Origin of the sequence: Pseudomonas sp. HN11 (genome assembly GCF_021390155.1) — a bacterium.
Classification (GTDB): Bacteria; Pseudomonadota; Gammaproteobacteria; order Pseudomonadales; family Pseudomonadaceae; genus Aquipseudomonas.
Genome location: NZ_CP089985.1, coordinates 4,719,166 through 4,775,508, shown reverse-complemented (window position 1 = coordinate 4,775,508; position 56,343 = coordinate 4,719,166). Strand labels below are relative to the sequence as shown.

The window sequence follows — 56,343 nt, the reverse complement described above, 5'->3', positions numbered from 1 at the left end:
GATGGCGATCATCACGCGCCTGCGCGACGAGGGCAAAGTGGTGCTCTATGTGTCGCACCGCATGGAAGAAGTATTCCGCATCTGCAACGCGGTGACGGTGTTCAAGGACGGCCGTTATGTGCGCACTTTCGACGATATGAACGCGCTGACCCACGACCAGTTGGTGACGTGCATGGTCGGTCGCGATATCCAGGACATCTACGATTACCGGCCACGGGAACAGGGCGACGTGGCGCTGAAGGTCGAGGGATTGCTCGGGCCGGGACTGCGTGAGCCGGTCAGCCTGCAGGTGCACAAGGGCGAGATTCTTGGCCTGTTCGGATTGGTCGGGGCAGGGCGTACGGAGCTGTTTCGGCTGCTGAGCGGTTTGACCCGCAGCACCGCCGGCAGCCTGGAACTCTGCGGGCAAACACTGCAGTTGCGTTCAACGCGCGATGCGATTGCTGCCGGCGTGCTGCTGTGCCCGGAAGACCGCAAGAAGGAGGGCATCATCCCGCTGTCCAGCGTGGCCGAGAACATCAATATCAGCGCACGTGGTGCCCATTCCACGTTTGGCTGGCTGCTGCGCGATGGCTGGGAAAAGCACAACGCCGACCATCAAATCAAAGCCATGAAGGTCAAGACGCCGAACGCCGATCAGAAAATCATGTACCTCTCCGGCGGTAATCAGCAGAAGGCCATTCTCGGCCGTTGGCTGTCGATGCCGATGAAGGTGCTGCTGTTGGATGAGCCGACCCGTGGCATCGATATCGGCGCCAAGTCGGAGATCTACCAGATCATCCACAACCTGGCCGCCCGCGGTATTGCGGTGATCGTGGTGTCCAGCGACCTGATGGAAGTGATGGGCATCAGCGACCGCATCCTGGTGATGAGCGAAGGCGCCCTGACCGGCGAACTCACCCGCGACCAGGCGGACGAAGCCCGACTGTTGCAACTGGCTCTCCCGCGTTCGCGGGCTTGAAGAATTCGAGGTGAATGATGTCTGAGGTAAAAACTGCAAAGGGCTTTTGGCCGGGTTTCAACCAGCGCAAGTTCCTCGATGACTGGGCGATGCTGCTCGCCGCATTGAGCATTTTCGTGCTCAGTGCGTTGTTTATCGATAATTTCCTTTCGCCGCTGAACATGCGCGGGCTGGGTCTGGCGATTTCCACCGTGGGCATTGCGGCGTGCACCATGCTGTTCTGTCTGGCGTCGGGGCATTTCGACTTGTCGGTGGGCTCGGTGATTGCCTGTGCCGGCGTGGTCGCGGGCATCGTGATCCGCGACACCGACAGCGTGATCCTCGGTGTGTCCGCCGCGTTGGCCATGGGCCTGGTGGTGGGGCTGATCAACGGCATTGTCATCGCCAAGCTGCGCATCAATGCATTGATCGCGACCTTGGCGACCATGCAGATCGTGCGCGGCCTGGCCTACATCTTCTCCAACGGCAAGGCCGTCGGGGTGATGGACGAAGGTTTCTTCGTGTTCGGCAACGGCCAACTGATGGGCGTGCCGGTGCCGATCATCATCACCGTGCTGTGCTTTGTGTTTTTTGGCTGGTTGCTCAACTACACCACCTATGGGCGCAACACCATGGCCATCGGCGGTAACCAGGAAGCGGCGTTGCTGGCCGGGGTGAATGTTGATCGCACCAAGATCATCATCTTTGCCGTGCACGGCTTGATCGGTGCGCTGGCCGGGGTGATCCTCGCCTCGCGCATGACCTCGGGCCAGCCGATGATTGGTCAGGGCTTTGAGCTGACCGTGATCTCGGCGTGCGTATTGGGTGGGGTGTCGTTGAGTGGCGGCATCGGCATGATCCGCCATGTGATTGCCGGGGTGCTGATTTTGGCGATCATCGAGAATGCGATGAACCTGAAGAACATCGACACCTTTTACCAGTATGTGATCAGGGGTTCGATCCTGTTGCTGGCCGTCATCATCGACCGCATGAAGCAGCGCTAGGAAGAACCCGCTCCCACATTTGGATCTCCACTGTACTGAGGTCCGTGATTTGCCATAATGGCGCCGCTTTCGTACTTCCCAATAGGCCCGATATGCAGGAAAACGCCCACACCCCCGTCAAAGACGCCGCCCCCACTGGCACCCAGACCCTGCTGCGTGGCCTGGGCGTGGTGCAAGCGGTGGCGGCCGGTGCGAGGGATCTGAAAGAGATTGCCAAGCGCATCGGCACCACCCGCAGCACCACCCACCGCCTGGCCAGTTGCCTGGTGGAAGAGCGTTACCTGCGCGTGGTGCCGCAAGTGGGTTATCTGTTGGGGCCGAAGTTGATTGAGCTTGGTTTTCAGGCGCGGGAAGAATTGCCGCTGGTGACCTTGGCTGTTCCGTATCTGGATGAGTTGTCGGCGCTGACCGGTGACACCATTCACCTGGCTATCCGTGAATACGACGACGTGCTTTACCTGCACAAGAACCCCGGCCGCAATGGCCCGGAAATGCGCTCGCGGGTCGGCCATCGCATGCCGCTGGCGCGTACCGGTATCGGCAAGGCATTGCTGTTGGATGACTCGGCAGAGGAGTGGCAGCGCTTATACGAAGTCAGCCTGCCGGCGGGTGGGAAAAACCTGCAATGGCCGCAGCATCCGGAGCAATCCTGGGCACAGTTCGAGCAGCGCATGCGTGAATACGTCGTAGGCGGTTATGCGTTCGACCTGGAAGACAACGAACCGTCGATCCGCTGCGTGGCGGCACCGGTGCGTGATGCCAGCCGGCGCATTGTCGCCGGCATCAGCATCGCCAGTACGGTGCCCTACATGCCGCTGGAGAAAATGGCCGAGCTGATTCCCGTGGTCAAACAGGTCGCAGCTCGGCTGTCGGCGGAGTTGGGCGCTAAAGCCTGATCAGACTTTCAAGGTCGCCATATCGATGACAAAGCGGTACTTCACATCGCCGGCGATCATGCGGCTGTAGGCTTCGTTGATGTGGCGAATATCGAGCATTTCGATGTCGCAGCTGATGCCGTGTTCGGCGCAGAAATCCAGGACTTCCTGAGTTTCGGCAATGCCACCGATTAATGAACCGGCCAGGACCTTACGGCCCATGATCAGCTTGGTTGCGTTCACGGGTGGGTCCACCGGCTCGATCAGGCCGACCAGGATATGCACGCCGTCAAAACGCAATACGTCGAGGTAGGGGTTCAGGTCGTGCTGCACCGGGATGGTGTCCAGCAGGAAATCGAAACTGCCGGCGGCGGCTTGCATCTGCTCTGCATCGGTGGACACGATCACATGGTCGGCGCCCTGGCGACGGCCTTCTTCGGCCTTGCTCGCCGAGCGGGTGAACAGCGTGACTTCTGCGTCCATGGCCTTGGCGAACTTGATGCCCATATGGCCCAGGCCGCCCATGCCCAGCACGCCGACTTTATCGCCGGCCTTCACGCCGTAGTGCTTGAGCGGCGAGTAGGTGGTGATGCCGGCACACAGGATCGGTGCGGCGCTGGCCAGGTCGAGCTTGGCCGGGATTTTCACCACAAAGTGTTCGCTGACCACGATGCTGTCCGAGTAGCCGCCCATGGTGTTGCTGCCGTCGACGCGGTCCGGGGTGGCGTAGGTCATGGTCGGGCCTTCGAGGCAGTATTGCTCTAGGTCTGCCTTGCACGCATCGCAGTGACGGCACGAGTCGACCATGCAGCCCACGCCGACCAGATCACCGATTTTGTGCGCGGTGACGTTGGCGCCAACGGCGGTGATCTTGCCGACGATCTCGTGGCCCGGCATCAGCGGGTACACGGCGATGCCCCATTCGTTGCGCGCCTGGTGGATGTCGGAGTGGCAGACGCCGCAGTACAGGATCTCGATCGCCACGTCATCGGCGCGCGGGCTGCGGCGCTGGAACGACATGGGGGCGAGGGGAGTGGTGGCCGACTGGGCGGCATAACCGATGGCGGTGTACATGGGGAAACCTCGCAAAAGCAATGACAGGTGAGGCGGCGCATTCTCCGCGCCACCCCTGACTGCGGCCATGGCGATTGCTCCGAGTCTCATGCCTAAAGCTCCGGAGGAGCAGCTAAAAGCGGCAAGCTTCCAGCGGCAAGCGATAAACTGCGCTCTTTCTTGCAGCTTGTGGCTTGAAATTAGCCGGCCTGCACCAAGACGTGATTTTTGCGAGAGCTGCTTTTATGTTGTTGACCCGCCATCTCGATGCCAACGCCACACTGGTGGCCTTGATTGAGGGGCTCGCGCCCCGCGACGGTTTTTCCCCTACGAACCTGCCCGGCGTGCAGGTGTTGCGCGCCAGTTGTGATGTGGCGCGTGGGCCGCAGATCTATGAGCCGAGCCTGATGTTCGTCGCCCAGGGCAGCAAAGTCGCCTACCTGGGCCCGCGCACGCTGGAGTATGGCGCCGGGCACTACTTGATCCAGGCGATGCCGGTACCGTTCGAGTGCGAGACGTTTGCCATGGCGTCCGATGCGCCGTTGTATGGCGTGACAGTAGGCATTGATCGCGTGGTGTTGGGTGAACTGGTCATGGGCATGGGCATGCAGGCCGGGCCGCCGCCGACGGCGCAGACGCTGGAGTCGATGAGTTCGGTGATGCTCGATGACGCGATGCGCGGTGCCGTCGAGCGGCTATTGCAGTGCCTGCACGATCCGCTGGAAAGCCGGATCATGGGCCCGGCGCGGGTCAGGGAAGTGTTGTTCACCGCTTTGCGCGGTCCGCAGGCGGATGTATTGCGAGCGCTGGTGGAACAGCAGGGGCAGTTTTCGCGGATCGCCACCTCGTTGAATCACCTGCATGCCCATTACGCCGAGCCGCTGAATATCGAGACGCTGGCGGGATATGCGCACATGAGTGCGTCGACGTTTCATGAGCACTTCAAACGCTGTACGTTGTTGTCGCCGGTGCAGTATCTGAAGCGTCTGCGCCTCCTCAAGGCTCAGCAACTGTTGCTGGTGGACGGCATGGGCGTGGCACAGGCGGCGCATAGCGTGGGGTATCAGAGCACGTCGCAGTTCAGTCGGGAATACAAGCGCTACTTCCTGCGCAATCCCGGCGAAGAGCGCGCTGCTTAAATTTTCCCTGATACGGTGGGATCAAAACTGTGGGAGCGGGCGTGCTCGCACACATTTGACCGAGTCGAGCACAAAAAAGGCCCTCGCAATGAGGGCCTCGTTTTTCAAACAGCGGACTTACATGTTCGGGTAAGTCGGCCCACCCGCGCCTTCCGGCGTAACCCATGTGATGTTCTGCGAAGGGTCCTTGATGTCACAGGTCTTGCAGTGCACGCAGTTCTGGGCGTTGATCTGGAAGCGCTTCTCGCCGTCTTCTTTGGTGATCACTTCATACACGCCGGCCGGGCAGTAGCGCTGCGCCGGTTCATCGTAGAGCGGCAGGTTGGTGCCGATCGGGATGCTCGGGTCCTTGAGCTTCAAGTGGCACGGTTGCTCTTCTTCGTGGTTGGTACCGGAGATGAACACCGAGCTCAACTTGTCGAAGCTCAGCTTGCCGTCGGGTTTCGGGTAGTCGATTTTCTTGCTGTCCTTGGCCAGCTTGAGGCAGGCGTAGTCCGGCTTGGTGTCGTGCAGGGTGAACGGCATCTTGCCGCCCAGGATGTTCTGGTCGAACCAGTTGAAGCCGGCGCCGATGATCGGACCGAACTTGTGCATCGCCGGGCCAAAGTTGCGACTGGCGAACAGTTCTTCGTAGAGCCAGCTCGACTTGAAGCTATCGACGTAAGCGGTCAGTTCATCACCGCCTTCGGATTCGGCGAACAGGCGATCGGCCACGGCGTCGGCGGCGAGCATGCCGGACTTCATCGCGGTGTGGCTGCCTTTGATCTTGGCGAAGTTGAGGGTGCCGAGGTCGCAACCGATCAGCGCGCCGCCCTTGAAGACCATCTTCGGCAGCGAGTTCAGGCCGCCTTTGCAGATAGCGCGGGCGCCGTAGCTGATGCGCTTGCCGCCTTCCAGGTACTGGGCCAGCACCGGGTGGTGCTTGAGGCGCTGGAACTCATCGAACGGCGACAGGAAGGTGTTGCTGTAGGACAGGTCGACGATCAGGCCCACCACCACCTGGTTGTTTTCCAGGTGATAGAGGAACGAGCCGCCGGTGTTTTCAGCGCTCATGATGTCCAGCGGCCAACCGGCGGTGTGCACCACCAGGCCTGGTTGATGCTTGGCCGGGTCGATTTCCCAGATTTCCTTCAGGCCGATGCCGTAGTGCTGGGCGTCGGCGTCGCTGTCCAGATTGAAGCGCTGGATCAGTTGCTTGCCGATATGGCCACGGCACCCTTCGGCGAACAGAGTGTACTTGCCACGCAGTTCCATGCCAGGGGTGTAGACGCCTTCTTTCGGATTGCCCTCGCGGTCGACGCCGAGGTCGCCGGTGATGATCCCGCGCACCACGCCGTTTTCGTCGAACAGCGCCTCCTGGGCGGCGAAGCCTGGGTAGACTTCCACGCCCAGGTTCTCGGCCTGCTGGGCCAGCCAGCGGCACAGGTTGCCCAGGGAAATGATGTAGTTGCCTTCGTTGTGCATGGTCTTGGGCACGAAGAAGTCAGGCACCTTGGTGGAGGCTTCAGGGCTGCGCAATACATAAATGTCATCGCGCACCACCGGAGTGTTGAGCGGGGCGCCGAGTTCTTTCCAGTCCGGGAACAGTTCGTTCAGGGCACGTGGTTCGAACACGGCACCGGAGAGGATATGCGCACCGACTTCGGAGCCTTTCTCGACCACGCAGACGCTGATTTCCTTACCGGCTTCGGCGGCCTTCTGCTTCAGGCGGCAGGCGGCAGACAGTCCCGCCGGGCCAGCGCCGACGATGACCACGTCGAATTCCATGTATTCGCGTTCCACAGGCTATCTCCTACTCAAGGCTCAACAGGCTTTTTTTTCTAATGGGTGGAGGTTCGGTATCGTCGTGCGGCAACGGCAGGACCCACCTTTCTCTCTAGGTGGCGCATTATATCTACACCACTGTCAGCGTCCAATACAAACGTTTGTTTGAATTGCCTGCAGGCTAGGTAAATCAAAGTGGCGCGGCTTATGACTGGCTATTTTGCTGTATTGACCAGAATAGGTGTTCCGGTCAATATACGGTCGGTTTTGCGCTAACCGTAGGCAGACTGCAGGTTTCAAGAGCACGTCCAAAAGCAAGACAGGTGACGCGCGTCCAGACAATGGCGCGCAGTTTACACGCTGCGATAAAGAATGACCTCTCAGTCACCACTGACGAACGGTCATCATTTCCCGTGAGCAAGGTCGCCGCCTGCGTTTTTGGAGGTGCCCTTGTGTGCCGATGAGCATCAACCGCCAGGTTCGCCTAGGCGACTTTCTTTTCACCGGAGAGTAACGAGGAATCCATGAAGGTTCTTGTAGCTGTCAAACGCGTTGTCGATTACAACGTGAAAGTTCGCGTCAAGGCGGACAATTCCGGCGTCGACCTTGCTAACGTCAAAATGTCGATGAACCCTTTCTGCGAAATCGCTGTGGAAGAAGCCGTCCGCCTGAAAGAGAAAGGCGTGGCGACTGAAATCGTCGTGGTTTCCATCGGTCCCGCCACTGCTCAAGAGCAGCTGCGTACCGCCCTGGCACTGGGTGCCGACCGCGCCATCCTGGTCGAGTCCGCTGAAGAGCTGACCTCCCTGGCCGTGGCCAAGCTGCTCAAAGCCGTTGTCGACAAGGAACAGCCTCAGTTGGTGATCCTCGGCAAACAGGCCATCGACAGCGACAACAACCAGACTGGCCAGATGCTGGCTGCGCTGACCGGTTACGGCCAGGGCACCTTCGCTTCCAAAGTCGAAGTGAGCGGCGACAGCGTGGCCGTGACCCGTGAAATCGACGGCGGCGCGCAGACCGTTTCCCTGAAACTGCCGGCCATCGTCACCACCGACCTGCGTTTGAACGAGCCGCGCTACGCGTCCCTGCCAAACATCATGAAAGCCAAGAAGAAGCCGCTTGAGTCGGTTACTCCTGACGCTTTGGGCGTTTCCACCGCCTCCACCAACAAGACCGTCAAGGTTGAAGCACCGGCTGCACGCAGCGCGGGCATCAAGGTCAAGTCTGTTGCTGAGTTGGTCGAGAAACTGAAAAACGAAGCGAAGGTGATCTGATCATGACTATCCTCGTAATCGCCGAACACGATAACAAGGTGCTGGCCCCAGCCACCCTGAACACCGTGGCCGCTGCCGCTAAAATCGGTGGCGACATTCACGTACTGGTTGCAGGCCAAGGCGCTGGCGCCGTGGCTGAAGCCGCTGCAAAAATCGCAGGCGTGAGCAAAGTCCTGAACGCTGACAATGCCGCCTACGCGCATCAGTTGCCGGAAAACGTCGCTCCACTGGTTGCCGAGTTGGGCAAGGGCTACAGCCACATCCTGGCTGCCGCCACCTCCAACGGCAAAAACATCCTGCCACGCGTTGCCGCGCAGCTGGATGTTGACCAGATCTCCGAGATCATCTCGGTCGAAAGCGCCGACACCTTCAAGCGCCCGATCTACGCGGGTAACGCCATCGCGACCGTACAGTCCAACGCTTCGGTCAAAGTCATCACCGTACGTGCCACCGGTTTCGACCCGGTTGCCGCCGAAGGGGGTTCGGCTGCCGTTGAAGCCGTTGCGGCTGCCCATGACGCTGGCACCTCCAGCTTTGTCGGCGAAGAACTGGCCAAGTCGGATCGCCCTGAGCTGACCGCTGCCAAGATCGTCGTTTCCGGCGGCCGTGGCATGCAGAACGGTGACAACTTCAAGCACCTGTATGCCCTGGCCGACAAGCTGGGCGCTGCGGTCGGCGCTTCCCGCGCGGCCGTCGACGCAGGTTTCGTACCCAACGACATGCAGGTTGGCCAGACCGGCAAGATCGTTGCGCCACAGCTGTACATCGCCGTCGGTATCTCCGGCGCGATCCAGCACTTGGCCGGTATGAAAGACTCCAAAGTGATCGTTGCGATCAACAAGGACGAAGAAGCGCCGATCTTCCAGGTGGCGGATTACGGCCTGGTGGCGGACTTGTTCGAAGCCGTCCCTGAGTTGGAGAAGCTGGTCTAATCCAGTCGCTTCACTTATAAAGAGCCCGGTCCTTGTGACCGGGCTTTTTTTTGACTTGGAGACACACGCCATGGAATTGCGCTCTTGGGCTCTACTGCTGGGCCTCACATTGCTGCCTACGTTGTCGTTGGCCGCCAGCAAATGCGACCGCCTGGTGATCACTGGTAGCCCGGACGCACCGCCGTTGCTGTGGCGCGACCCACAAGACCCCACGCACCTGATCGGCGCCACCGCCGATGTGTTGCAACAAGTGGGCAAGGATCTCGGGTTGAAAATCGACCTGCTCTACGGCGGCAAGCGTTCCCTGGCCCTGGATGAAGTGCGCAGCGGGCGCATGGACATTCTCGCCGACGCACCGCTGAACCTGGGCGAACTGGAAACCCTCGACTACATCCATCCTGCCCTGGTTCAGCTCGACTACCTGGTGTGGACGCGCAGGGATTCGGCGCTGGCCTATGCCACGGCCGACGACTTGCATGGCCACAAAGGGGCGGTGTCGGAACGGGCGCGTTTGAGCGCTGCCTTTGAAACTTTCGCCGGTGAGCAACTGAACCTGCAACACCTGCCGTCGTTGACGCCGGCGTTTCAGAAGCTACTGCTGGGTGAAGTCGACTACGTGCTCGCCGGGCGTTATTCCGGCATGGCCATGGCGCAGACCTTGGGCATGAGCAATGACTTGATCGCCCGCGATGTGCCCATCGACCAGCCGGGCCTGTACCTGGCGATTTCCCACAACTCGGCCTGCAATGATCCGTGGCTGCGCGGACAGCTGGCGAAAAAGATGACAGAATTGCCCGCGTCCGGTGTGGCGCAAGCTGCGTTGCAGAGCAATCTGGCGCGCTGGAAAGCGCAATTGCAGCAACCCGTCGGCACCCCAACAAAGTAGGGATTTTCAGTGACTCTTCGACCTCTTTTCGCGGCCCTCGCCGTTGTCGCTCTGGCGGGATGTGCAGCCGATCCTGCGCCGAATGAACAAATGCGCCTTACCCAGCAAGCCTTGGAGCAAGCCAGCGCCGTGGGTGCCAACGCGGATGAATCGCCTGAGTTGAAACTGGCCGAAGCCAAGTTCGCCCGGGCCAAGTCGAGCATGGCCGACCAATCCTACAAAAACGCACGTATGCGTTTCGAGCAAGCCGAACTGGATGCACGCCTGGCCGAAGCCAAGGTGCTGACCCGCAAGAGCCAGGAGCAGTTGAACGTGCTCAATACCCGCATCACCCGTCTGCGCAAGCAACTGCAGTTGGGAGAAGCCCAATGAGCCCGATGATCCGCGGTGTTAGCTGTGCGGTGCTGTTGGGCACTGCCGTGTTGGGCGGCTGTGCCAGCCATCCGGACAGCGAGCAGGCCTTGCAACAGGCGGGTAACGATTTCCAGCAAGTCAAGGAAGATGCCAACGTGTTGCGCTTTGCGCCCAAAGACGTGATCCGCGCCGGTGAATCCCTGGCTCGCGCCGACCGTTTGTCCAGCTACTGGGGCAGTGGCGCCGACGTGGTGCATTACGCCTACCTGAGCCAGCGCTACAGCGCCATCGCCCGCGAACACACCGAGCAGGGGCTCAACGAAGAGCGCCGCGTCAAGCTCGAACTGGAGCGCCAGCGCCTGCAATTGGCCCTGCGTGAAAACAAGCTCATCAGTGTGCAGCAACAGGGCAAATGGCTTGAAGAACAGATCGCCAGCCTGGCCACCACCCAGACTGATCGCGGCCTGGTGATGACCCTGGGCGATGTACTGTTCGACACCGGTGAAGCAGAGCTGAAAAACTCGGCCAATCGCACCGTGCTGAAAATCGTACAGTTCCTGCAACTCAACCCCAAGCGCGTGGTGCGCATCGAGGGTTATGCCGACAACACCGGCGGTGAACGGGAGAACCTCAAACTGTCCCGTGACCGTGCGCAGTCGGTGGCGGATGTATTGGTAGACCTGGGGATCGACGAAAAACGCATCCAGGTTGAGGGTTATGGCGACCAATATCCGGTAGAGGCCAATGCCTCCGAGCGGGGCAGGGCGCAGAACCGTCGTGTGGAAATTGTGTTCTCGGACGAGAAAGGCCAGCTCGGCGCCGCTCGATAGGCGCCTGACACAAATCAAACTGTGGGAGCGGGCTTGCTCGCGAAGGCGGTGTACCAGTCAGTATTTCATTAGCTGACACACTGCCTTCGCGAGCGAGCCCGCTCCCACTTTTTTGGCGTAGACCCACAGAGTTTTTGCTGTCACTGCGGCCCGTGCTCGACTATTGTGTCAACTGTCCCCGTACACTTCTAAACTGTGCCGGTATGTTTCACACAAAAATAAAATACCCGTGAAATCGAGTGCTGCGTCATGACCAATCTGTTGCTTTACCAACGTATCGCCCAGCAACTGGCTGAGGATATCCGGCGCGGTGTCTATCAACCGGGCGAGCGCGTGCCTTCGGTGCGCAAGATGAGCTCACAGTTGAACGTCAGCCACGCCACGGTGTTGCAGGCCTACGCCAACCTGGAAGACCAGGGGCTGATCCGGGCGCGACCGCAGTCCGGCTACTACGTGCACCAGACGCCAGCACTCACCGCGCCGACGCCAGACATCGCGCGCGTCGAACGCCCAGGGCTGGTCACCCGCAGCAGCATTATCCAGCAGGTGTTGGGCGAGTCGCGCCGCGAAGGGGTGTTTCCATTGGGCGCTGCAGTGCCGAGCGTGGATTACCTGCCGGTACGCGCGCTGCACCAGCAGTTGGCCAAGGTCACGCGCTTCCAGAGCCCTCGGGCATTCAGTTACATGTTCAGCCCCGGTTTCGAGCCGCTGCGCCGCCAGGTGGCGATACGCATGCGCGATGCGGGCGTGGTGGTGGACCCTTCCGAAGTGGTGATCACCCACGGTTGCGTCGATGCCCTGCAGATGTCGCTGCGGGTGCTGACGCGGCCTGGCGACCTGATTGCCGCTGAATCGCCGACCTATTACGGCTTGCTGCAATTGGCTGATCTGCTGGGCCTCAAGGTCATCGAGATCCCCAGCGATCCGTCCACCGGCATGAGCCTGGAAGCCCTGCAACTGGCGGCCAACCAATGGTCGATCAAGGCGTTGGTGCTGACCACGCGGCTGAGCAACCCGCTGGGCGGCACCATGCCCGAAGAACGGCAAAAACAGTTGCTACGCTTGGCGTCGGACTTCGATATCCAGATCGTCGAGGACGATATCTACGGCGAGCTGATGTTCGAATTGGGCCGCACCAAGGCCCTGAAAGCCTATGACCGCCTGGATCGAGTGATCTATTGCTCAAGCTTTTCCAAGACGCTGTCTCCCGGCGTGCGCATCGGCTGGATGATCGCCGGCAAGTACCAGCAGGAAATCCAGCGTTTGCAGATGTTCAGCACCCATTCCGCGTGCAGCGTCACCCAGATGGGCGTCGCCGCGTACCTGGAAAACGGCGGCTATGATCGACACCTGCGTTATATCCGCCAGGAGTACCGTAAGAATCTCAGCGCCTTCCAACTGGCCGTGCAGCAATATTTCCCGGAAGGCACACAGATGACGCGTCCGACCGGCGGTTTCATCCTGTGGGTCAGTTTGCCCGGACGGGTCAACACCCAGGAACTGCACGTGCGCGCACTGCAACAGGGCATCAGCATCGCGCCGGGGCTTATCTTCAGTAACACCGAACAGTTCAACCACTGTATTCGTCTCAACTGCGGCACGCCGTGGAACCGCGAAGCAGAGCGGGCGCTGATGACATTGGGGATGCTGGCGAGCCAGCTCTGCCAGGAAACCGCCGCCGGACTGTGACGCTCAGAAAGGGGACAAATCCTATAGCAAGCTAATCACCGCGCTTGTCATGCCGCGCACAACAAGCGAGCATATGGCCCTCTGCCGTTAATGCTGTAGGCAATATGACTTCGATTTTTCGCGCGGTTTTAGTGATTGGCCTGATAAGCCTGTGCAACGTCGGCACAGCGCTGGCGGCGGCACCTGTGAGCGAATCCAAGCCCGCCGCCAGTACCGAGCAGAAGTCTCCCGCGAAGAAGCCGCCCGCCGTGAAGAAGCAAGCGGCCAAGGTCAAGAAACGTGCGACCAGTAAGTCCAAGGCGTCTCGCGAAGTGACGCAGACGCAATTGCCACCGGCACAGTTGGACCTGTCGCTGCCGTCGGACATGGTCAGGCACTTGCAGCCCATCGGCACCATGCCCAAACCCAAGAGTGTGCCCCTGCTGCCACCGATGTTTGGCGAAAAACCCACTGACAACAGTGCCTTCCAGATCAACGGCAGACTACTCAGTAATGAGATGAAGCTGCAATTGCGCAACGAAGAACGGCGTGAAGTGGAAGGCGCAGCATTGGAATTCGAATTCAAGCAGTAATCTTTTCCCACAAAGGTGACGTCGGCCGCCGACCATGTGTCGGAGACTGGTCAGTCACGTTGGTTTTCTGCGAAAAACCCTGTTAGACCATTTTAAAACGGCTGTTTTAGGGCGTACTCTAGCCCCGCCATCCCTATTGAGTCGTCGAGGACCTGCTGGTCATGAATTGCCGTGAAGGCTGTGGCGCATGCTGCATCGCCCCCTCCATCAGTTCGCCATTACCCGGAATGCCACACGGCAAACCCGCAGGCGAACGCTGTGTGCACCTGTCGGTCGAACTGTTATGTCAGATTTTCGGTCAGCCGGAGCGACCGGCGGTGTGCAGTGATTTCAAGGCGGATCTCGAGGTCTGCGGCACCGACCAGGCCGATGCAATCCGTTTGATTGGCTGGTGGGAGGAGATGACGGCGGCTTGATGGGCTTTACTATCGCAACTTCAACAATAAGGAATACAACAATGGGTTCGTTGAAACGAATGGCTGTGTTGTGCGGTTTTACGGTGCTGTTTGCTGCCACTGCCCAGGCTGAGGATTGGCAAGTCGCCAAGGATGAAGACGGTATCAAGGTGTCCCTGAGCGAAATTGCCGGCTCCAAGTACAAGGCCTATCGCGGTGTGACCGTGATCAAGGCGCCTGTGGCAAAAATCGTTGCCCTCCAGGAAGACGTCGCCGGTGCCTGTGCCTGGATCCACGAGTGCAAATCCCAGAAGCTGGTCGACAAGAAAGGCGACGAGAGCTGGACCTACACCCAATTCAAAGCCCCGTTCCCTGTGACGGATCGTGATTCCTACCTGCATATCACTACGACCAAAGCGGCCGACGGCACGCTGACCCGTAAGCTGGAGGGCGTGCCGACCTACAAGCCTGAAGAAAAAGGCTACGTACGCGTCGCCCAGGTCGACGGCTTCTGGAAACTGGTGCCCAAAGGCGACAACCAGACCGAAGTCACCTACCAGGTGCACACCGAGCCAGGCGGCAGCGTGCCATCGTGGCTGGCCAACAAGTTCGTGGTGGACGCGCCGTTCAACACCTTGAAAGCCTTGAAAGAACACGCTGAAAAATAAGCGCAGTTGATCCGGTGCCTCCTGACTTGAGTGGAACGTTTGGCGAACCCTCAAGGTCCAGATAGAGGTAAGCCCACACATGGGTTTTATCGAGGAGGCACCGATGCAAAAGTGGCAGATTACCTTCGTTGATGATCACGGCGTTAAGTCCGTCGAGCAGTTCACCTGCGAGCAGAAGCCCAGCCTCGAAGATGCGGCACACATGATTCGCAACAAGCTGGTACCCGTCGCCGCCGAACTGGACCTCAATGACCTTGAGGGGCGCAAGCCCGAACCTACGGTCAAGATCCTCAAAGACCAGAACAGTATTCAGATCCTCGACATTTCTCCCGCCGCCTGAACAATCCCTGTACACCCCTCAAGCACCTCTGGTGGCGGCGAAAGCTTCGCGCTACTCTGCAAGTGAGATCAGCGAATGAATCGCTAGGTTCTGGTCTTGTCAGCTACATGCTTGTTTTCCAGCGGTGATGTTGTTGCCGTAGCTCCCACGCCAGTAAGGCGTGGGCTTCGGGAAGCACGGAAAGTCTATCCATCAATTCGAGGAGCACTTTTCATGAGCACAGCCTATCAAGAAGACATCAGCACCAATGTTCTGCGCCGCATGAAAGAGGGCGGCTTCGACTTCTCGCGTTTTCACCCCATCGAGTTCTACGCCATTTTCCCGGATGAGGAACGTGCGCGCAGGGCGGCGGGTGAGTTTCGTGGGGAATCCCTGAATGCCCAGGTCAGTGCGCGCGACGATGGCGCCTGGTACTTGGAGTTGAGCAAAATCATGTCTGCAACCTACGACGGCATAGGAGACTTCGAGCAAGACTTCGGGGCGGTGGTCGAGCCCTTGGGAGGAATCATCGAGGGATGGGGCGTGAAGCAGGAGGTGCGTGGGTTACCCATGTAGCGGCGAGCAGTATGAGAAATACAGCGTATCGGCTGACCTTAGGGTCGGCCGATTTTGTTTGTGCAGTTTTGTCGTCGAGATACCGCATCCCTGCAACTTTGCGGCGCAAAAAAAACCACCCGCGTAGGGTGGCTTAAAGGGAAGAGAGGTTCGCTGAAACTGTAGGGCATGCCCTGTTCAGCAGATGGTGCCGATTATCCGCAACCTTGGCCGGGCAGTGAAATCAACTCTGACTATGCTGTTGATAGTAAAAGCCCGCATTGCGATGAAGCGCAGGGCAGTGCAACGGGTATTTTGCGCACCAGGACGGTGCGGCTGGATTCTGGTTTTAATTCAAGGCACTGATTTTTAAGTGTTTATGCCGCTGGCACGGGCCTTGCGATGGTTCTTGCGCCCGGGTGACAAGGAGTTCGGCATGATCCGCACTTATTATGATGAAATGTACGATGGGGCGGGCCAGGTCCGGCCGCATTACCGCGAGTTCGCCCGCTGGTTGGCCGACACCCCGGAAGATCTGTTGGCCCAGCGCCGGCGCGAAGCCGATTTGCTGTTTCACCGCGCCGGGATCACTTTCACGCTCTATGGGGATGAGCAGGGAACCGAGCGCCTGATTCCCTTTGACACCATCCCGCGCAGCATCCCGGCCAGCGAATGGCGAATTGTCGAGCGTGGGTGTATCCAGCGGGTCAAGGCGCTGAACATGTTCCTCGCCGACCTGTATCACGAACAACGCATCATCACGGCCGGGATCATTCCCGCCGAGCAGGTGCTGGCGAACGAGCAATACCAGTTGGCGATGCAGGGCTTGGACCTGCACCGCGACCTGTATTCGCACATTTCCGGCGTTGACCTCGTACGCGATGGTGACGGCACGTACTACGTGCTGGAGGACAATCTGCGTACGCCCAGCGGCGTGAGCTACATGCTCGAAGACCGCAAGATGATGATGCGCCTGTTCCCGGAACTGTTCGCCGCCCAGCGCATCGCGCCTATCGATCACTATCCCAATCTGCTGCTCGATACCCTCAAAAGCTCCAGCCCCCTGGATAACCCCAGCGTGGTCGTATTGACCCCGGGTCGCTTCAATAGCGCGTTCTTCGAACATGCCTTTCTCGCCCGAGAAATGGGCGTGGAACTGGTGGAAGGCGCCGACCTGTTTGTGCGTGATGACCGCGTTTTCATGCGCACCACCGACGGGCCCAAGGCCGTGGACGTAATTTACCGACGCCTCGACGACGCGTTCCTTGACCCATTGGCCTTCAATCCTGATTCCATGCTCGGCGTACCCGGCCTGCTGGCGGCTTATCGCTCCGGTAACGTGGTGCTGGCCAACGCCATCGGCACGGGCGTGGCGGATGACAAATCGGTGTACCCCTTCGTCACCGATATGATCCGTTTTTACCTGGATGAAGAACCGATTCTAAAGAACGTTCCGACATTCCAATGCCGTAAGCCCGACGAACTGTCCCACGTGCTGGCCAATCTGCCGGACCTGGTGGTGAAGGAAACCCAGGGCTCCGGCGGCTACGGCATGCTGGTGGGCCCGGCGTCCACCGCCGCTGAAATCGAGGCGTTCCGTGCACGTATCAAGGCCAAGCCCCACGCCTATATCGCCCAGCCGACGTTGTGTTTATCCACCTGTCCGACCTTTGTCGAAAACGGCATAGCGCCGCGCCATATCGACCTGCGTCCGTTCGTGTTGTCTGGCAAGGAAACCCGTGTTGTCCCCGGCGGCTTGACCCGGGTGGCGTTGCGCGAAGGCTCGCTGGTGGTCAACTCGTCCCAGGGCGGCGGCACCAAAGACACCTGGGTGGTCGAGGACTGATGCCATGTTGAGTAGAACTGCCTCGGATCTTTACTGGATGTCGCGCTACCTGGAGCGTGCGGAAAACCTCGCGCGCATGCTCGATGTCAGCTATTCACTGTCGCTGATGCCCCAGGACGGGCGCGGCGATGGCCTTCACGAACTGGCGATGCCGCTGTTGATCACCGGCACCCTGGAGGATTACCACGAGCGCCACGGCGAGTTGCATGCTGAACGCCTGCTGCACTTCTTTGCCCTGGATGCTGCCAACCCGGCCAGCATCTACAGTTGTCTCGGCGCCGCGCGGGCCAGCGCCCATGCGGTGCGTGGGCGAATTACCGCTGACATGTGGGAAAACATCAACTCCACCTGGCTGGATATTCGCGACATCGCCCAGCAGGGCCTGAGCCGCTATGGCATGAGTCGGTTTTGTGAGTGGGTAAAAGAGCGCTCCCATCTGTTCAGGGGCGCCACCTACGGTACGATCATGCGTAACGATGCGTTTCGGTTTATCCGCCTGGGCACTTTTATCGAACGGGCCGACAATACCCTGCGTCTGCTGGATGCGCGTTATGAAATGGCCGGTGATCAGGCCGAAGCTGTCACCGATGGCACCGCGCACGCCTACTATCAATGGAGTGCCTTGCTGCGCGCGCTTTCGTCGTTCGAGGCCTACACCGAGATCTATCGCGATGCCCCTGGCGCGCGGCAAGTCGCCGAGCTGTTACTGCTGCGCGCCGATGTGCCGCGCTCATTGCGTGCCTGCAGTGAAGAAATCGACCAGATCCTCGCCAGCCTGCCCGGCCTCAACGGCCGACCGGCCCAGCGCCTGGCCGCCGAGATGGATGCGCGCCTGCGCTTTACCGCCATCGATGAAATCCTCAAGGAAGGCCTGCACGCCTGGCTGACCGACTTTATCCCCTTGGTCCGCCAGTTGGGCGACGCCATCTACAGTTCCTACCTGGAGGCGGCATGAGACTCTCCATCAGCCACGAAACCACCTACCACTATGAAGACCAGGTGCGCGCCAGTATCCAGTATCTGCGCCTTACGCCCCACGACACCGAGCGCCAGCACGTACTCAGCTGGCAGCTCGATCTGCCTCGTCCGGTGCGCGCCCAGGTGGACCCATTCGGCAATATCCTGCATGTATTGACCCTGGATGACCCCCACGACGCCATCATCATCGCTGCTCGTGGCCAAGTGGACATCGACGAATTACGCGAGGCAGAACACGAGAGCCAATCGGCGTTTCCGTTCCTGCGCTGCACCCGCCTGACCGAACCTGACGAAGCCTTGCGCGACTTTGCCGAGCAGCAGTGCCATCAGCGTCGTGATCGCGCCGCGTTGATCGACCTGATGCACGGGCTCAACCAAACGATGGTCTACACACCCGGCGCCACCGAAGTCGATACCTGTGCCGCCCAGGCCTTTGCCGGCCACGCGGGTGTCTGCCAGGACCACACCCACGCGTTCCTGGCTTGTGCGCGCAGCTTGGGGATTCCTGCGCGGTATGTGTCGGGGTATTTGTACTCGGAAGACACCACGCACCTGGCCAGCCACGCCTGGGCTGAAGCCTGGCTGGATGGCGCGTGGTACAGCTTTGATGTGACCAACCAGCTCGCACGACCGGAACGGCATTTGAAGCTGGCGGTAGGTTTGGATTACCTCGACGCCTGCCCGGTGCGTGGCATGCGCCGGGGCGGGGGGCATGAGCAGATGCATGCCAAGGTGTTTGTGGCGCCGACGCCAGTAATTTCCGTCCAGCAGCAATGATTGGGCTCGTTGTGGTGAGCGGGGCAAGCCGGCTCGCTATAGCGGCTGTTTACGCCCCGCCATATGCTTCAAATACCCCACCAGCAAATCCAGCTCGCCATCCGGCAACACACTGGCAGCAAACGCCGGCATTTTCGCTTGCGGCCAATGCCGCAAGCTCTGCGGGTCACGGATGTAGCGCTTGAGGAAATCACCACTGAAATACTCGGTGGGGTTATACGGAGTGTTCAAATCCGGCCCCACTTGCGCATCACCGGCGCCATTAAGCCGATGACAGGCCAGGCAGTTCTTCTGGAAGATTGCAAATCCCTGGTTGATCGGGTCATCAGCCGCCAGTTTCGAGTCGGGCAACAACGCTGGAAAGCGCTCCGCCACGGTCTTCAACTGCTTGATCCCGGAGATCTGGAACGGCCACTGCTCAGGGCTGATATGCCCGGCTTGCGGGTCGGTCCATACCAGATAGAACGGCCCTGCACTCGATTTGCCTTCTACCAATGCAGGCCACGGCTGGGCAGGGTCTTCCACCGCCAACCAAGCGCGAGCGCCATGTTTTTCCAGCAGTGGCGCGGCGGCGAGTTCGGCGGCGAATCCATCGAGGGCAACGGCTTGCAGATGGCTCTCAGGTTTCAAACCCGGTAGGAGCAAAGCCAGCGGTACTGCGCGATAGGTCATGGTGCGTTTGTAGGAAACGTCATCAACGATCTGCACCGTTTGTGCCTGCGGATGCTTGAGCAGATCAGCGGTCTGCCAAGTCTTGCTGGTGTGGTCGAGTTCGATGGTCAATTGTGCCGCCGAAGCGGGAAGCCCGATCAGCAACGCGAGAAGGGCGAGGATGGATTTCAAGAGAGAGGACCCGTGTCGAGTGACGATGGCGCTCACGATACCGGAAATCGGCGCGCAAAAAGACAGCCCCTGCAGGACCGCTTGCGCAATGTCCCGGCAGGTGCTGTCAAAAAGCTGCAAACGCGGTGCCGCGAAGGCACGGAATGTAGGCGACGAGGGATCACCCAATGACCTTGGTCAAGTTGGGCAAGATCAGAATCAGTGTGGTGGCGAACAGAATGAGTCCCGCCTGACGTACTTTCGAATGTTTGAACATGGCTGACTGCCTTTTGTTGTTATTCCTGAGCGTCAAATGCGTGCCGGTTTATTTCAGTATGGCGAGATGACGTGTCGCTTTTCTTACAGCCGTTCCAGCAAAACCCGGCAGCGGCTTCCTAATGATTCAACCTTAGAGCCCTCGTTCTTATTGGCTTAGACTCATTTCATATCAGCTAATAAGCATTTCAGCTTAAAAAGGCATGAGGCATATCGCCATCTTGGCGCCAATGCCTTGGCTAGACAGCAAAAACGATTAACCTGGCAATTAGCTTAGGAGACTACCGTTCGTCCGAGCGAGGGGGTCAAAAGCAATGAGCGCATCCGTCATTGAAACCGTGTCAATCGGGCCTAAGGTAGAGGCACACATGCACAGCGGTTCGAGGACGTCATGACCCAAGCTTTGATCTTTGATGCGATACGCACGCCCCGTGGCAAAGGCAAGGCCGATGGTGCCTTGCACAGCGTAAAACCGGTAAACCTGGTGGCCGGCCTGCTGACGGCATTGGCCCGGCGCAACGACCTCGACACCCATCAAGTCGACGATATCGTGCTCGGCTGCGTGACTCCCGTGGGCGACCAGGGTGCCGACATCGCCAAGACCGCCGCCCTGGTGGCGGACTGGGACATCAGCGTCGCAGGAGTGCAGATCAACCGTTTCTGCGCCTCAGGCCTGGAAGCCGTCAATTTGGGCGCGATGAAAGTGCGCTCCGGTTTCGAAGATCTGGTGGTGGTTGGCGGCGTCGAGTCTATGTCCCGCGTGCCCATGGGCAGTGATGGCGGCGCCTGGGTACTCGACCCACAGACCAATATGCACAGCCACTTCACCCCACAGGGCATTGGCGCGGACCTGATCGCCACCCTGGAAGGGTTCACCCGAGAAGACGTCGACACTTTCGCCCTGCATTCCCAACAGAAAGCGGCCAGGGCGCGTGCGGACGGTTCCTTCAACAAGTCGTTGATCGCGGTGCAGGACCAGAACGGCATTGTGCTGCTCGACCATGACGAATTTATTCGCGGCGACTCCACCCTCGAAGGCCTTGGCAAGCTCAAGCCTAGTTTCGAAATGATGGGACAGATGGGCTTCGACGCCACTGCGTTGCGGGTCTACAGCCATGTGGAGCGCATCCACCATGTGCATACACCGGGCAATAGCTCCGGCATCGTCGATGGTGCCGCGTTGATGTTGATCGGTTCCGAGGCCAAGGGGCGCGAGCTGGGCCTGCAACCCCGTGCGCGTATCGTCGCCACGGCGGTTACCAGCACTGACCCGACCATCATGCTCACCGGCCCCGCGCCCGCTACGCGCAAGGCCCTGGCCAAAGCCGGGTTGCGCGTCGAAGATATCGATCTGTTCGAGGTCAACGAAGCCTTTGCCTCGGTGGTGCTCAAGTTCATCAAGGACATGGGCATCGACGCTGCGCGGGTCAACGTGAATGGAGGCTCCATCGCCATGGGTCACCCGCTGGGCGCCACCGGTTGCGCCATCCTCGGGACCTTGCTCGACGAACTGGACGCGCGCCAGCAACGCTACGGCCTGGCCACCCTGTGTGTCGGCGGTGGCATGGGCATCGCCACCATTATCGAACGCCTCTGAGCCCAAGGAATTGGTCATGACCCAAGCTATTCGTTACGAAAAAGGCCAGGACGGCATCCTGGTGCTGACTCTCGACATGCCCGGCCAGAGCGCAAACACCATGAACGGCGCGTACCGTGAGGCCATGGCGGCGACGGTGGAGCGCCTGGAGGCGGAAAAGGATGACCTTGCCGGTGTGGTGATCACCTCGGCCAAGAAGACATTTTTTGCTGGCGGCGACCTCAATGAATTGATCCAGGTCGACGAGGCCCACGCCAAGGACTTCTACGACAGCGTGTTGGTACTCAAAGCGCAACTGCGCCGTCTGGAAACCCTCGGCAAACCCGTGGTGGCCGCGATCAATGGCGCGGCCCTGGGGGGCGGCTGGGAGATTTGCCTGGCGTGTCATTACCGCGTAGCGCTGGACGATAAATCGGTGCAGCTTGGCTTGCCGGAAGTCACCCTGGGCCTGCTGCCGGGCGGCGGTGGAGTGGTGCGCATGGTGCGCATGCTCGGGTTGGAAAAGGCCTTGCCGTATCTGCTCGAAGGCAAGAAGGTGCGACCGCAACAGGCGCTGCAAGCCGGGCTGGTGAATGAGCTGGCGGCGGATCGCGATGAGCTGCTGGCCAAGTCCCGCGCGTGGATTCTGGCCAATCCGGACGCCAAACAGCCGTGGGACAACAAGGCTTACCAGATCCCTGGCGGTACACCCTCCAGTCCAAAAGTTGCGCAGATGCTGGCGATTGCGCCTTCGATTTTGCGCAGTAAGACTCAGGGCTGTTTCCCCGCTCCGGAGAAAATCCTCTGCGCCGCCGTCGAAGGCGCCCAAGTGGATTTCGATACCGCGCACCTGATCGAAACCCGCTATTTCACCGAACTGGTGACGGGGCAGGTGGCGAAGAACATGATCGGCACGTTCTGGTTCCAGCTCAATGAGATCAATGCGGGTAGCTCCCGGCCGCAAGGCTATGCGCCTTATGTCACGCGCAAGGTCGGCGTGCTTGGCGCCGGAATGATGGGCGCGGGCATCGCTTACGTCAGCGCCAGCGCCGGTATCGAGGTAGTGCTCAAGGACATCAACCTGGCGGCCGCCGAGAAGGGCAAGGCGCATTCGGCGGCGCTGCTGGACAAGAAGGTCAGCCGTGGGCAATTGACCGCCGAACAGCGGGAAACCACCTTGGCGCGTATCCATCCTACGGCCTCCGATGCCGACCTGGCGGGCTGTGATTTGATCATCGAAGCGGTGTTCGAAGACCGCGACCTCAAGGCCAAGGTCTCAGCCGCCGCGCAAAGCGTGGTCGGCGCCGAGGCCGTGATCGCCTCCAACACCTCCACCTTGCCCATCAGCGGCCTGGCCACGGCGGTGCCGGATCAAAGCAGATTCATCGGCCTGCACTTCTTCAGCCCGGTGGACAAGATGCCCTTGGTGGAAATCATCAAGGGCGCGCGCACCAGCGACGAAACCCTGGCTCGTGGTTTCGATTTCGTACTGCAAATCAAGAAAACCCCGATCGTGGTCAACGACAGTCGTGGTTTCTTTACCTCGCGCGTGTTCGGCACCTTCACCAACGAAGGTATCGCCATGCTCGGCGAAGGCGTGGCCGCGCCGATGATAGAGACCGAAGCGCGCAAGGCCGGTATGCCGGTGGGGCCGTTGGCGGTGTCGGATGAAGTGTCTCTCAGTCTGATGAGCCATATCCGACAGCAAACGGCGAAGGATCTGCAGGCGGAAGGCAAGGCTGTGCCGACACATCCGGCGACAGCGGTGATCGATCTGTTGGTCAACGAATACAAGCGTGTGGGCAAGGCGGCGGGGGGCGGTTTCTATGAGTACCCCACTGGTGGGCAGAAACACCTGTGGCCGGAGCTGAAAAGCCGCTTTGAACGGCCCGACCAACGCATCTCGCCTCAGGATGTGCGCGACCGTCTGCTGTTTATCCAGGCCATCGAGACCGTGCGTTGTGTGGAGGAGGGGGTGTTGATGTCCACGGCGGACGCCAACGTGGGGTCGATCTTCGGTATTGGCTTTGCGGCCTGGAGCGGCGGCGCGTTGCAGTTCATCAACCAATATGGGCTGAACGACTTCATTGCCCGCGCCCGTTATCTTGCCGAGCAATATGGTGAGCGCTTCACACCACCGGCGTTACTGCTCGAAAAAGCGGCGCAAGGTGACACATTCAGGTGATTAAAGGGGGCTTGCCTTGAAGGGGTATTTCAAGGCAGGCTCTAGGGTGTGCAATATTCCCATCACCGTGTCAGGTATTTTTTATGTCGCTACGCGTCTGTATCCTGGAAACCGATATCCTGCGTCCAGGCCTGATCGATCAATACCAAGGGTACGGGCAGATGTTCAAGCGCCTGTTCGCCAAGCAGCCCATTCCCGCCGAGTTTGTCGTGTACAACGTGGTGAACGGCGAATACCCGCCGGACGATGAAGTGTTCGATGCCTACCTGGTGACCGGCAGCAAGGCCGACTCCTTTGGCACCGACCCTTGGATCCAGACCCTCAAGACCTACCTGCTCGATCGTTACGAGCGCGGCGACAAGCTGCTCGGGATCTGCTTCGGTCACCAACTGCTGGCACTGTTGCTCGGAGGCAAGACCGAACGCGCCGGCCAGGGCTGGGGCATGGGCATTCACGACTACAAGCTGGATGCCAAGACACCGTGGATGAGCCCTGAGGTGGAAGAGCTGACGCTACTGATCAGTCACCAAGACCAGGTCACCACGCTGCCGGAGAATGCGACGGTCATCGCCTCCAGCGCGTTTTGCCCGTTTGCCGCGTACCACATCGGCGATCAGGTCTTGTGCTTCCAGGGGCACCCGGAATTTATCCACGACTATTCCCGCGAGTTGCTGGAGATTCTTCAGACGACGTTGGGCGAAAAGGTCTACACAAACGGCGTGGCCAGCCTTGAGCGCGACCACCACGGCGCAACCGTGGCGGAATGGATGATGCGCTTCGTCGCGCACAAGCCAGAGGCCCAGGTTTAAAGCCAGCCCGAACGCTTGAAACTGGCCCACAGGCTGGTGCAACCCACCGCGATAAACCCGAGCACCGCAAAATAGCCGTAGTGCCATTGCAGCTCGGGCATGTTCTGGAAGTTCATCCCGTAAATCCCCGCCACCGCGGTGGGGAACGCCAGGATCGCCGCCCACGCGGCAAACTTGCGCTGCACCACACTCTGGCGCGATGCCTCCAGCAGCACACCGATCTCGATGGTCTGGCTGGCGATATCGCGCAGGGTGGTCAGGTCTTCCATCTGCCGTGTCACGTGGATCTGCACATCACGAAAATACGGGCGCATATTTTTGTCGATGAACGGGAAGCTGAGTTTCTGCAACTCCTGGCTGATCTCTACCATTGGCGCCACGTAACGCTTGAGCCGTAATACGTCGCGACGCAGTCCGTGAATCTTCTGAATGTCCCGCTCGCTCAGCGAGCTGCACAGCACATTGCGCTCCAGCTCATCGATCTCGGCATGGATCGCTTCGCTCACCGGCTGGTAGTTTTCGGTGACGAAATCCAGCAGCGCATAGAGTACGAAATCTTCCCCATGCTCCAGCAACAGTGGCCGCGCCTCACAGCGCTGGCGCACAAAGCCGTAGGACGCCGAGTGACCGTTGCGTGCGGTGATAATGTAGCCGTTGCCGGCAAAGATATGCGTCTCGATAAACTCCAGCTTGCCGTTCTCGCGCACCGGTGAGTAGGTGACGATAAACAGTGCATCACCGAAGGTTTCAAGCTTCGGGCGGCTGTGTTTTTCCAGGGCGTCTTCGATGGCCAATTCATGCAGGTTGAACTGGCGTTGCAGGTTGGCCAGTTCCTGGGCGTCGGGTTCTTCCAGGCCGATCCACACAAAGTGATTGGGTTTGGCGGCCCAGGCTGCGCCTTCATCGAGGGTGATATCCGTAACTTTCTTACCGGCGCTGTAGACGGCGGCCGCAACAACTCTACCCATGGTGCTGATCGCTTCTTATTGGGAGGACAGGTGTTGGGCAGCTTAGCTGGAAGGGAGTTCTATTGTTGCGGGACTTTGCAATTCGCGGCCCATCTCAACAATGCAGGCTTCCATCTGCGCATGACACGCCTGCATCAACGCCGGGATGTCATCCGCAGTCATCCCAACGGTAGGAATCGGCGGCAATGACCGTATGAGCACATCCCCACTGTTCCAGCGATTGAGCTGTATATGCGTCACGTAATTGCTGACACACACCTGCACAATCGGCACCCCGGCCGCAATCGCCATATGGAACGCGCCTTTCTTGAACGGCAGCAAACCCTTGCCCAGATTGCGCGTGCCCTCCGGGAACACCCAGATCGACGTGTTTTCATGCTGCAAGGTATGAGTCGTGGTAAGCATCGCGCGGCGAGCCTTGTGCGCGTTGCCCCGGTCGATCAACACATTGCCCGCCAGCCAGAACAACTGACCGAACAGCGGCACCCATTTCAGGCTTTTCTTGGCGATGCACACCGTGCGGTAGGGCACCACGTTGCCGAACACAAACAGGTCATAATTGGACTGATGGTTGGCAATGATTACGCACGTGCCGGGCTTATTGCGCAGTGAGTCCACATCGGCCTTTACGTTCAGCCGCAGGATCCACATGGCCGGCAACGCGTAGAGGCGTGCGCACAGACGGCTGTTATCCGGGTTGAACGGCCGGCAGAGACCGACCAGCACGCCCAGCACTCCGGCGAGCATAAAGTGCAGGCCCATCAACAACATACGCAACAGAAAAAGCATCGACACGGCCTATCCGGGCAAAAGGTGGCGCAGTGTACGGATGTGCACTGTATTCGGCAATTACCCCGGTAGAGATAGGAGATAGGCGATGTTTAAGAGCATGTTTCAACATCCACCGGCATGGGCACGCTAGAGCGGCTGTGGAGGAATCAGAATTCTTTGTAAGAAAAAGCCCGACTCACGATCGGGCTCTGGTGTATCAGGTGTAGGGCTTAACTCAGGATATGCCCTTGGTCTTGGATGATGGCGTCGTCCAAGGCTTCCAGCAGCTCTTTACGCACCTTCAATTTAGTGTGCTTGTGAGCGTTCATATTGAGCTTCTTTAACTGACGCGCGGCTTCCAGCGCGACGGCATGCAACTCTTCCGGCGCCACCACCTTGTCGAGGAAACCGGCTTGCAGTGCGCCCTGCGGGTCAAACATCTCGGCATTGATCACCGAACGGTGGAACGCCGACTTACGCAGACGATCCCGCGCCAGCTCGATTCCCGCGTGGTGCATGGTCATGCCAATCGCCACCTCGTTCAGGCCAATGCTGAACGGGCCTTCCACGCCAATCCGATAATCCGCTGACAACAGCAGGAACGCACCCTTGGCCACCGCATGCCCAGGGCACGCCACAATCACCGGGAATGGGTGCGACAACAGGCGGCGCGCCAAGGTCGAACCGGACGTCACCAGGCCGATCGCCTCTTTAGGTCCGGCGGTCATCACCTTCAAATCATAACCACCCGACAGAATCCCCGGCGTGCCGGTAATGACCACCACCGCCCGGTCCTTCTCCGCCTGGTCCAGCGCTTCGTTAAACGCACTGACCACCGCCGGAGAAATGGCATTGACCTTGCCGTTGCTCAAGGTCAGGGTCGCGATACCGTCTTCGAGGTGGTAGGCAATCAACTCACTCATGACGCGGTTCCTTGTAGGACTTGTTATAGAAGTATGCAGCAGACGTTACCCACCACGCCCGCCCCGGTAAAGCGCTGTGACTGACTGGCCAGTCAGGGTTTTCCCCTGCACCGGGCGTGGGAATGCCAGACGCAGGGCACAATCACCGTCCCAGACGCGCACCTCCGATGCCTGAGAATGGCACAATCACCACCCCTTGCCGGGCGTTGAACGGCATAACGGGCTAACCGCATGAATATTCTGAAAAAAACCTTTGCCATCAGAAAGGCTTTCGACTACATTAGCGCGCCTCGACAGACTGAACTGGTTTGACGAGATACGGTGAAGTGTCCGAGTGGCTTAAGGAGCACGCCTGGAAAGTGTGTATACAAGAAATTGTATCGAGAGTTCGAATCTCTCCTTCACCGCCACATTCTGAAAACACAAACCCCTGATTTTCCTAGAGAAAATCGGGGGTTTGTGGTTTTTTGCGTCCGAAAAATGCCCTCATGGGACCGCCATGGGACTGGCGCTCTATTCTGGCGCGAAAAATAGAGCGTGGCGGATGAGAGCCGGAAATGTGATCCAACTGCTTACGGCTTGGTAAATGGGTAGCTGCCTTCGAAGAGGAACGGGCGTCTCGAAAATCTTCTAATGGTATCTACAGCTAAAGCATATCGTCAGTTGCAATCTCTGGCCGCACCTACGAAAACTTTAACTTTCTTCATCTGACTCTTCTTCCCCTCTGAATTTTATACGAGGGGTATTATCTTTTCCAGCAGAGGTAGGTCGCCTAGCTTTGGCCATTGCAGTTGGAGCTTTAGGAGCATCCGGTATATTCCCTTGCAGTTCCACACCTCCTTCAAGAGCCTTCATAGCTATAAAGCCTCGAAGTATATTTTCCCGATAGGTGTAGATCCCCTTTCTGTCTAGTGCATTCTCAATGATCTCGCCATACTGCTTCTTCTTCAAGTCGCGCAACTTTGTGAGAAAGCTTGACTGAGATAATGGGAGGTTTTCTGCCGATGGATTTTTTCCGTGCAGCTTTTCATGTATCCGGATATATGACAAAAAGACACTCTCACCATATCGGATAATATCCTCGGAATCACTTGTCGCCCAAAGTATTTCCGTGTAATCAGGAGATCTGTGAGATGTTGCTTGTTCATAAGGCCGCTTGAGATGGGCGCCGATACTTAAAATCGCATCTTCCAGCGCTTTTTCAAAAATAGCGACGTCCAGATGGCTGATAGAGGATTCTTCGTTAAATGCTAGCCAGAGAAGTTTTTCCGTAATTAGATGCGCATAGTATGGGAAGCCGTTAGAAATCTTCGCAATTTTGAAACACACATCGTCATCTACCGAAAGAGAAAAGGCAGCAGCAGCATCTCGCACAATATCCTCTCGCGCTGACCATCCTAGACGCTCAAGTCCAATGGTATGGAGCTGGCGGAAGCTCGATTCGTGTGAGCCTAAGAGTTTTTCAAGTGACGTAGACACCCCAGTGAAGATAAATTTTACATTCACCCCTCTATCCCCAAGATCTTTGAGGAACGTAGCAAATAGTTTCCTTTCAACCTCTGAGTCTATCTGATCAAACTCGTCAATAATTACCACAGGGTTGTCAGAGTGATATTTTGCTATCTCTTCAGTGGCGTTGACCGCTGAATACATTGAGTCCACCTTAGGTACCTCGACCTTTTTGGCAGTGCTCTTCCAGCTAATAGAGTAAACTTTGATATTTACAGACTGGCTAATTACATGTTCGTACTTGCCCGCAAGCGATTTCATTACCCTATCGACTAGGTTCTCAATTGTTTCATAAAATTTGGTATCAGGCCCGCAACCTATCTGTATAGGTGAATTGTCGGGGGACTGGTACTGGGCGGCAGCGGCGGCTGCCAATGATGATTTTCCTACACCCCGGTCTCCATAGATAAAGACATGACGCCCATTGGCATATAGAGCCTCCTCTATCAAAGATAGCTCTTTTTCGCGTCCAAATAGCTGTTGTATGCTTTTAACAGGGCCTGACGCTGAAATATGCTCGTTCAGTTTTGTCGTAAAGTCAGTTTTACTCTCAAAGCCTGCAATCGACATAAGATCCCTTTTCAACACATGGTTAGCGTTCCTGTACGGACAGGTTAGCAGCTTGGAACTGAGGCGCACAGCCACTCCAAGCAGTTAGAATATGTCTCGAGTTTTTGCCAATCTCTGACTGACTGTCCGAGGCATCCGCCTTGGGTCGGTTAAGGTCGCTGACGACAGATAGTTTGACCGCCGCGTTATCAATAACGCCGCTTATGTTCAATGGCCCCCACATCTGTGCCAGGTGTGGGGGCCTTTTCACGTGCCCTCGGAAACCAGCACCCCTTGGATTGGTATACCGAACCAAGGGAAACTGGCAGCTATAGTCCTAAAGCGGCATGCAATATCTTCTAGGGCTGCGATACATCCATTCGCCGCTCTATGACATCCAGCAAGTCACACCCATCCCGCAACGGGATAGAGCACAGTAAGGCAAAGTCGCTGAGTACCACCGCATCGCTGCTTATCTCACTACGCAGCGCGAGGTTCTCAAGCACCTGCGTCACAGCACGAAGTCGATAGTTCGCGGCGTCGAGGAGGATTTCAAGCGGGACGGTTGTGTCGACGAAAAGGGCAGGCGTGGTGCTGTCGTTGCTGGTGAGGGCCATGTATGGGTTCATGCGTTAAGTCCGTTCACGTAGGGGGGGGGGAGCCACGCATTTGTCGCCAAACAAAAGGTGGCAGCTGTACGCAGGTTGGCGAACCGGGACAAGAACGGACAAAGACCGGCAGACCCGAAGGTCTCCCACGCACAGCTACCATGGAGCAGCTTATTGCGTGCAGGGGCATCCCGCAAATCCGCCGGGAGGCTTCTGCCATCTTGTAGTCGAGTCGCCAAACCCGGTCGCCATGTGAGCGACCGCTGGACTATAGGCGGGTCGAATTTGAAGTGGGAGAGTGGCGCTTCTGAATAGGCCGTAGGAAACGGCCCAAATCAATTAGCAGGCCCACATCCTCAAGGCGCCTCTTCCGTATTCAACAGGAGCCCCACCGACCCAAAGGGATAGCTGCCCATTCCAATCCGCAATGGCGTTATCGGGCTCGCTGCTGCACCCATCAGCAGTACATTGTCTATGACAATGGTTTCCCCTGGCGCGCGGTTATCGGCTGCGACTATAAGGTAGTAAGTCCCGCTGCGCTTTACCGTGCCCTTCAAGACTTGGCTGATAACCCCCACGATGCCCGTCGCCTTGCCAAAGCCTTCAGCCTGCACATTGCCTTGGGCGTCCATCAAGATCAAATAAGGGTTCAGGGCGTATTTGCTGAACCCCAGGCACGAGTTGACGCACCAAGAGTTAACGTCGATATGGAAAGGTTTGTCCTTTATCAAGGCGACGCTGAACAATCGGTAGTTCGACGGCACTCCGTTGATTAGGATACGCGGTTCCGCGGCAGTGATTTTCCACTGGGGCGGCCGCCATCCCGGGTCGATCGGCATGGGCACCGCCTGCGTCTTGTGCATGGCCTCGGAAGGAGTTTGTGCTAACGGCGTGGTGCTGTTTTTGACTTGTTCTTCAAACAGTGTTGTCGGGTTGCTTGCGCAGGCGGTGATCAATAAACATCCCAGCGCTAAAAACAGAATCCGCATCAGTACTTCCCTGTAGGCGACTTTTCGAGGAGGCAAGACTACCAGCCCGCGCTTCAGGCCCGCACGTACACCCAAGCCGTCAACCCCGAAGCCACGGCTTCTTTAGGTTGTGCGGACACCAGCTTTTCCTCGGCTTGAAGTGGGTTTGTCGCTATCTCTTTTACTCTGCAGCGCTGTAATGGCAAGGGGCTTGCATCAACGCTGGAGAAGATTTCCAAGCTTTGTTAAGGTCGCCGCCTTTCCAATAAAGCCATTCAGAGGGATCTAAATGCACCCAGTACTTCGCAAGACATTCGCGGGCTTTCTGCTCAGTACTACATCCGCAACTTCCTGTTCGGGCTGATTTTCCCCGTGCTGATCCATACCGCGCTGACCCATTCGAAAACCGGTGTGTTCACACTGGGCGCGCTGTTCTATTGCGTGGTCAACAGCCTGCTTTATCCCTACGCGCGTTTCGTTTACGAAAACATCATGGATTACATTTTTAGCAACAACGTGTTCTTTGTGAATGCCATTCTGATGCTGACCGTCAAGGTGTTCACCATGGCGATCTGCTGGAACATCGCGGTTTTCATTGCGCCTATCGGGCTGGCGTATCTGTATTTCCACCATAGCCGTGCGGCGAATCGAGCCTGATTCGATGCTGCGCAGTCCAGCGGGAGCAAGCTCCCTCGCCACAGGTACTGTGTGCTTGGAAGTGGTCAGATATGCAGCCAGGCGAGGCTCCCTAGTATCACTGCTGCGCCGCCTGCGGTGTATGACATCCGCTTCAACCACTCCCGTCGCGTCAACAAGGTAATCGCCGCCAACGAAATTGCAATCTGGATCGCGGTCATCGCCTGGGCCCAGCGATGATGCTGGTGGAGCGCCTGCTCCGATTTTTCATCCCATCCCTTTGACGTGGCTTCAAGCTTCTCGGCTTGTTTGCGTACGTCTTCCTTCTGGCTTTTGTAGCGCTCGATTTCCTCCTTGTAATGCGCCGCATCCACACCGGGAATGTGGGTGGCCAGTTCCGCGAGGTTCTGCCGGCTGGACTTAGCCTGGTAGTAATTCCACTGGTTGGCGGCTTCGGTCTTGAAGATGGCGGCGTTGTTCTTGTCCATCGCCGCTTCGCTTTCGGTGGAGCCGGCCTGGTAGCTGAGCATGGCGCCAAGGGTGGCCATGAGGGCGGTCATCACGGCGATGCGACTGGCGAAATTGTCGCCGCGGCCATGGGCATGTTCGGTGGTGTGTTCAATGTGTTTTTCGTGGGGGCTTGGGACTTCGAAGGCTTCGGACATGGAGGCGACTGTGAAGGGAGTGAGGGAATCTGATTCTTCACCAGCGAAGCTGTCTCAAGCCTGTACATAACGTCGGATCAACCACGCATATACCGCGATATTGATCACCAGTACCAGGGCGCCAAAGCCCAATTGAATCTGTGGAGTCAGCCCCGCGGGGTAAATCAGGGGCAGGATGTAGTGCTCAATAAATCCGCCGCTGTAGCCGTCCTGCCCGGCAAGGTGACGAAACAGGTTCTCCCAGCGGGTCAGTGGGCAGGGCAGGTGAAACACTTCCACCGCCACGCCCCATGCCGCGGCGGGTAGGTGCAGCCAGATCGCCGGGCGCCATTTCAGCGCAAGCAACCCGCCGAACAGGACAAAGAGGATGAAGCTCAAGTGAAATAGCACAAGGCTGTCGGCAGCTAGACGGTAAAGCATTGTGGGTACTTTGAAAGGGGAGGTTCACAGTCTAAAGGGTTGCTTGCTGACAAGTGTGACCGCTATTGTGCTGAATCCTTTTAGTCCTTCCCCCCAAGGATCTGTTGTGATGAATGCACCACGTACTGCTGTCCCGATCAAGGCTGTGATTTTCGATATGGACGGGTTGTTGCTGGATACTGAAGGCATCTACACCGAAGTCACGCAGATCATCGCTGAACGCTATGGCCGCACCTACGATTGGGGCATCAAGCAGCACATCATCGGGCGCGGTGCCCAGGACCTGGCTGACTATGTGGTGAAGGCGCTGGATCTGCCGATTACGCCCGCCGAATTCCTGGCGATCCGCGAACCGCTGATGAGCGAGCGCTTCCCCAAGGCCTTGGGCATGCCCGGCGCCGAAGCCTTGGTGCGGCACTTGAAGGCGCACAATATCCCGATTGCCGTGGGCACCAGTTCGTCGCGCAATTCGTTTGGTCACAAGACCACCTTGCACCGCGAATGGTTTGGCCTGTTCGACACCATCGTCACCGCTGACGACCCGGAAGTCGGTGCCGCGAAACCTGCGCCGGACATCTTCCTCACCGCCGCCCGCCGCCTGGGCGTTGCGCCCGAGGATTGCCTGGTGTTCGAAGACTCGCCGTTTGGCGTCACTGCCGCCAAGGCGGCGCACATGACCGCCATCGCCGTGCCGGATGAAGCCATGGCCGACAGCAAGTACCACCATGCCGACCAGATCATCCGCAAGCTCGCGGACTTTGATTTGGCGGCCTATGGCCTGCCACCTCTTTCCTGACTAATCGTGGTTAAAAATGTGGGACGGGGCTTGCCCCTCCCACATTTAGTTTTGCAGTGTTGCAAAAAACTTAGGCGCTGAAGCCACCATCGATAGTCAGGCTTGCACCGGTGATATACCCGGCCTCAGGCCCTGCGAGGTAAGCCACAAAGCTGGCGATCTCTTCCACGTGCCCATACCGACCCACCGCCATCAAGCCGATCAAGCTCTCGGCAAAATCGCTGTTCGCCGGGTTCATATCGGTATCCACCGGCCCAGGCTGCACGTTGTTGATCGTGATACCACGAGGTCCCAGATCCCGCGCCAGGCCTTTGGTCAACCCCACCAGCGCCGCCTTGCTCATCGCATACGGGCCACCACCGCCAAACGGCATGCGCTCGGCATTGGTGCTGCCAATGTTGATCACTCGACCCCCTTCACCCATATGCTTGGCCGCTTCCTGGGTCGCGATAAACACACTGCGTACGTTGATCGCCAGAGTCTGGTCAAAATCTTCCAGCTTGAAGTCTTCCAGCGGCGCGATGGCCAGCACACCGGCATTGTTCACCAGAATATCCAGGCGGCCGAAGGCTTTGACCGTGGCGTTGACTGCGTTGCGGATCGCACCGGCATCGGCGCTGTCGGCGTGGATCGCCAAGGCTTTGCCGCCTTCGCTGATTACGCTGTTCTGCAATTCTTCAGCCTTGGCGGCCGAGCTGACGTAGGTAAAGGCAACCGCTGCACCCTGCGCCGCGAGGCGCTTGACGATGGCGGCGCCGATGCCGCGAGAACCGCCTTGAATCAAGGCGACTTTGCCGCTGAGGTCTTGTGTGGTCATGTCGATCTCCTAGCTGTTCAAGGCGGGATGCCTTGTTGTTGGAACCGAGTATCGACCTCGCCGGCCCCTCCCGGTAGACCGTGATTGCTATAGTCTGTGTAAACCAAAAGTTTAGAGTGGGTCGATATGGAAAGCTTTGGCAGTATCGAATGCTTCGTACGCAGCGCCGAAGGTGGCAGTTTCGCTGAAGCGGCGCGGCACTTGAGCCTGACCCCGGCAGCCGTGGGAAAAAGTGTCGCCAAGCTGGAGGCGCGCCTGGGCGTACGCTTATTCCAGCGCAGTACGCGACGCCTGACCCTGACCGAAGCCGGCAAACTGTTTCTTGAAGAGGTCAGCGGCAGCCTCACCACCATCCAGAACGCCGTGGCCAACCTGGCGAGTGCTGAAGGGCGGCCGGTAGGGACGCTGAAGGTCAGTATGGGCACCGTGTTTGGCAATCGCTATGTGGTACCGCTGCTGGGGGCTTTCATGCAGCGCTTTCCAGGCATCAGCCCGGATTGGCATTTTGATAACCGCCAGGTGGACCTGATCGGCCAAGGTTTCGATGCGGCCGTCGGCGGTGGTTTCGAGCTGCCCCAGGGGGTAGTGGCGCGTAAACTCACACCGGCGCATCGGATATTGGTGGCTGCGCCGGATTACCTGGCGCAACGCGCGCCGGTATTAACCCCAGAAGACTTGGCGCACTGCACAGGCATTCTCATCCGCTCACCGCAAACCGGGCGCGTACGCTCCTGGCAATTGACCAGCACCGAGCGTGAACACCGCCCTCTGGTGCTCAAGGCGGGCATGACCATGAGCGACTCCGAAGCCGCCTGCTGTGCCAGCGCCCAAGGCCTGGGCATCGCCTTGGTGAGCATGCCCATGGCTGTACCGTTTCTGGATAGCGGCGCGGTGGTACGTGTGCTGCCCGACTGGTACGTCGACGACGGCAACATCTCCATCTATTACGCCGAACACAAACTGCAGCCCGGCAAGACCCGTGCGTTTGTGGAGTTCATCATTGAGCAGTTTGCCGAACGGCAGCTGAGCCAGCGTTTTAACGCGGCCAACCGATGATTTTTTTCGGCCTAGGCGTCGCATAAGTCCTGATCTTCGACGTCGACAACCCCAGCCGCACCAGTGATTCGGCGATAGTCACTGCGGCGGTCACGCCGTCCACCACTGGCACCCCCGTGCGCTGGCGGATCTGTTCGTCCAGTCCGGCCATGCCGCCGCAGCCCAGGCAGATCACTTCAGCCTTGTCTTCGCTGATGGCCAGTTCCGCCTGGCGCACGATGGCCTCCATCGCTGCCAGTGGGGCCTCTTCCAACTCCAGCACCGCCATGCCACTGGCCCGCACCGAGGCGCAACGCTGGTACAAACCGGCCAGTTTCAAGCGGTCTTCAATCAGCGGCACGGTACGGTCCAGCGTGGTCACCACCGAGTAGGCATGTCCCAGAAACATCGCGGTGCTGGCGGCCGCCTCGGTGATGTCCACCACTGGCACGTTGAGCAGTTCCTGCAAGCCTTCGCGGCCATGCTCGCCATAACCGGCCTGGATCACTGCGTCGAACGGCTGGTCGTACGCCATCACCCGGTCCATCACCGCGATGGCCGCCAAGTAGCTTTCAAAGTTGCCCTCCACCGATTCCGCGCCGAAGTAGGGCGTGAGTCCCACAATCTCAGTGCCCGGCGTGGCCACAGCCCGTGCCTGTTGGGCGATGGTCTCAGTGATGGATTCGGTGGTGTTGACGTTGACTACGAGGATACGCATGGAGTGTCCTTGATTAATGACTGACGTTATCGACTGCAATGCTTTCGCCGCTGACATCGGCATAGAACGGCTGACGCTTGGCGATCAGCAGGTACAGCAACCCTGCAATACCGGCGCCAAACATCCAGGAAAACGGCGAGACGCTGGCGAAACCGGGCAGCAGCGCCAGGAGAATGGCAATCACGGCTGCGGGAATGAAGGCCGCTACCGCGCGTAAATTGATTCCACGGCTGTAGTAATAAATGCCGTTCGGGTCTTCGCTATACAGCTGCAATACGTCCACCCGGCTTTTACGGATCAGCCAGTAATCGACCATGATCACCCCGTACAGCGGCCCCAGCAGAGCGCCCAGGCCGGAAAGGAAATACACGATCACCAACGGGCTGTTGTAAAGATTCCACGGCAGGATCAGCACCGCGACGGTGGCGCTGATCAACCCGGCGCGGCGGAAGTTCAGGTACTTGGGCGCCAGGTTGCTCAACACAAAGGCCGGTGCGACGAAGTTGGCCATGATGTTCACCGCGACGGTGACGATCAGGAAGGCCAGGCAGCCAAGCACCAGGAAAAAGGTGCTCGGAATCGCCGCGATGATTTCGGTGGGGCTTTCGATCACGCGGCCATTGAGCTGGAACTGACCACCGCACAGCAGCACAGTGATCGCGGCAAACACCAGGATATTCACCGGCAGGCCCCAGAAATTGCCGACCAGGATGGTCTTGCGGCACGGCGAAGAGCGGGCGAAGTCGCAGAAATTGAGGATCAGCGTGCCGTAGATCGCCAGCCACAGCGCGCCGCCGGCAAAGATATTGCGCCACATCTCGCCGCCGCGCAGCGGTTCGCGGATCGACCAGGCGATGTTACCGCCGGTCTGGAAATACATCCAACCGGCCAACGACGCTACCGTCAGCAGAATCACCGGCCCGGCGAAGCCTTCGTAGCGGCGCACCATCTCCATGCCATAAGCCAGGATCACCAGCTGCACCAGCCAGATCGCCACAAAACACGCCCAGCCGAGGGACGACAGGCCGAGGATCGAGTCGTGATCGTAGTCGGCAAACCCCGGATGAATTGCCGTCAGCAGCACGCGGAAAACCACCGACGCCAGGTAGGTCTGGATACCAAACCAGGCAATCGCAATCACCGCGCGGATCAACGCCGGAATCTGCGCGCCATGAATGCCGAAGCTGATGCGGCTGATCACCGGAAAGGGCACGCCGGTCTTCTGCCCCATGTATCCCGACAGGTTCATGAAGAAGTACACCAGCGCCGCGCCGATACCGAGTGACAACAGAATCTGCCAGCCACCCAAGCCCAAGGCATACAAGCCAATGGCGAAGGAATAGTTGGCGATGTTGTGCACGTCATTGGTCCACAGCGCAAAGATGCTGTAGCGCCCCCAGCGCCGGCCTTCGACTTTGGTGGGTGCCAAGTCTTTGTTGTGCAGGCGTGGGCTGAGCACCAGCGGGCCTGGCTCGATGGCTTCGGGCTTCAGGGAGGAGGGCAGATCCAGTGCGATGTTGTTCGAGAGGCTTGTACGCATTCCGGCAGGCTCCAGCGCATCGGCAGCCAAGCCGCAGATGGCAAAGTGTATGTAGGTTTTGTATTTATTGTATACAAAGCGCATTTCACCTTAAGCCACTTGCGTGCCAGCTTGTGATCTATGAAAACTGTGGGTAATTTCGTTTTTATAGGCGAAGGAAATAACTAGCTGAATTCAAAGCGATATAAATTGACCGTTTGAACAGCTATTTATTTTGTTGGGTGAAGTGTGTGCAAAACAGCGAGGGTGTTGAGGCGGGGAAGAATGTAACTTTTCGGTGCGTAATTTTATAAGTGCACACAAGAATGGCACTAATGGTGACATTCTTGTGTACAGATCGAGGGTCATGCCTTACTGATGATATTCCCCGCATGCAGCCCGCATTCCTTCTGCGTGGCTTCCTCCCACCACCAGCGGCCTTCGCGCTCATGCTGGTTCGGCAACACCGGTCGGGTGCAGGGCTCGCAGCCAATGCTGATGAAGCCGCGCTCATGCAAGCTGTTATACGGCAGCTCCAGCATGCGGATGTAACCCCAGACTTCCTCACTGGTCATCTGCGCCAGCGGGTTGAACTTGTACAGGGTGCGTTCCGGGGTGGAGAAGGCTGTGTCGATTTCCAACGCCGCCACCTGGCTGCGGGTACCGGGGCTCTGGTCGCGACGCTGGCCGGTGGCCCAGGCATTAACGCCCGCGAGTTTACGGCGCAGCGGCTCGATCTTGCGCACGCCGCAGCATTCGCCATGGCCGTCCTTATAGAAGCTGAACAGGCCCTTCTCTTTGACGAAAGGTTCCAGCTTGCTCTGGTCCGGCGAGATCAGCTCGATGTCGATTTTGTAGAACTCGCGCACCTGCTCGATAAACCGATAGGTCTCCGGGTGCAGGCGGCCGGTGTCGAGGCTGAATACCCTGACGTTCTTGTTCAGCTTCCAGGCCATGTCCACCAGTACCACGTCCTCGGCACCGCTGAAGGAAATCCACAGGTCATCACCGAACTGGCTGAACGCCAGCTTGAGAATATCCTGGGCGGATTTGTTGGCGTAAGTCGCGGCGAGTTCAGCGACGTCGAAGGCTTGGTTCATCAGGACGGTTCCTACAGGTCAGTGGCGCTGAGCGCTCTATAGGGGAGCGATGGTATCAAAATCCGCTCTGCGTTGCGGCGGTCAGCTTGAATCGCTAGAGTTCGGCAGTCCTTTTGCTCGCTCAACCAACAACATACAAATGGGAGTGTCTTGTGGAAATTGCCTGTCTCGACCTGGAAGGGGTGCTGGTTCCGGAAATCTGGATCGCCTTCGCCGAAAAAACCGGTATTGAATCCCTGCGGGCCACCACCCGGGACATTCCCGACTACGACGTACTGATGAAGCAACGCCTGCGTATCCTCGATGAGCACGGGCTCAAGCTCGCCGACATCCAGGCAGTGATCGCCACCCTCAAGCCGCTGGACGGCGCTGTCGAGTTCGTCAACTGGCTGCGCGAGCGCTTCCAGGTTGTGATCCTGTCCGACACTTTCTATGAATTCTCCCAGCCGCTGATGCGCCAACTGGGTTTCCCGACCCTGCTGTGCCACCGCCTGATCACCGATGAAACCGATCGTGTGGTGAGTTACCAGCTGCGCCAGAAAGATCCGAAGCGCCAGTCGGTATTGGCATTCAAGACCCTCTACTACCGCGTGATCGCCGCCGGCGATTCCTACAACGACACCACCATGCTGGGCGAAGCCGACCGTGGGATTCTGTTCCATGCGCCGGAAAATGTGATCCGTGAATTCCCGCAGTTTCCGGCGGTGCATACCTTTGAGGATTTGAAGAAAGAGTTCATCAAGGCCTCGAATCGGCAGCTGAGCCTATAGCCCCATCGCAGGCAGGCCAGCTCCTACATTTGAATGGGTTCACACGTCAAAATACTGTGGGAGCCGGCTTGCCCGCGATGAGTCCCTTACTGACGCCGAAGATCTCAGATGCCAGCCAGCAACCGCTCATAAGGAATACTCAAGCCTTCGTGCAAGCGCTTGATCATCGACAAGCTCAACTTGCGCTTGTGATTGAGCACTTCGGACACTCGCCCGCTCGTCCCGATGAAGGGCTCAAGATCACGGGCGGTCATGCCCAGTTGCTCCATGCGAAATTTAATCGCTTCCACAGGGTCCGAGGGCGGCATCGGAAAATGCTCTGCCTCGTACTTTTCAATAAGGACAGCAAGAATTTCCAGCTCGTCCCCCTCAGGTGAGCCAATTTCCGCTCCCCATAGCTGCTCTACACGCGCAAGTGCCGCGGTAAGGTCTTCTTGGGAATGTATAGGTTTGATGTTCATCACACGGTCTCCGCGTTGATCTGGTCGTACTGCGCGTGAGTTCCTACGAAACGTATGAACCCAAGCTGGCGCTGATAATCGATCGCCATGATGATCCGGTACTTGTTACCGCCCACGTTGAAGGCAACCCTGCCACTTTTAAGGATGCTTGCCGTTCTTAGCTCTGCTTTGAGCGCTTGCGGCGTTGGGTAAGTCGCTCTTTCCATATGGCGGTACAGCTCGATCAGGGGTGTCCTGGCGTCGGAATAGGCTGGATGGCTTTCCCAGAATATTCGTAGGGTTGAGAGAGCGATCATGCGCATCGCGCTGACCTCCCAATTTGGGAGAATATAGGTGCGGTTGGATGGAAATGCAATCCTGGAAACAATTTCTGACGAGTAAGCAGTCGGTTCATGTGATCCCTCACAGACGGCTAATGGATGGTCCGAGCCGGACGCTATCGTCCGGCTCGAATACAGTCCATAAACGTTCTGATTCAGGTTTTTTCCTGTCGGCCGGCGCTGTCGACGAGAGCCAGGAGAGGCTTGGCTGCTACAGGTTTTCCAGCGTGTGTAACAACACCCGCACCTTGGTCAGCGACTCCTGATACTCCGCTTCCCACTGCGAATCCGCCACGATCCCACCGCCGCCCCAGCAGCACACCTGGCCATCCTTCACCAGCAGGCTGCGGATGGCGATCGAGCTGTCCATCTCACCGCGCACATCCAGGTACACCAGCGAGCCGCAGTACAGCCCGCGTCGGGTCGGTTCCAGTTCGTCGATGATCTGCATGGCGCGGATCTTCGGCGCGCCGGTGATGGAGCCACCAGGGAAGCTGCCGGCGATCAAGTCGAGGGCGTCTTTGTCGTCGGCCAACTCACCCGTCACGCTGCTCACCAAGTGGTGCACGTTGGGGTAGCTTTCCAGGCTGAACAGCTCAGGCACGCTCACCGAACCGGTGCGGCAAGTGCGGCCGAGGTCGTTGCGCAGCAGGTCGACGATCATCAGGTTTTCGGCGCGGTCCTTGGGGCTGCCCAACAGTTCGGCGGCGTTGGCGGCGTCTTCTTCAGGTGTCAGACCGCGGGGGCGGGTGCCTTTGATCGGGCGGGTTTCGACGCGGCGCTCGCTGATATGCACGAAGCGCTCGGGCGACAGGCTCAGCACGGCGCTGTTGTCCGGCAGGCTCTGGAATCCGGAAAATGGCGTCGGGCAGGCTTCGCGCAGGGCGCAGTAAGCGACCCAGGGATCGCCAGCGCATGACGCTCGGAAGCGTTGGGCGAAGTTGACTTGATAACAGTCGCCGGCCTGGATGTAGTCCTGGATACGCATGATTGCTTGGCGGTAACTCTCGGCGGTGAGGTCCGGCGCCATCGGGCCGTCAAGCTTGAATGACGCCGGGTTATCGGCCACCGGCTGGCCGAACAGGGTGATCAAGCGTTGTTGCTCGCTTTCGGCCAGTGCCGGATGAAACACAAGCTGGCTGGTCTGGGTCTGGTGATCACTGATCAACGCCCAGGCATACAACCCGAAACGCGCATCCGGCAGGTGCAGATCATCTGCAGCAAGGTGCGGCATTTGTTCAAGGTGCCGACCAAAGTCATAGCTCAGGTAGCCGATCAACCCGCCGGCAAATGGCAACTCAAAACCGGCCGGTAGATCTGCTTCGCCCAGTTGCGTGAGGTTTTCCCGCAAACGTTGCAGGAAATCACTCCCGCTTTCGTCGGGCGATACCGTCAACGTCGCTTGCGGCCAGGCGCTCAGCAGGTCATAACGGCCGCGTTCGGCTGCCGGTCGCCCGCTGTCCAGCAGCACCGCGCCAGGCGCATGGCGAATCGCTGCAAAATACGCAGCGGGGTTGGCCAGGTAAGGCAGTGGGTATACAGAACAGGTCGACATGAGGGGCCTTGGCGGCAGCGGCAAGCGTCAAGCTTTGAGCTGCAAGTTAAAACACGGTTGCGCATTCTTGCAGCTTAAAGCTTGCAACTTGAAGCTGTTTTCTACCCTTCTACAGGCGGAATGTGCCCAAACATTTCCTGCACGAACTTCACCCGCTCTTCCGGCGTTTCCGTCACGCCAGCGGCTTTCAGCTCTTGCAGGCGCGCCTCTACTGCATGAGTGCGCAGCGTCAAACCGCAATCATTGGCAATCTGGATATTCAGCCCCGGCCGCGCATTCAGCTCTAGGATCAGCGGGCCTTTCTCCTGATCCAGCACCATGTCCACGCCGATATATCCCAGCCCGCAAAGCTCATAGCAACCGGCCGCAAGCTTCATGAACCCGTCCCAGTTGGGCAGTTGCACGCCATCCACCGCGTTGGTGGTGTCGGGGTGTTTGGTGATGATGTTGTTCAGCCAGGTGCCGCGCAGGGTCAGCCCAGTGGCCAGGTCCACACCCACGCCGATGGCGCCCTGGTGCAGGTTGGCCTTGCCGCCCGACTGCCGGGTCGGTAAGCGCAGCATGGCCATCACCGGGTAGCCCATCAGCACGATGATGCGGATGTCCGGCACGCCTTCATAGCTGATGCTCTTGAAGATCTGGTCAGGCACCACGCGGTATTCGATCAGCGCGCGATCACGGTGGCCGCCGAGGGAATACAAGCCGGTGAGGATGCTGGAGATCTGATGTTCGATCTCTTCGTGGCTGATGATCTTGCCGGACACCGTGCGATAGCGCCCTTCGAAACGGTCCGCCACCACCAGGATGCCGTCGCCGCCAGCGCCCTGGGCGGGCTTGATCACGAAATCGCTGCGTCCGCCGATGATGTCGTCGAGCTTGTCGATTTCCTTCTCGGTGGAAATCACCCCGTACATTTCCGGCACATGAATGCCGGCGGCCAGGGCGCGCTCCTTGGTGATGATCTTGTCATCCACGATGGGGTACAGGCTGCGCTTGTTGTACTTGAGCACGTAGTCGGCATTGCGCCGGTTGATGCCCATGATCCCTCGCGCTTCCAGGGCTTTCCAGGTCTTCCAGAAGCCGAACATTACTGATCAGCCTTCAGGAAGGCTTTGAAACGCACCAGCTCGGTCAGACGGTAGCCGCGATAACGCCCCATGGCTAGCATGAAACCCACCAGAATCAGCAGGACCGCCGGAAAGGTAAACACGAAGTACACCAGCTCCGGCACGCTCATGATCAGGTGCGCCAGGGACGCGGCGAACAGCGTACCAATCGCCACTTTCAGCGCATGGTTGGCGCCGCGTTCTTCCCAGGTGATCGACAGGCGTTCGATGGTCATGGTCAAAATTACCATCGGGAACAGCGCCACCGACAACCCGCGCTCCAGCCCCAGCTTATGGCTGAACAGGCTGATAGCCGCGATCAGTACCACCACGAACGTCAGCACCACCGATAGCCTCGGCAGCATCTGCAATTTCAAGTGTTCCAGGTACGACCTGAGGGACAGCCCCAGCGCCGTGATAACCGTAAACAGCACAATGCCGAAGCCCAACTGCGTCTCGCGAAACGCCAGGGCGATCAGCACCGGGGTGAAGGTGCCCAGGGTCTGCAGGCCGATCAGGTTACGCAGGATCAAAATCACCAGCACGCCGATCGGGATCATCACCATGATCATGAAGGTCTGCTGGGTTTGCAGCGGCAGGCCGTACAGCGAGTATTCGAGGAAGTTGGCGTCGGTGTTCTCATCAGTCAGCTTGGCCAGGCGAATCGCGTTCATCTCGCTGTTGTTGAGGCTGAAAGTCACCATGGCCTTCTTGCCGCCATCGACGGTGATCAGGTTTTCATCACCGGTCCACCACAGCAGGCGGTCGGTGGGCAGGCCTTGTTCACCGGTTTCCGGGTTGAAGTACAACCAGTCGTTGCCATTGAAGCTGCGCAGCCACAGTTCCGGGGTTTGCGGCTGGTCGGCCACCAGGCGAATGGTATGGACCTTTTCCACCGGGACATGGGCGATGGACAGCAGCAACTCGACGATCTTGGCCTTGTGCGGGATGGAAGGGTCGCCCGCCAACAGCAGCTTCACATTGTCGTCATTGAGGTTGTTGGTACGCTTAATGGCTTCACTGATAAACGTCTCGACGTCGGCCGAGTGCTGGCGGATCGGCGCCAGCAAAGCTTCGGCGGCGATCTTTTCCGGGCCTTCCACGGCAATGCTGTCGCGGAAGGTCGGACCCTTGATCTTGATCTTTTCGCCGCTGTACCGCTTGGTCAGGACCAGGCGGTAATACAAGGTCTGGTTGCCCTTGGCGCGGCGTGCCGACCAGGTCACCTTGCGGTTGCCATCGGTGCGGTTGACGCTTACGCCGTAATTGTTCGAGATGAAACTCTCGTTGAGGCTGACGAAGTCGCGGCTCAGAGGCGGCACGAACATCTGGATTTTTACCGGGTCTTTCGGGTTGGCGACGAACTCGACCTTGGCGTCGATGTTCCACAAGTCGTCGGTGGCGTCCTCGGTGACGGGGATCCCCAACACGAAGATCTGATAGGCGGTGACCGAAATACCCAGCACCACCAGGATGGTGATCAGGATTTTCAGGTGCAGGGTGAGAGAGCGCATTCGGTTTACTCGGCGGTATGAGCGTCGGCGGCGCAGGCGGGTTTGCCTGCTGCGTATTTAAGACTGGGGTCGACCAGCGCATCAAAGCGTTTCAGCGCTTCGGAGCCGATCAACAGCGGATATTGGAATGCGCTGCGGTCAGTCAAGTTCACTTCGATGCTGCGTAAAGCAGTGCCCATGCAGATATCCAGGGCAATCACCGGACGGGCGGTGTAGTTCTTGTCCTCATCGGGGTCGTAGTCACCGGCACGGCGCTTGATCTTGCTGACGCGGGCCAGGGGGCGTTCGATGGGGTGGGAATGCGCGGTGTCGATGGCCAAGTAGAAGCGCACCCAGGATTCGCCGTTGCGCTTGAAGCGCTTGATATCACGGGCACTGAGGGAAGCGGTCTTGGCACCGGTGTCCAGTTTGGCGGCGACTTCCAGGTCGATACCGGCCAGCTGGGCGTATTCGTTGAGGCCATACACGGTCTTCTCGGCGGCGACGCCAAGGCTCGGTGCGGTCAACAGGCAAATCAATGGAAGGAAGGGCTTGAGTCTCATAAATCCCGAGGCGGTGCAGTGCGATGTTCAATTCAAGGCGACTGGCATTACTGCGCAAGCTCCCTCGTGCGCCGTTTCATCTCGCGATGTCAGGCAAAAGTGGCGTGCATTCTAACATGATGCTTTTTTGGCGCCAGCGCTGGCAGGCGGCCATGCCCCGCTAGAGTGCAATAGCAGTTATTAGACGATTGTCGACAATGTGGATTTATTCTTTGACTATCCAGGGCTGATTGGCTAGTTTTTGCGACATTGCTTTTAAAGGTGTCGACAATATGTTGGATCAGCTGGAATCCCCAGTGGTGGCGCAAGACGATTCCCAGACCATGTCCGAGAACGTCTTCCGGCGTATCCAGGCCGCCATCGTCAAAGGCGAGATCGCCCCCGGCAGCAAGATCTCAGAGCCGGAACTGGCACGCACCTACGGCATCAGCCGCGGCCCGTTGCGCGAAGCGATCCATCGTCTGGAAGGCCAGCGCCTGCTGGTTCGCGTACCTCATGTCGGCGCTCGGGTGGTTTCATTGAGCCACGCCGAGTTGGTTGAACTCTATGAAATCCGTGAATCCCTCGAAGGCATGGCCTGTCGCTTGGCTGCCGAGCGCATGACCGACGCGGAAATCGAAGAACTGCGCCAGGTGCTGCACACGCATGAGCGCGACGAAGCCTTCCAGGCCGGCCTCGGTTATTACCAGCAAGAGGGCGACTTCGATTTTCATTACCGGATAATTCAAGGCGCCGGTAACCGCACCCTGACCCAGATGCTCTGCGGCGAGCTGTACCAATTGGTGCGCATGTACCGCATCCAGTTCTCCGCCACCCCCAATCGTCCACGCCAGGCCTTTGCCGAACACCACCGTATCCTTGACGCGATTGCCGATCGCGACGGTGAACTGGCCGAACTGTTGATGCGCCGTCATATCGGCGCGTCCAAACGCAACATTGCCCGTCACTTCCCGGACGGCACTGCCCAATCACGAGGTGAATGATGAGTTCCAATAATAAGACGACTCCAGGCCAGCGTTTCCGTGACGCGGTCGCCAGCGAGCACCCTTTGCAAGTGGTCGGTGCGATCAATGCCAACCACGCGCTGCTGGCCAAGCGCGCCGGTTTCAAGGCGATCTACCTGTCGGGAGGCGGTGTGGCCGCCGGCTCCCTCGGCGTCCCGGACCTGGGCATCACCGGCCTGGACGACGTACTGACCGACGTGCGCCGCATCACCGACGTCTGCGACCTGCCGCTGCTGGTGGACGTCGACACCGGGTTCGGCTCCTCGGCGTTCAACGTGGCGCGCACTGTAAAGTCGATGATCAAGTTCGGCGCCGCTGCTATCCACATCGAAGACCAGGTGGGCGCCAAGCGCTGCGGTCATCGCCCGAACAAGGAAATCGTGTCCCAGCAGGAAATGGTCGACCGTATCAAGGCTGCCGTGGATGCGCGCACCGATGACAGCTTCGTGATCATGGCGCGCACCGATGCCCTGGCCGTTGAAGGTTTGGAGTCTGCCCTGGAACGTGCCGCCGCCTGCATCGAAGCTGGCGCCGACATGGTGTTCCCGGAAGCCATCACCGAACTTGAGATGTACAAGCTGTTCGCCTCCCGTGTGAAGGCGCCGATCCTGGCTAATATCACCGAGTTTGGCGCTACCCCGCTGTACACCACCGAACAGTTGAAATCTGCCGATGTTTCCATCGTGCTGTACCCGCTCTCGGCCTTCCGCGCCATGAACAAGGCCGCCGAAAACGTCTACACCGCGATCCGTCGCGACGGTACCCAACAGAACGTGATCGACACCATGCAGACCCGCATGGAGCTTTACGATCGCATCGACTACCACACCTTCGAGCAGAAGCTCGACGCGCTGTTCGCAGCCAAGAAGTAACGAACGGCCTCCCTAATAAATTCAAGATTGGAGAAAGAACATGGCTGAAGCAAAAGTACTGAGTGGCGCCGGCCTACGTGGCCAGGTGGCCGGGCAGACCGCACTGTCCACCGTCGGCCAGGCCGGCGCCGGCCTGACCTATCGCGGCTACGACGTGCGCGAACTGGCCGCCGATGCGCAGTTTGAAGAAGTGGCCTATCTGCTGCTGTACGGCGAACTGCCGACCAAGGCCGAACTGTCCGCCTACAGCGACAGGCTGAGCAAGCTGCGCGACCTGCCGCAAGCGTTGAAGGAAGTGCTGGAACGCATCCCCGCCGACGCCCACCCGATGGACGTGATGCGCACCGGTTGCTCGTTCCTGGGCAATATCGAGCCCGAGAAAGATTTCAGCGCGCAGCATGACGTCACCGACCGCCTGCTCGCCGCCTTCCCGGCGATCATGTGCTACTGGTACCGCTTCAGCCACGACGGCAAGCGCATCGATTGCGTGACCGACGAGCCTTCCATTGGTGGTCACTTCCTGCACTTGTTGCACGGCAAGAAGCCGAGCGAGCTGCACGTCAAGGTGATGAACGTGTCGTTGATCCTTTACGCCGAGCACGAATTCAACGCCTCGACCTTCACCGCCCGTGTGTGTGCGTCGACCCTGTCCGACCTGTATTCCTGCATCACCGCCGCCATCGGCTCTCTGCGTGGCCCGTTGCATGGTGGTGCCAACGAGGCGGCGATGGAAATGATCGAGCGTTTCGGTTCGGCTGAAGAAGCGGTCGAAGGCACCCTCGGCATGCTGGCGCGCAAGGACAAGATCATGGGCTTTGGCCACGCGATCTACAAAGACAGCGACCCACGCAATGAAGTGATCAAGGGCTGGTCGAAAAAGCTCGCTGACGAAGTGGGTGACAAGGTGCTGTTTCCGGTTTCCGAAGCCATCGACAAAACCATGTGGGAACAGAAGAAGCTGTTCCCCAACGCCGACTTCTACCATGCCTCGGCGTACCACTTCATGGGCATCCCGACCAAGCTGTTCACCCCGATCTTCGTGTGCTCGCGCCTGACGGGCTGGGCCGCGCATGTGTTCGAGCAGCGCGCCAACAACCGCATCATTCGTCCAAGCGCCGAATACACCGGCGTAGAGCAGCGCAAGTTCGTGCCAATCGAACGTCGCTGAGTGGAGAAACCGCTGATCCCGGGGTGAAACCAGGATCCGTTGACTCCTTTTGCAATCACCGTGACCGAGTCCTGACGATGAACACTGAATTCCGCAAACCGCTTCCCGGCAGTCGCCTGGATTACTTCGACGCTCGGGCGGCTGTCGAAGCAATCAGCCCCGGCGCCTACGCCACCTTGCCTTATACCTCCCGCGTCCTCGCCGAAAACCTGGTGCGTCGTTGCGACCCGGCCACCCTCAATGCGTCCCTGAGCCAACTGATCGAACGCAAGCGTGACCTCGACTTCCCGTGGTTCCCGGCGCGCGTGGTGTGCCATGACATTCTCGGCCAGACGGCGCTCGTCGACCTCGCCGGCCTGCGCGATGCCATCGCCCAGCAAGGCGGCGACCCGGCCCAGGTCAACCCTGTGGTGCCGACCCAGCTGATCGTCGACCACTCCCTGGCCGTCGAAGCCGGTGGTTTCGACCCGGACGCGTTCGAAAAAAACCGCGCCATCGAAGACCGCCGCAACGAAGACCGTTTCCACTTTATCGAGTGGACCAAGAAAGCCTTCAAGAACGTTGATGTGATCCCGCCCGGCAACGGCATCATGCACCAGATCAACCTGGAGAAAATGTCGCCGGTGATCCAGGTGCGTGACGGTGTGGCGTTCCCGGACACCTGTGTCGGCACCGACAGCCACACCCCACACGTGGATGCCTTGGGCGTCATCGCCATCGGCGTCGGCGGCCTGGAAGCGGAAAGCGTAATGCTCGGCCGCGCCTCGTGGATGCGCCTGCCGGAAAGTGTCGGCGTGGAGCTGACCGGCAAGCTGCTGCCGGGTATCACTGCCACCGACATGGTGCTGGCGCTGACCGAGTTCCTGCGTAAGCAAAAAGTCGTCGGCGCCTGGCTGGAGTTCTTCGGCGAGGGTGCTTCGGCGTTGACCCTGGGCGACCGCGCAACCATCTCCAACATGGCCCCGGAATACGGCGCTACGGCGGCGATGTTCTATATCGACCAGCAGACCATCGCCTACCTCAAACTCACCGGCCGTGAAGACGAACAAGTCACACTGGTCGAGCAATATGCTCGCCACACGGGCCTGTGGGCCGATGACCTCAAGGGGGCGCGATACGAGCGTGGCCTCACCTTCGACCTGTCCAGCGTCGTGCGCAACATGGCCGGTCCCAGCAACCCGCATGCCCGCGTTGCCACCAGCGACCTGGCGTCCAAAGGCATCTCTGGCCAGTGGGACGAAGTGCCAGGGCAAATGCCCGACGGCGCGGTGATCATCGCAGCCATCACCAGTTGCACCAACACCAGCAACCCACGCAATGTGATTGCCGCCGGCCTGCTGGCGCGCAATGCCAACAAGCTAGGGCTGACGCGCAAGCCGTGGGTCAAATCGTCCCTGGCGCCCGGCTCGAAAACCGTGGCCATGTACCTGGAAGAAGCGGGCCTGGGCCATGAGCTGGAAAAACTCGGCTTCGGCGTGGTGGCGTTTGCCTGTACCACCTGCAATGGCATGTCCGGCGCGCTCGATCCAGTGATCCAGCAGGAAATCATCGACCGTGACCTGTACGCCACCGCCGTGCTCTCGGGCAACCGCAACTTCGATGGGCGGATTCACCCGTATGCCAAGCAGGCCTTCCTGGCGTCGCCGCCGTTGGTAGTGGCTTATGCGATTGCTGGCACCATCCGTTTCGACATCGAAAAAGACGTGCTCGGCCTCGACGCCAACGGCAAGGAAATCCGCCTGCAGGACATCTGGCCGAGCGACGAAGAGATCGACGCGGTGGTCAAGGCCTCGGTCAAGCCGGAGCAGTTCCGCGCGGTGTATATCCCGATGTTTGCCATCCACGAAGACACCGGCCCGAAAGTCGCGCCGCTGTATGACTGGCGCCCGCAAAGCACCTACATCCGCCGCCCGCCGTACTGGGAAGGCGCGCTGGCCGGTGCCCGTCCGCTCAAGGGCATGCGCCCGCTGGCGGTGCTGCCGGACAACATCACCACCGACCACCTGTCGCCGTCCAACGCGATCATGCTCGACAGCGCCGCCGGCGAATACCTGGCGAAAATGGGCCTGCCGGAAGTCGACTTCAATTCCTATGCGACGCATCGTGGCGACCACTTGACTGCGCAACGCGCGACCTTCGCCAACCCGAAACTGTTCAACGAGATGGTGGTTGAAAACGGCACGGTCAAGCAGGGTTCCCTGGCGCGGATCGAGCCGGAAGGCCAGGTTACGCGAATGTGGGAAGCCATCGAGACCTACATGGAGCGCAAGCAGCCGTTGATCATCATTGCTGGCGCCGACTACGGCCAGGGTTCGTCCCGCGATTGGGCAGCCAAGGGTGTGCGGTTGGCAGGCGTGGAAGCGATTGCCGCCGAAGGTTTCGAGCGTATCCACCGCACCAACCTGGTGGGTATGGGCGTATTGCCGCTGGAGTTTCTGCCTGGCACCGACCGCAACACACTGAAAATCGACGGCAGCGAGACTTACGACGTGGTGGGTGCCCGAACCCCGCGCGCGCAATTGACGCTGGTGATCAACCGCAAGAATGGCGAACGTGTCGAAGTACCGGTGACCTGTCGCCTGGACACCGCCGAAGAAGTGTCGATCTACGAGGCGGGCGGCGTGTTGCAACGTTTTGCCCAGGACTTCCTGGAATCGGCGGCGACGGCCTGAGAGGACACCATGACACACGTAGCGCAAATCAAGATACCCGCCACCTACATGCGCGGCGGCACCAGCAAGGGCGTGTTTTTCAGCCTCGAGGACCTGCCCGAGTCGGCGCAGGTGCCGGGTGCCGCGCGCGATGCCTTGCTGTTGCGGGTGATCGGCAGTCCCGATCCCTACGACAAGCAGATCGACGGCATGGGCGGCGCCACCTCGAGCACCAGCAAGACGGTAATCCTGTGCAAAAGTACCCGCGCCGAGCACGACGTGGACTACCTGTTCGGTCAGGTCTCCATCGACAAGCCGTTCGTGGATTGGAGTGGCAACTGCGGCAACCTGTCGGCGGCGGTCGGTTCCTTCGCCATCAGCGCTGGCCTGGTCGACCCGGCCCGCGTCCCCCAGAACGGCGTGGCCGTGGTGCGGGTGTGGCAGGCCAATATCGGCAAGACCATCATCGCCCATGTGCCGATCACCGACGGCGCTGTACAGGAAACCGGTGATTTCGAACTGGACGGTGTGACCTTCCCGGCCGCCGAAGTGCAGTTGGAGTTCATGGACCCGGCGGCGGAAGAAGAGGGCGGCGGTGGTTCGATGTTCCCCACCGGCAACCTGATCGACGACCTGGAAGTGCCTGGCGTCGGCACCTTCAAGGCCACGCTGATCAACGCCGGTATCCCGACCATCTTCATCAACGCCGAAGACCTCGGCTACACCGGCACCGAGCTGCAAGGCGCAATCAACAGCGACCCCAAGGCCCTGGCGATGTTTGAAACCGTACGGGCCTACGGCGCGTTGCGCATGGGCCTGATCAAGCACCTGGACGAAGCCGCCCAGCGCCAGCACACGCCGAAAGTCGCGTTCGTGGCCAAGCCTGCGGACTACGTGGCGTCCAGTGGCAAGGCGATCAAGGCGGATGATGTGGACCTGCTGGTGCGTGCGCTGTCGATGGGCAGATTGCACCACGCGATGATGGGCACGGCGGCGGTGGCGATTGGTACGGCTGCGGCGATTTCCGGAACCTTGGTCAACCTGGCGGCCGGTGGTGTGGAGCGCAACGCGGTGCGGTTCGGGCATCCGTCCGGCACGTTGCGCGTCGGCGCAGAGGCCACACAGATGAACGGCGAGTGGGTGGTGAAGAAAGCCATCATGAGCCGCAGCGCCAGGGTGCTGATGGAAGGCTTCGTACGCGTCCCCGGTGACGCGTTTTAACCCCCAAAAACGGGCAATCAGACCCGCCATGACACTTCAACCCTGACCTGAGGATGGAACAACCCCTAACCTTTTGGAGTACTGCCATGAGCACCAACGTCGACCAGAACAACCGCCCCGACTACGACCAGGTCCTGCAGGACATCGCCGACTATGTCCTCACTTACCGGATCCATTCCCAGGACGCACTGGACACCGCCCGCAACTGCCTGATGGACACCTTGGGCTGTGGTCTGTTGGCCCTGCGCTTCCCCGAGTGCACCAAGCACCTGGGGCCGATCGTCGAGGGTACGGTGGTGCCGTTTGGCGCTCGGGTGCCGGGCACTTCCTTCCGGCTCGACCCGGTGAAGGCGGCCTGGGACATCGGTTGCATCGTGCGCTGGCTCGATTACAACGACACCTGGCTCGCTGCCGAATGGGGGCACCCCTCGGACAACCTCGGCGGCATCCTCGCCGTGGCGGATCACCTGTCGCAAAAACGCGTGGCCAATGGTGACGCGCCGCTGACCATGCGCGCGGTGCTGGAGGCGATGATCATGGCCCACGAAATCCAGGGTGTGATGGCCTTGGAAAACTCCTTCAATCGCGTCGGCCTTGACCATGTGTTGCTGGTGAAAGTCGCCTCCACGGCGGTCACCGCCAAGCTGATGGGCGCCAACCGTGAGCAGTTGCTGGCGGCCTTGTCCCATGCGTTTGTCGATGGGCAGGCATTGCGCACCTACCGGCATGCGCCGAATGCCGGTTCGCGCAAATCATGGGCGGCGGGGGATGCGTCGAGTCGAGGCGTGCGTCTGGCGGATATCGCCTTGCGTGGCGAGATGGGCATTCCTGGCGTACTGAGCGCGCCACAGTGGGGTTTCTACGACGTGCTATTCAGCCACACCAACAAGGACCTGGCGCTCAAGCCGGAGGACAAACGCGCGTTCAGTCTGTCCCAGCCCTACGGCACCTATGTGATGGAGAACGTGTTGTTCAAAATCAGTTTTCCTGCCGAGTTCCACGCACAAACGGCCTGTGAGGCGGCGGTGACCTTGCACCCATTGGTGAAAGATCGTCTGCAGGAAATCGAACGTATCGTGGTCACTACCCATGAGTCGGCGATTCGCATCATCTCCAAGGTCGGCCAACTGGCCAACGCCGCTGATCGCGATCATTGCCTGCAGTACATGACAGCCGTGCCGTTGGTGTTTGGCAAGCTGGTGGCCGAGCAGTACGAGGACGAATTCCACGCCGCCCATCCAATCATCGATCAGTTGCGGGAAAAGATGGCCATCGTCGAAGACCCACGTTACAGCCGCGAATACCTGGAGGCGGACAAGCGCTCCATCGCCAATGCCGTGCAGGTGTTTTTCAAAGATGGCACCAGCACTGAACAGGTGGTAGTTGAATACCCGATAGGTCATCGCCGTCGCCGGGTCGAGGGCATTCCGTTGCTGGAAGACAAGTTCAAGGCCAACCTGGCCACACGGTTTACCGCACAGCGCAGTGCCGAGATTTTTGCGTTGTGCAAGGACCAGGCACGGCTTGAGGCGACGCCGGTGAATCGGTTTGTGGAAGCGTGGGTGATCTGAACGCGCGTTTTGATGGGTGGCATTGACACGCTTTTAGGCTCAGGTTCCTACACGTGGGGAACCATTTTCAGATAGTTGCCAATCAGGTATCAGACGGCCCGCAACGGGCCGTTTTGAATACATCCCATGAACCTGAGAGGCACTGTATGACCAGTGTAAACAATCAACATTACGCTCCTTATCCCACCCACTGTGAGAGGCCCCCTAAGCCGAAGCGCATTTGCTATGAAGTCGGTGCCGAAGTGGGTGCCAATACCAACAGCCAAGGTCATTCAACACCGTCCCACAAGCCGATGAACTCGCAGCAACGTGGCCGGCTTTCAGCCCATAGCCAACTGCAAAACCAGCTTGCCGACTCAACACGGGCATTAGTTACACCTCGGCCATCCCCTCTGGCCAAAGCGCTGGGTGAGTTCAAGCAGGAGGTACAGAACCAGCATGCCCTGCAAACGCTCGCAAAAGAGACGCATGACCTGCTCGCGCCTCGGCCATCCCCTCTGGATAAGGCGCTGGGTGAGTTGAAGCAGGAGGTACAGAACCAGCATGCCCTGCAAACGCTCGCAAAAGAGACGCATGACTTGCTCGCGCCTCGGCCATCCCCTCTGGATGAAGCGCTGGGTGAGTTGAAGCAGGAGGTACAGAACCAGCATGCCCTGCAAACGCTCGCAAAAGAGACGCATGACCTGCTCGCGCCTCGGCCATCCCCTCTATGCAAAGCGCTGGGTGAGTTGAAGCAGGAGGTACAGAACCAGCATGCCCTGCAAACGCTCGCAAAAGAGACGCATGACCTGCTCGCGCCTCCGCCATCCCCTCTGGCCAAAGCACTGGGTGAGTTCAAGCAGGAGGTACAGAACCAGCATGCCCTGCAAACGCTCGCAAAAGAGACGCATGACCTGCTCGCGCCTCGACCATCCCCTCTGGATGAAGCGTTGGGTGAGTTGAAGCAGGAGGTACAGAACCAGCATGCCCTGCAAACGCTCGCAAAAGAGACGCATGACCTGCTCGCGCCTCGGCCATCCCCTCTGGATGAAGCGCTGGGTGAGTTGAAGCAGGAGGTACAGAACCAGCATGCCCTGCAAACGCTCGCAAAAGAGACGCATGACTTGCTCGCGCCTCGGCCATCCCCTCTGGATGAAGCGCTGGGTGAGTTGAAGCAGGAGGTACAGAACCAGCATGCCCTGCAAACGCTCGCAAAAGAGACGCATGACCTGCTCGCGCCTCGGCCATCCCCTTTGGATGAAGCGCTTGGAGAATTTAAGAAGGGGCATTTTTATGCCGTGTAAGGATCACGTACGGCTTGAGGCGACGCCGGTGAATCGGTTTGTGGAGGCGTGGATGATCTGAAAGCAGTGCTTTGACGGCTGACCCCGACACACTTTGCTATTCATACGTCCTACGTCCGTGGAACCCTTTTCAGATATCAGCCAATCAGGTAGCCAGATGGCCTGCGTTTCAGGTCGTCTGGCGAGCAATATTCGTGAATACAGCACCTGAATCTGAGAGGCCCTCCATGACCAGCGTAAGCAATCAACAATACGCGCCCTATCACGCCAACTATGAAATGCGCCCGAAGTCGGTGCCCAATTCAAACGAAACGGCTGAACCCCCCGCATCGCCCAGCACCGAGTCAAATTCTGCGCCCCCCCGCCAGCCGATGAACCCCCAGCAGCGTGGGCAGTTTTCATCACATCGCGGTTTGGTCAACTCGCCAGCATCCACCCCACAACCCAGCCCCGGTCAGCTCGCGCAGCTCTCTCAGGAAAACAATCAACTGCGTGACAAGTTGAACCAGCTGGTTGCTCAGTTCACACCCATAATCATGCAAATGCGACAGCAAGTGGCTGAGCTTACTCAACAACTCAACAAGATCGGAGAACCTGCAAAAGAGAACTCGCCATCAACCCCAGACGTTACCGAGAGATCGAAAAGTGGCGAATCGCCGCAGGCGAGCGCTCCGGTAGAAAATGCCCCCGTATCGGGGCAGGAGGTCCCTCGAAGCCTCAAGCATTTGACTGCCGAAAATAACCAACTGCGCGAAACTGTCGAGCGCTTGCAGACCCAGTTCACCGCGATAGTCAAACAGCTTCAACAACAAATACAGGAATTGAATCAAAAGATCGGCGGGCCAGGTACCCCACCCACTCAGACTGCTCCAGAGAACCCGGACGCGCACACGAGCTCCGACACTTCCTCGGACCCTGCTTCGGCCGGCGCAGACACCGTTACCAGCAACACCCAGCCGTCCACGCAAACGGATGAGCCCCCTTCGTCCGAGTCACGCACAGTTGATGAGCTCATGCACGACAACAAGGAGCTTCGCGCCCGTATAGATCAAATGATTACCGAGTTCACGCAGGTGATCTCACAACTGAAACAGCAAATAGAGGAACTGAGTGCCCGGGTTAAAACCCAGGCAGCGTGACGTCGCCGGTGACAGCCAGGTCAGTATGGGAAAGGCCAAGTCCGCTCATATTGACCGCGACCTGCGTGCCGTTTCACTCGAACCGCAAAATCACCCTGCGGTTATGCTTGCTCTTTTTCTCGATCTTCTCGCAGAACACCCGACCAATTTCTTCAGTGTTGGCCACGTGGGTGCCCCCACACGGCTGGATATCAATGCCGGCGACTTCAATCACCCTTACTGACCCCTGAATTACCGGCGGGGCCACGGCTTGTGTACGGGTGATTTGTAGCAGAGTCGAGTATTCGGAAGCCGGCATCGATAGGGTTTTTACCGGGTGGGCCTGTTCGATCAGCGCATTGAGGTCGCGGGTGATGCTGTCTTTATCGAGGGTCATTTCCGGCAGGTCGAAATCCAGTCGGCCCTTGTCCGCACTGATACTGCATCCGGTGACCGGCGCGTCGATGATCGAGCACAGCAGGTGCAGGCAGGTGTGCATTTTCATGTGCTGGTAGCGGCGGTCCCAATCGAGGCCGGCATCCACCTGTGCGCCTGCAGTCAATTGCGCGGGGCAGTGTTCCACCTGGTGCCAGATGATCGAGCGCAGCACCGGATCGCGCGCAGTGCCGGTCACTTCGACCCGCGTACCGTCCGCGAGGGTGAGGTG

Annotated in this window: 55 protein-coding genes and 1 tRNA gene (2 of these 56 cut by a window edge); 34 read left to right on the top strand and 22 right to left on the bottom strand. The window is 59.0% G+C overall.

The features are described 5' to 3' along the window. The 3 genes from araG to LVW35_RS21700 form a co-directional block, all read left to right on the top strand. Positions 1-961: the 3' portion of an L-arabinose ABC transporter ATP-binding protein AraG gene (gene araG / locus LVW35_RS21710; protein WP_233891976.1), read on the top strand. It extends 539 nt beyond the left edge of the window; 961 of the gene's 1,500 nt are visible here — the last part of the coding sequence; its start codon lies beyond the left edge, outside the window; its stop codon occupies positions 959-961. Between the two features lie 17 nt (positions 962-978). Then, complete coding sequence (gene araH / locus LVW35_RS21705; protein WP_233891975.1) at positions 979-1,944, top strand: L-arabinose ABC transporter permease AraH; 966 nt, start codon at positions 979-981, stop codon at positions 1,942-1,944. Positions 1,945-2,036: 92 nt separating this feature from the next. Continuing rightward, complete coding sequence (locus LVW35_RS21700; RefSeq protein WP_233891974.1) at positions 2,037-2,840, top strand: IclR family transcriptional regulator; 804 nt, start codon at positions 2,037-2,039, stop codon at positions 2,838-2,840. Here LVW35_RS21700 and LVW35_RS21695 read toward each other — a convergent pair whose 3' ends face one another. Then, positions 2,841-3,893 carry an NAD(P)-dependent alcohol dehydrogenase gene (locus LVW35_RS21695; RefSeq protein WP_233896532.1) on the bottom strand — a complete coding sequence of 351 codons (1,053 nt, stop codon included), beginning with the start codon at positions 3,891-3,893 and terminating at the stop codon, positions 2,841-2,843. Positions 3,894-4,117: 224 nt separating this feature from the next. Between LVW35_RS21695 and LVW35_RS21690 the strand changes: the two genes are divergently transcribed. Further along, positions 4,118-5,011 carry an AraC family transcriptional regulator gene (locus LVW35_RS21690; RefSeq protein WP_233891973.1) on the top strand — a complete coding sequence of 298 codons (894 nt, stop codon included), beginning with the start codon at positions 4,118-4,120 and terminating at the stop codon, positions 5,009-5,011. A 117-nt stretch (positions 5,012-5,128) separates the two neighbouring features. Here the strand turns inward: LVW35_RS21690 and LVW35_RS21685 are convergent, their stop codons facing one another. Beyond that, complete coding sequence (locus tag LVW35_RS21685; protein WP_010208416.1) at positions 5,129-6,793, bottom strand: electron transfer flavoprotein-ubiquinone oxidoreductase; 1,665 nt, start codon at positions 6,791-6,793, stop codon at positions 5,129-5,131. A 506-nt stretch (positions 6,794-7,299) separates the two neighbouring features. On the opposite strand from LVW35_RS21685, the gene LVW35_RS21680 reads away from it, so the two are divergent. The 14 genes from LVW35_RS21680 (at position 7,300) to LVW35_RS21615 (ending at position 18,850) form a co-directional block, all read left to right on the top strand. Then, the gene (locus LVW35_RS21680) at positions 7,300-8,049 is read left to right on the top strand and encodes an electron transfer flavoprotein subunit beta/FixA family protein (protein ID WP_159959041.1); all 750 of its coding nucleotides are present in this window, start codon (positions 7,300-7,302) and stop codon (positions 8,047-8,049) included. A 2-nt stretch (positions 8,050-8,051) separates the two neighbouring features. Continuing rightward, positions 8,052-8,981: an electron transfer flavoprotein subunit alpha/FixB family protein gene (locus LVW35_RS21675; RefSeq protein ID WP_233891972.1), complete on the top strand. Its 930-nt coding sequence runs from the start codon at positions 8,052-8,054 to the stop codon at positions 8,979-8,981. Positions 8,982-9,051: 70 nt separating this feature from the next. Beyond that, entirely contained in the window at positions 9,052-9,867 is an 816-nt protein-coding gene (locus LVW35_RS21670) for a substrate-binding periplasmic protein (RefSeq protein WP_233891971.1), read from the top strand. Positions 9,868-9,876: 9 nt separating this feature from the next. Beyond that, positions 9,877-10,239: a DUF4398 domain-containing protein gene (locus tag LVW35_RS21665; protein ID WP_233891970.1), complete on the top strand. Its 363-nt coding sequence runs from the start codon at positions 9,877-9,879 to the stop codon at positions 10,237-10,239. After that, entirely contained in the window at positions 10,236-11,051 is an 816-nt protein-coding gene (locus LVW35_RS21660) for an OmpA family protein (RefSeq protein WP_233891969.1), read from the top strand. The genes LVW35_RS21665 and LVW35_RS21660 overlap by 4 nt, the downstream gene beginning before the upstream one ends. Positions 11,052-11,300: 249 nt before the next feature. Further along, the gene (locus LVW35_RS21655; RefSeq protein ID WP_015885400.1) at positions 11,301-12,740 is read left to right on the top strand and encodes an aminotransferase-like domain-containing protein; all 1,440 of its coding nucleotides are present in this window, start codon (positions 11,301-11,303) and stop codon (positions 12,738-12,740) included. 104 nt (positions 12,741-12,844) lie between these two features. Then, positions 12,845-13,312, top strand: coding sequence for a translation initiation factor 2 (locus tag LVW35_RS21650; protein WP_233891968.1), 468 nt, complete (start codon positions 12,845-12,847; stop codon positions 13,310-13,312). 161 nt (positions 13,313-13,473) lie between these two features. Beyond that, positions 13,474-13,728, top strand: coding sequence for a YkgJ family cysteine cluster protein (locus LVW35_RS21645; protein WP_233891967.1), 255 nt, complete (start codon positions 13,474-13,476; stop codon positions 13,726-13,728). Positions 13,729-13,769: 41 nt separating this feature from the next. Continuing rightward, complete coding sequence (locus LVW35_RS21640; protein WP_177112196.1) at positions 13,770-14,375, top strand: START domain-containing protein; 606 nt, start codon at positions 13,770-13,772, stop codon at positions 14,373-14,375. A gap of 103 nt (positions 14,376-14,478) precedes the next feature. After that, positions 14,479-14,715, top strand: coding sequence for a hypothetical protein (locus LVW35_RS21635; protein ID WP_025999984.1), 237 nt, complete (start codon positions 14,479-14,481; stop codon positions 14,713-14,715). Positions 14,716-14,928: 213 nt separating this feature from the next. Next, the gene (locus LVW35_RS21630; protein WP_010208429.1) at positions 14,929-15,270 is read left to right on the top strand and encodes a ribonuclease E inhibitor RraB; all 342 of its coding nucleotides are present in this window, start codon (positions 14,929-14,931) and stop codon (positions 15,268-15,270) included. A gap of 415 nt (positions 15,271-15,685) precedes the next feature. Continuing rightward, on the top strand, positions 15,686-17,095 hold the full coding sequence (locus LVW35_RS21625) for a circularly permuted type 2 ATP-grasp protein (RefSeq protein WP_233891966.1): 1,410 nt from the start codon (positions 15,686-15,688) through the stop codon (positions 17,093-17,095). Positions 17,096-17,099: 4 nt separating this feature from the next. Further along, a complete protein-coding gene (locus LVW35_RS21620; RefSeq protein WP_233891965.1) occupies positions 17,100-18,050 on the top strand; it encodes an alpha-E domain-containing protein in 951 nt (316 codons plus the stop codon). Continuing rightward, positions 18,047-18,850 (top strand): transglutaminase family protein, encoded by an 804-nt coding sequence (locus LVW35_RS21615; RefSeq protein ID WP_233891964.1) that lies wholly within the window; start codon positions 18,047-18,049, stop codon positions 18,848-18,850. The genes LVW35_RS21620 and LVW35_RS21615 overlap by 4 nt, the downstream gene beginning before the upstream one ends. A 36-nt stretch (positions 18,851-18,886) precedes the next feature. On the opposite strand, the gene LVW35_RS21610 is transcribed toward LVW35_RS21615, so the two are convergent. Beyond that, the gene (locus LVW35_RS21610) at positions 18,887-19,693 is read right to left on the bottom strand and encodes a c-type cytochrome (RefSeq protein WP_233891963.1); all 807 of its coding nucleotides are present in this window, start codon (positions 19,691-19,693) and stop codon (positions 18,887-18,889) included. Between the two features lie 646 nt (positions 19,694-20,339). Between LVW35_RS21610 and LVW35_RS21605 the strand changes: the two genes are divergently transcribed. The 3 genes from LVW35_RS21605 to LVW35_RS21595 all read left to right on the top strand — a co-directional run bounded on the left by LVW35_RS21605 (position 20,340) and on the right by LVW35_RS21595 (position 24,518). After that, positions 20,340-21,545: an acetyl-CoA C-acetyltransferase gene (locus LVW35_RS21605; RefSeq protein ID WP_233891962.1), complete on the top strand. Its 1,206-nt coding sequence runs from the start codon at positions 20,340-20,342 to the stop codon at positions 21,543-21,545. A gap of 16 nt (positions 21,546-21,561) precedes the next feature. Further along, positions 21,562-23,709, top strand: a complete 2,148-nt coding sequence (locus LVW35_RS21600; RefSeq protein WP_233891961.1) for a 3-hydroxyacyl-CoA dehydrogenase NAD-binding domain-containing protein — start codon at positions 21,562-21,564, stop codon at positions 23,707-23,709. Between the two features lie 83 nt (positions 23,710-23,792). Next, a complete protein-coding gene (locus tag LVW35_RS21595) occupies positions 23,793-24,518 on the top strand; it encodes an amidotransferase (protein ID WP_233891960.1) in 726 nt (241 codons plus the stop codon). Here the strand turns inward: LVW35_RS21595 and LVW35_RS21590 are convergent. From LVW35_RS21590 to LVW35_RS21580, 3 genes are all read right to left on the bottom strand, one after another. Next, a complete protein-coding gene (locus tag LVW35_RS21590) occupies positions 24,515-25,486 on the bottom strand; it encodes a magnesium and cobalt transport protein CorA (protein WP_122543777.1) in 972 nt (323 codons plus the stop codon). The two genes, LVW35_RS21595 and LVW35_RS21590, sit on opposite strands and share 4 nt — an antisense overlap. 42 nt (positions 25,487-25,528) lie before the next feature. Next, positions 25,529-26,275: a 1-acylglycerol-3-phosphate O-acyltransferase gene (locus LVW35_RS21585; RefSeq protein WP_233896531.1), complete on the bottom strand. Its 747-nt coding sequence runs from the start codon at positions 26,273-26,275 to the stop codon at positions 25,529-25,531. Between the two features lie 212 nt (positions 26,276-26,487). After that, complete coding sequence (locus tag LVW35_RS21580) at positions 26,488-27,180, bottom strand: crotonase/enoyl-CoA hydratase family protein (RefSeq protein ID WP_233891959.1); 693 nt, start codon at positions 27,178-27,180, stop codon at positions 26,488-26,490. A gap of 320 nt (positions 27,181-27,500) precedes the next feature. Here LVW35_RS21580 and LVW35_RS21575 point away from each other — a divergent pair. Continuing rightward, a tRNA-Ser gene (locus LVW35_RS21575) sits at positions 27,501-27,590 on the top strand. A gap of 283 nt (positions 27,591-27,873) precedes the next feature. Here LVW35_RS21575 and LVW35_RS21570 read toward each other — a convergent pair. The 3 genes from LVW35_RS21570 to LVW35_RS21560 form a co-directional block, all read right to left on the bottom strand. Beyond that, positions 27,874-29,259 (bottom strand): AAA family ATPase, encoded by a 1,386-nt coding sequence (locus LVW35_RS21570; protein WP_233891958.1) that lies wholly within the window; start codon positions 29,257-29,259, stop codon positions 27,874-27,876. 338 nt (positions 29,260-29,597) lie between these two features. Beyond that, positions 29,598-29,867: a short-chain dehydrogenase gene (locus LVW35_RS21565; RefSeq protein WP_099493628.1), complete on the bottom strand. Its 270-nt coding sequence runs from the start codon at positions 29,865-29,867 to the stop codon at positions 29,598-29,600. A 335-nt stretch (positions 29,868-30,202) separates the two neighbouring features. Continuing rightward, complete coding sequence (locus LVW35_RS21560; protein ID WP_233891957.1) at positions 30,203-30,835, bottom strand: hypothetical protein; 633 nt, start codon at positions 30,833-30,835, stop codon at positions 30,203-30,205. 351 nt (positions 30,836-31,186) lie between these two features. On the opposite strand from LVW35_RS21560, the gene LVW35_RS21555 reads away from it, so the two are divergent. Beyond that, positions 31,187-31,471, top strand: coding sequence for a hypothetical protein (locus LVW35_RS21555; RefSeq protein ID WP_233891956.1), 285 nt, complete (start codon positions 31,187-31,189; stop codon positions 31,469-31,471). 65 nt (positions 31,472-31,536) lie between these two features. Here LVW35_RS21555 and LVW35_RS21550 read toward each other — a convergent pair whose 3' ends face one another. Together LVW35_RS21550 and LVW35_RS21545 are read right to left on the bottom strand one after the other, a co-directional pair. Continuing rightward, the gene (locus LVW35_RS21550) at positions 31,537-32,115 is read right to left on the bottom strand and encodes a DUF4337 domain-containing protein (protein ID WP_233891955.1); all 579 of its coding nucleotides are present in this window, start codon (positions 32,113-32,115) and stop codon (positions 31,537-31,539) included. A gap of 54 nt (positions 32,116-32,169) precedes the next feature. Next, positions 32,170-32,535: a DUF2784 domain-containing protein gene (locus LVW35_RS21545; RefSeq protein ID WP_233891954.1), complete on the bottom strand. Its 366-nt coding sequence runs from the start codon at positions 32,533-32,535 to the stop codon at positions 32,170-32,172. 109 nt (positions 32,536-32,644) lie between these two features. Between LVW35_RS21545 and LVW35_RS21540 the strand changes: the two genes are divergently transcribed. Further along, entirely contained in the window at positions 32,645-33,331 is a 687-nt protein-coding gene (locus LVW35_RS21540; protein ID WP_233891953.1) for an HAD-IA family hydrolase, read from the top strand. Positions 33,332-33,401: 70 nt separating this feature from the next. Here LVW35_RS21540 and LVW35_RS21535 read toward each other — a convergent pair whose 3' ends face one another. Further along, positions 33,402-34,148, bottom strand: a complete 747-nt coding sequence (locus LVW35_RS21535) for a 3-oxoacyl-ACP reductase family protein (RefSeq protein WP_233891952.1) — start codon at positions 34,146-34,148, stop codon at positions 33,402-33,404. A gap of 126 nt (positions 34,149-34,274) precedes the next feature. Between LVW35_RS21535 and LVW35_RS21530 the strand changes: the two genes are divergently transcribed. Next, a complete protein-coding gene (locus LVW35_RS21530; RefSeq protein ID WP_233891951.1) occupies positions 34,275-35,204 on the top strand; it encodes a LysR family transcriptional regulator in 930 nt (309 codons plus the stop codon). Here the strand turns inward: LVW35_RS21530 and LVW35_RS21525 are convergent. The 3 genes from LVW35_RS21525 to LVW35_RS21515 all read right to left on the bottom strand — a co-directional run bounded on the left by LVW35_RS21525 (position 35,185) and on the right by LVW35_RS21515 (position 38,520). Beyond that, positions 35,185-35,901 (bottom strand): aspartate/glutamate racemase family protein, encoded by a 717-nt coding sequence (locus LVW35_RS21525; protein WP_233891950.1) that lies wholly within the window; start codon positions 35,899-35,901, stop codon positions 35,185-35,187. The two genes, LVW35_RS21530 and LVW35_RS21525, sit on opposite strands and share 20 nt — an antisense overlap. Positions 35,902-35,914: 13 nt before the next feature. Then, a complete protein-coding gene (locus LVW35_RS21520) occupies positions 35,915-37,441 on the bottom strand; it encodes an NCS1 family nucleobase:cation symporter-1 (protein WP_233891949.1) in 1,527 nt (508 codons plus the stop codon). Positions 37,442-37,785: 344 nt separating this feature from the next. Continuing rightward, positions 37,786-38,520, bottom strand: coding sequence for a phosphoadenylyl-sulfate reductase (locus LVW35_RS21515; protein WP_233891948.1), 735 nt, complete (start codon positions 38,518-38,520; stop codon positions 37,786-37,788). A 152-nt stretch (positions 38,521-38,672) separates the two neighbouring features. On the opposite strand from LVW35_RS21515, the gene thrH reads away from it, so the two are divergent. Next, entirely contained in the window at positions 38,673-39,290 is a 618-nt protein-coding gene (gene thrH, locus LVW35_RS21510; protein WP_233891947.1) for a bifunctional phosphoserine phosphatase/homoserine phosphotransferase ThrH, read from the top strand. A gap of 104 nt (positions 39,291-39,394) precedes the next feature. Here the strand turns inward: thrH and LVW35_RS21505 are convergent, their stop codons facing one another. The 6 genes from LVW35_RS21505 to rloA all read right to left on the bottom strand — a co-directional run bounded on the left by LVW35_RS21505 (position 39,395) and on the right by rloA (position 44,788). Further along, positions 39,395-39,751 (bottom strand): helix-turn-helix domain-containing protein, encoded by a 357-nt coding sequence (locus tag LVW35_RS21505; protein ID WP_233891946.1) that lies wholly within the window; start codon positions 39,749-39,751, stop codon positions 39,395-39,397. Next, a complete protein-coding gene (locus LVW35_RS21500) occupies positions 39,751-40,053 on the bottom strand; it encodes a type II toxin-antitoxin system HigB family toxin (protein WP_233891945.1) in 303 nt (100 codons plus the stop codon). The genes LVW35_RS21505 and LVW35_RS21500 overlap by 1 nt, the downstream gene beginning before the upstream one ends. 229 nt (positions 40,054-40,282) lie before the next feature. Further along, positions 40,283-41,626 (bottom strand): aminodeoxychorismate synthase component I, encoded by a 1,344-nt coding sequence (pabB, locus tag LVW35_RS21495; RefSeq protein WP_233891944.1) that lies wholly within the window; start codon positions 41,624-41,626, stop codon positions 40,283-40,285. Between the two features lie 101 nt (positions 41,627-41,727). Beyond that, positions 41,728-42,714, bottom strand: a complete 987-nt coding sequence (locus tag LVW35_RS21490; RefSeq protein ID WP_233891943.1) for an alpha-L-glutamate ligase-like protein — start codon at positions 42,712-42,714, stop codon at positions 41,728-41,730. Continuing rightward, positions 42,714-44,246, bottom strand: a complete 1,533-nt coding sequence (gene rloB, locus LVW35_RS21485) for an osmotic stress tolerance membrane protein RloB (RefSeq protein WP_233891942.1) — start codon at positions 44,244-44,246, stop codon at positions 42,714-42,716. Before rloB ends, LVW35_RS21490 begins: the two co-directional genes overlap by 1 nt. A gap of 5 nt (positions 44,247-44,251) precedes the next feature. Continuing rightward, a complete protein-coding gene (rloA, locus tag LVW35_RS21480; protein ID WP_233891941.1) occupies positions 44,252-44,788 on the bottom strand; it encodes a retropepsin-like aspartic peptidase RloA in 537 nt (178 codons plus the stop codon). Positions 44,789-45,060: 272 nt separating this feature from the next. Between rloA and LVW35_RS21475 the strand changes: the two genes are divergently transcribed. The 8 genes from LVW35_RS21475 to LVW35_RS21440 all read left to right on the top strand — a co-directional run bounded on the left by LVW35_RS21475 (position 45,061) and on the right by LVW35_RS21440 (position 55,697). Beyond that, complete coding sequence (locus LVW35_RS21475; protein ID WP_021491516.1) at positions 45,061-45,771, top strand: GntR family transcriptional regulator; 711 nt, start codon at positions 45,061-45,063, stop codon at positions 45,769-45,771. Next, a complete protein-coding gene (gene prpB, locus LVW35_RS21470; RefSeq protein ID WP_021491517.1) occupies positions 45,771-46,664 on the top strand; it encodes a methylisocitrate lyase in 894 nt (297 codons plus the stop codon). The genes LVW35_RS21475 and prpB overlap by 1 nt, the downstream gene beginning before the upstream one ends. A gap of 40 nt (positions 46,665-46,704) precedes the next feature. Continuing rightward, positions 46,705-47,832 carry a bifunctional 2-methylcitrate synthase/citrate synthase gene (gene prpC / locus LVW35_RS21465; protein ID WP_233891940.1) on the top strand — a complete coding sequence of 376 codons (1,128 nt, stop codon included), beginning with the start codon at positions 46,705-46,707 and terminating at the stop codon, positions 47,830-47,832. 77 nt (positions 47,833-47,909) lie between these two features. After that, positions 47,910-50,504, top strand: coding sequence for a Fe/S-dependent 2-methylisocitrate dehydratase AcnD (gene acnD, locus LVW35_RS21460; RefSeq protein ID WP_233891939.1), 2,595 nt, complete (start codon positions 47,910-47,912; stop codon positions 50,502-50,504). A gap of 9 nt (positions 50,505-50,513) precedes the next feature. Then, on the top strand, positions 50,514-51,704 hold the full coding sequence (prpF, locus tag LVW35_RS21455; protein WP_233891938.1) for a 2-methylaconitate cis-trans isomerase PrpF: 1,191 nt from the start codon (positions 50,514-50,516) through the stop codon (positions 51,702-51,704). Between the two features lie 86 nt (positions 51,705-51,790). Further along, on the top strand, positions 51,791-53,275 hold the full coding sequence (prpD, locus tag LVW35_RS21450) for a 2-methylcitrate dehydratase (RefSeq protein ID WP_233891937.1): 1,485 nt from the start codon (positions 51,791-51,793) through the stop codon (positions 53,273-53,275). Positions 53,276-53,388: 113 nt separating this feature from the next. Beyond that, the gene (locus LVW35_RS21445) at positions 53,389-54,558 is read left to right on the top strand and encodes a hypothetical protein (protein ID WP_233891936.1); all 1,170 of its coding nucleotides are present in this window, start codon (positions 53,389-53,391) and stop codon (positions 54,556-54,558) included. Positions 54,559-54,785: 227 nt separating this feature from the next. After that, a complete protein-coding gene (locus LVW35_RS21440) occupies positions 54,786-55,697 on the top strand; it encodes a hypothetical protein (RefSeq protein ID WP_233891935.1) in 912 nt (303 codons plus the stop codon). Between the two features lie 73 nt (positions 55,698-55,770). Here LVW35_RS21440 and LVW35_RS21435 read toward each other — a convergent pair whose 3' ends face one another. Then, positions 55,771-56,343, bottom strand: partial view of an alanyl-tRNA editing protein gene (locus tag LVW35_RS21435; RefSeq protein ID WP_233891934.1) — the 3' portion only. It continues 156 nt past the right edge of the window; the window shows 573 of its 729 coding nt (coding positions 157-729); the start codon falls outside the window, past its right edge; the stop codon is at positions 55,771-55,773.

What these genes read in the sequence shown, in the direction of transcription:
- prpC (WP_233891940.1), top strand. Translation starts at nt 46,705, where the DNA reads ATGGCTGAAGCAAAAGTACTGAGTGGCGCCGGCCTACGTGGCCAGGTG.
- LVW35_RS21505 (WP_233891946.1), bottom strand. Translation starts at nt 39,751, where the DNA reads ATGAACATCAAACCTATACATTCCCAAGAAGACCTTACCGCGGCACTT.
- LVW35_RS21670 (WP_233891971.1), top strand. Translation starts at nt 9,052, where the DNA reads ATGGAATTGCGCTCTTGGGCTCTACTGCTGGGCCTCACATTGCTGCCT.
- LVW35_RS21650 (WP_233891968.1), top strand. Translation starts at nt 12,845, where the DNA reads ATGACTTCGATTTTTCGCGCGGTTTTAGTGATTGGCCTGATAAGCCTG.
- LVW35_RS21690 (WP_233891973.1), top strand. Translation starts at nt 4,118, where the DNA reads ATGTTGTTGACCCGCCATCTCGATGCCAACGCCACACTGGTGGCCTTG.
- acnD (WP_233891939.1), top strand. Translation starts at nt 47,910, where the DNA reads ATGAACACTGAATTCCGCAAACCGCTTCCCGGCAGTCGCCTGGATTAC.
- LVW35_RS21545 (WP_233891954.1), bottom strand. Translation starts at nt 32,535, where the DNA reads ATGCTTTACCGTCTAGCTGCCGACAGCCTTGTGCTATTTCACTTGAGC.
- pabB (WP_233891944.1), bottom strand. Translation starts at nt 41,626, where the DNA reads ATGTCGACCTGTTCTGTATACCCACTGCCTTACCTGGCCAACCCCGCT.
- LVW35_RS21625 (WP_233891966.1), top strand. Translation starts at nt 15,686, where the DNA reads ATGATCCGCACTTATTATGATGAAATGTACGATGGGGCGGGCCAGGTC.
- LVW35_RS21550 (WP_233891955.1), bottom strand. Translation starts at nt 32,115, where the DNA reads ATGTCCGAAGCCTTCGAAGTCCCAAGCCCCCACGAAAAACACATTGAA.
- LVW35_RS21475 (WP_021491516.1), top strand. Translation starts at nt 45,061, where the DNA reads ATGTTGGATCAGCTGGAATCCCCAGTGGTGGCGCAAGACGATTCCCAG.
- araH (WP_233891975.1), top strand. Translation starts at nt 979, where the DNA reads ATGTCTGAGGTAAAAACTGCAAAGGGCTTTTGGCCGGGTTTCAACCAG.
- LVW35_RS21600 (WP_233891961.1), top strand. Translation starts at nt 21,562, where the DNA reads ATGACCCAAGCTATTCGTTACGAAAAAGGCCAGGACGGCATCCTGGTG.
- LVW35_RS21695 (WP_233896532.1), bottom strand. Translation starts at nt 3,893, where the DNA reads ATGTACACCGCCATCGGTTATGCCGCCCAGTCGGCCACCACTCCCCTC.
- prpD (WP_233891937.1), top strand. Translation starts at nt 51,791, where the DNA reads ATGAGCACCAACGTCGACCAGAACAACCGCCCCGACTACGACCAGGTC.
- LVW35_RS21540 (WP_233891953.1), top strand. Translation starts at nt 32,645, where the DNA reads ATGAATGCACCACGTACTGCTGTCCCGATCAAGGCTGTGATTTTCGAT.
- LVW35_RS21660 (WP_233891969.1), top strand. Translation starts at nt 10,236, where the DNA reads ATGAGCCCGATGATCCGCGGTGTTAGCTGTGCGGTGCTGTTGGGCACT.
- LVW35_RS21615 (WP_233891964.1), top strand. Translation starts at nt 18,047, where the DNA reads ATGAGACTCTCCATCAGCCACGAAACCACCTACCACTATGAAGACCAG.
- LVW35_RS21500 (WP_233891945.1), bottom strand. Translation starts at nt 40,053, where the DNA reads ATGCGCATGATCGCTCTCTCAACCCTACGAATATTCTGGGAAAGCCAT.
- LVW35_RS21590 (WP_122543777.1), bottom strand. Translation starts at nt 25,486, where the DNA reads ATGGGTAGAGTTGTTGCGGCCGCCGTCTACAGCGCCGGTAAGAAAGTT.
- LVW35_RS21595 (WP_233891960.1), top strand. Translation starts at nt 23,793, where the DNA reads ATGTCGCTACGCGTCTGTATCCTGGAAACCGATATCCTGCGTCCAGGC.
- LVW35_RS21640 (WP_177112196.1), top strand. Translation starts at nt 13,770, where the DNA reads ATGGGTTCGTTGAAACGAATGGCTGTGTTGTGCGGTTTTACGGTGCTG.
- LVW35_RS21530 (WP_233891951.1), top strand. Translation starts at nt 34,275, where the DNA reads ATGGAAAGCTTTGGCAGTATCGAATGCTTCGTACGCAGCGCCGAAGGT.
- LVW35_RS21520 (WP_233891949.1), bottom strand. Translation starts at nt 37,441, where the DNA reads ATGCGTACAAGCCTCTCGAACAACATCGCACTGGATCTGCCCTCCTCC.
- LVW35_RS21535 (WP_233891952.1), bottom strand. Translation starts at nt 34,148, where the DNA reads ATGACCACACAAGACCTCAGCGGCAAAGTCGCCTTGATTCAAGGCGGT.
- prpF (WP_233891938.1), top strand. Translation starts at nt 50,514, where the DNA reads ATGACACACGTAGCGCAAATCAAGATACCCGCCACCTACATGCGCGGC.
- LVW35_RS21440 (WP_233891935.1), top strand. Translation starts at nt 54,786, where the DNA reads ATGACCAGCGTAAGCAATCAACAATACGCGCCCTATCACGCCAACTAT.
- LVW35_RS21560 (WP_233891957.1), bottom strand. Translation starts at nt 30,835, where the DNA reads ATGCGGATTCTGTTTTTAGCGCTGGGATGTTTATTGATCACCGCCTGC.
- LVW35_RS21525 (WP_233891950.1), bottom strand. Translation starts at nt 35,901, where the DNA reads ATGCGTATCCTCGTAGTCAACGTCAACACCACCGAATCCATCACTGAG.
- LVW35_RS21635 (WP_025999984.1), top strand. Translation starts at nt 14,479, where the DNA reads ATGCAAAAGTGGCAGATTACCTTCGTTGATGATCACGGCGTTAAGTCC.
- LVW35_RS21585 (WP_233896531.1), bottom strand. Translation starts at nt 26,275, where the DNA reads ATGCTTTTTCTGTTGCGTATGTTGTTGATGGGCCTGCACTTTATGCTC.
- rloA (WP_233891941.1), bottom strand. Translation starts at nt 44,788, where the DNA reads ATGAGACTCAAGCCCTTCCTTCCATTGATTTGCCTGTTGACCGCACCG.
- LVW35_RS21680 (WP_159959041.1), top strand. Translation starts at nt 7,300, where the DNA reads ATGAAGGTTCTTGTAGCTGTCAAACGCGTTGTCGATTACAACGTGAAA.
- LVW35_RS21490 (WP_233891943.1), bottom strand. Translation starts at nt 42,714, where the DNA reads ATGTTCGGCTTCTGGAAGACCTGGAAAGCCCTGGAAGCGCGAGGGATC.
- LVW35_RS21515 (WP_233891948.1), bottom strand. Translation starts at nt 38,520, where the DNA reads ATGAACCAAGCCTTCGACGTCGCTGAACTCGCCGCGACTTACGCCAAC.
- LVW35_RS21565 (WP_099493628.1), bottom strand. Translation starts at nt 29,867, where the DNA reads ATGAACCCATACATGGCCCTCACCAGCAACGACAGCACCACGCCTGCC.
- LVW35_RS21620 (WP_233891965.1), top strand. Translation starts at nt 17,100, where the DNA reads ATGTTGAGTAGAACTGCCTCGGATCTTTACTGGATGTCGCGCTACCTG.
- prpB (WP_021491517.1), top strand. Translation starts at nt 45,771, where the DNA reads ATGAGTTCCAATAATAAGACGACTCCAGGCCAGCGTTTCCGTGACGCG.
- LVW35_RS21655 (WP_015885400.1), top strand. Translation starts at nt 11,301, where the DNA reads ATGACCAATCTGTTGCTTTACCAACGTATCGCCCAGCAACTGGCTGAG.
- LVW35_RS21570 (WP_233891958.1), bottom strand. Translation starts at nt 29,259, where the DNA reads ATGTCGATTGCAGGCTTTGAGAGTAAAACTGACTTTACGACAAAACTG.
- LVW35_RS21700 (WP_233891974.1), top strand. Translation starts at nt 2,037, where the DNA reads ATGCAGGAAAACGCCCACACCCCCGTCAAAGACGCCGCCCCCACTGGC.
- LVW35_RS21630 (WP_010208429.1), top strand. Translation starts at nt 14,929, where the DNA reads ATGAGCACAGCCTATCAAGAAGACATCAGCACCAATGTTCTGCGCCGC.
- LVW35_RS21580 (WP_233891959.1), bottom strand. Translation starts at nt 27,180, where the DNA reads ATGAGTGAGTTGATTGCCTACCACCTCGAAGACGGTATCGCGACCCTG.
- LVW35_RS21645 (WP_233891967.1), top strand. Translation starts at nt 13,474, where the DNA reads ATGAATTGCCGTGAAGGCTGTGGCGCATGCTGCATCGCCCCCTCCATC.
- rloB (WP_233891942.1), bottom strand. Translation starts at nt 44,246, where the DNA reads ATGCGCTCTCTCACCCTGCACCTGAAAATCCTGATCACCATCCTGGTG.
- LVW35_RS21675 (WP_233891972.1), top strand. Translation starts at nt 8,052, where the DNA reads ATGACTATCCTCGTAATCGCCGAACACGATAACAAGGTGCTGGCCCCA.
- LVW35_RS21605 (WP_233891962.1), top strand. Translation starts at nt 20,340, where the DNA reads ATGACCCAAGCTTTGATCTTTGATGCGATACGCACGCCCCGTGGCAAA.